This is a genomic window from candidate division KSB1 bacterium, assembly GCA_034506395.1.
Lineage (GTDB): Bacteria > Zhuqueibacterota > Zhuqueibacteria > Thermofontimicrobiales > Thermofontimicrobiaceae > Thermofontimicrobium.
In genome coordinates, this window is record JAPDPQ010000008.1 from 57672 (window position 1) to 115342 (window position 57671).

Annotated in this window: 41 protein-coding genes (2 of these 41 cut by a window edge); 11 read left to right on the plus strand and 30 right to left on the minus strand. The window is 44.7% G+C overall.

Annotated features, from left to right (window positions below; genetic code table 11):
* The 22 genes from ONB37_07170 to ONB37_07275 form a co-directional block, all read right to left on the minus strand.
* On the minus strand, positions 1–208 hold the start of the coding sequence (locus ONB37_07170) for a glycosyltransferase family 2 protein (protein MDZ7399924.1). 731 nt of this gene lie to the left of the window's left edge; 208 of the gene's 939 nt are visible here — the first part of the coding sequence; its start codon is at positions 206–208; its stop codon lies off the left edge, out of view.
* Positions 209–257: 49 nt separating this feature from the next.
* Complete coding sequence (locus ONB37_07175; protein MDZ7399925.1) at positions 258–905, minus strand: class I SAM-dependent methyltransferase; 648 nt, start codon at positions 903–905, stop codon at positions 258–260.
* Entirely contained in the window at positions 902–2311 is a 1410-nt protein-coding gene (locus ONB37_07180; protein ID MDZ7399926.1) for a flippase, read from the minus strand. Before ONB37_07180 ends, ONB37_07175 begins: the two co-directional genes overlap by 4 nt.
* A 266-nt stretch (positions 2312–2577) precedes the next feature.
* Positions 2578–4242 (minus strand): hypothetical protein, encoded by a 1665-nt coding sequence (locus ONB37_07185; GenBank protein ID MDZ7399927.1) that lies wholly within the window; start codon positions 4240–4242, stop codon positions 2578–2580.
* A 125-nt stretch (positions 4243–4367) separates the two neighbouring features.
* A complete protein-coding gene (wecB, locus tag ONB37_07190; protein MDZ7399928.1) occupies positions 4368–5447 on the minus strand; it encodes a UDP-N-acetylglucosamine 2-epimerase (non-hydrolyzing) in 1080 nt (359 codons plus the stop codon).
* Between the two features lie 346 nt (positions 5448–5793).
* Positions 5794–6540: a DapH/DapD/GlmU-related protein gene (locus ONB37_07195; protein ID MDZ7399929.1), complete on the minus strand. Its 747-nt coding sequence runs from the start codon at positions 6538–6540 to the stop codon at positions 5794–5796.
* A 49-nt stretch (positions 6541–6589) separates the two neighbouring features.
* Positions 6590–7576, minus strand: coding sequence for a Gfo/Idh/MocA family oxidoreductase (locus ONB37_07200; GenBank protein MDZ7399930.1), 987 nt, complete (start codon positions 7574–7576; stop codon positions 6590–6592).
* Between the two features lie 5 nt (positions 7577–7581).
* Positions 7582–8895: a Wzz/FepE/Etk N-terminal domain-containing protein gene (locus ONB37_07205; GenBank protein MDZ7399931.1), complete on the minus strand. Its 1314-nt coding sequence runs from the start codon at positions 8893–8895 to the stop codon at positions 7582–7584.
* Between the two features lie 23 nt (positions 8896–8918).
* Entirely contained in the window at positions 8919–10667 is a 1749-nt protein-coding gene (locus tag ONB37_07210; GenBank protein MDZ7399932.1) for an SLBB domain-containing protein, read from the minus strand.
* Positions 10668–11609: 942 nt separating this feature from the next.
* Positions 11610–14219 carry an Ig-like domain-containing protein gene (locus ONB37_07215; protein MDZ7399933.1) on the minus strand — a complete coding sequence of 870 codons (2610 nt, stop codon included), beginning with the start codon at positions 14217–14219 and terminating at the stop codon, positions 11610–11612.
* 840 nt (positions 14220–15059) lie between these two features.
* Positions 15060–16148, minus strand: coding sequence for a sigma-54 dependent transcriptional regulator (locus ONB37_07220; protein MDZ7399934.1), 1089 nt, complete (start codon positions 16146–16148; stop codon positions 15060–15062).
* Positions 16149–16583: 435 nt separating this feature from the next.
* Entirely contained in the window at positions 16584–17459 is an 876-nt protein-coding gene (locus ONB37_07225) for an energy-coupling factor ABC transporter ATP-binding protein (protein MDZ7399935.1), read from the minus strand.
* Complete coding sequence (dgt, locus tag ONB37_07230) at positions 17456–18721, minus strand: dNTP triphosphohydrolase (protein MDZ7399936.1); 1266 nt, start codon at positions 18719–18721, stop codon at positions 17456–17458. Before dgt ends, ONB37_07225 begins: the two co-directional genes overlap by 4 nt.
* A gap of 204 nt (positions 18722–18925) precedes the next feature.
* Positions 18926–20785, minus strand: a complete 1860-nt coding sequence (locus ONB37_07235; GenBank protein ID MDZ7399937.1) for a redoxin domain-containing protein — start codon at positions 20783–20785, stop codon at positions 18926–18928.
* Between the two features lie 24 nt (positions 20786–20809).
* On the minus strand, positions 20810–21613 hold the full coding sequence (hisJ, locus tag ONB37_07240) for a histidinol-phosphatase HisJ (protein ID MDZ7399938.1): 804 nt from the start codon (positions 21611–21613) through the stop codon (positions 20810–20812).
* A gap of 10 nt (positions 21614–21623) precedes the next feature.
* Positions 21624–22493, minus strand: coding sequence for a DUF2520 domain-containing protein (locus tag ONB37_07245; protein ID MDZ7399939.1), 870 nt, complete (start codon positions 22491–22493; stop codon positions 21624–21626).
* A 513-nt stretch (positions 22494–23006) separates the two neighbouring features.
* Positions 23007–24455, minus strand: coding sequence for a response regulator (locus ONB37_07250; GenBank protein ID MDZ7399940.1), 1449 nt, complete (start codon positions 24453–24455; stop codon positions 23007–23009).
* Positions 24456–25204: 749 nt separating this feature from the next.
* Complete coding sequence (locus ONB37_07255) at positions 25205–25393, minus strand: hypothetical protein (GenBank protein ID MDZ7399941.1); 189 nt, start codon at positions 25391–25393, stop codon at positions 25205–25207.
* A 289-nt stretch (positions 25394–25682) separates the two neighbouring features.
* Complete coding sequence (locus tag ONB37_07260) at positions 25683–34076, minus strand: tetratricopeptide repeat protein (protein MDZ7399942.1); 8394 nt, start codon at positions 34074–34076, stop codon at positions 25683–25685.
* 164 nt (positions 34077–34240) lie between these two features.
* Positions 34241–34819: a YdbL family protein gene (locus ONB37_07265; GenBank protein ID MDZ7399943.1), complete on the minus strand. Its 579-nt coding sequence runs from the start codon at positions 34817–34819 to the stop codon at positions 34241–34243.
* 639 nt (positions 34820–35458) lie between these two features.
* Positions 35459–35842: a DUF948 domain-containing protein gene (locus ONB37_07270; protein MDZ7399944.1), complete on the minus strand. Its 384-nt coding sequence runs from the start codon at positions 35840–35842 to the stop codon at positions 35459–35461.
* 69 nt (positions 35843–35911) lie between these two features.
* A complete protein-coding gene (locus tag ONB37_07275) occupies positions 35912–36298 on the minus strand; it encodes a YtxH domain-containing protein (GenBank protein MDZ7399945.1) in 387 nt (128 codons plus the stop codon).
* Positions 36299–36670: 372 nt separating this feature from the next.
* Between ONB37_07275 and pfp the strand changes: the two genes are divergently transcribed.
* The 7 genes from pfp (at position 36671) to rlmB (ending at position 44540) form a co-directional block, all read left to right on the plus strand.
* The gene (gene pfp / locus ONB37_07280) at positions 36671–37951 is read left to right on the plus strand and encodes a diphosphate--fructose-6-phosphate 1-phosphotransferase (GenBank protein MDZ7399946.1); all 1281 of its coding nucleotides are present in this window, start codon (positions 36671–36673) and stop codon (positions 37949–37951) included.
* A gap of 470 nt (positions 37952–38421) precedes the next feature.
* Positions 38422–39612, plus strand: a complete 1191-nt coding sequence (locus ONB37_07285) for a C40 family peptidase (GenBank protein MDZ7399947.1) — start codon at positions 38422–38424, stop codon at positions 39610–39612.
* A gap of 117 nt (positions 39613–39729) precedes the next feature.
* Positions 39730–40872: a dipeptide epimerase gene (locus ONB37_07290; protein ID MDZ7399948.1), complete on the plus strand. Its 1143-nt coding sequence runs from the start codon at positions 39730–39732 to the stop codon at positions 40870–40872.
* Positions 40873–41468: 596 nt separating this feature from the next.
* On the plus strand, positions 41469–42059 hold the full coding sequence (locus ONB37_07295; GenBank protein ID MDZ7399949.1) for a GNAT family N-acetyltransferase: 591 nt from the start codon (positions 41469–41471) through the stop codon (positions 42057–42059).
* Positions 42060–42269: 210 nt separating this feature from the next.
* Positions 42270–43043, plus strand: coding sequence for a hypothetical protein (locus ONB37_07300; GenBank protein MDZ7399950.1), 774 nt, complete (start codon positions 42270–42272; stop codon positions 43041–43043).
* A 99-nt stretch (positions 43044–43142) separates the two neighbouring features.
* The gene (locus ONB37_07305) at positions 43143–43721 is read left to right on the plus strand and encodes a hypothetical protein (GenBank protein ID MDZ7399951.1); all 579 of its coding nucleotides are present in this window, start codon (positions 43143–43145) and stop codon (positions 43719–43721) included.
* Between the two features lie 78 nt (positions 43722–43799).
* The gene (gene rlmB, locus ONB37_07310; protein ID MDZ7399952.1) at positions 43800–44540 is read left to right on the plus strand and encodes a 23S rRNA (guanosine(2251)-2'-O)-methyltransferase RlmB; all 741 of its coding nucleotides are present in this window, start codon (positions 43800–43802) and stop codon (positions 44538–44540) included.
* Between the two features lie 12 nt (positions 44541–44552).
* Here rlmB and ONB37_07315 read toward each other — a convergent pair whose 3' ends face one another.
* The 5 genes from ONB37_07315 to ONB37_07335 form a co-directional block, all read right to left on the minus strand.
* The gene (locus ONB37_07315) at positions 44553–45149 is read right to left on the minus strand and encodes a tetratricopeptide repeat protein (GenBank protein ID MDZ7399953.1); all 597 of its coding nucleotides are present in this window, start codon (positions 45147–45149) and stop codon (positions 44553–44555) included.
* A gap of 19 nt (positions 45150–45168) precedes the next feature.
* Positions 45169–48105, minus strand: a complete 2937-nt coding sequence (locus ONB37_07320) for a S8 family serine peptidase (protein ID MDZ7399954.1) — start codon at positions 48103–48105, stop codon at positions 45169–45171.
* 11 nt (positions 48106–48116) lie between these two features.
* Positions 48117–48497: a hypothetical protein gene (locus ONB37_07325; GenBank protein ID MDZ7399955.1), complete on the minus strand. Its 381-nt coding sequence runs from the start codon at positions 48495–48497 to the stop codon at positions 48117–48119.
* Positions 48498–49089: 592 nt separating this feature from the next.
* Positions 49090–49665 (minus strand): hypothetical protein, encoded by a 576-nt coding sequence (locus ONB37_07330; protein MDZ7399956.1) that lies wholly within the window; start codon positions 49663–49665, stop codon positions 49090–49092.
* Positions 49662–50783 carry a GNAT family N-acetyltransferase gene (locus ONB37_07335; protein ID MDZ7399957.1) on the minus strand — a complete coding sequence of 374 codons (1122 nt, stop codon included), beginning with the start codon at positions 50781–50783 and terminating at the stop codon, positions 49662–49664. Before ONB37_07335 ends, ONB37_07330 begins: the two co-directional genes overlap by 4 nt.
* Between ONB37_07335 and ONB37_07340 the strand changes: the two genes are divergently transcribed.
* Positions 50760–51020 carry a hypothetical protein gene (locus ONB37_07340; protein ID MDZ7399958.1) on the plus strand — a complete coding sequence of 87 codons (261 nt, stop codon included), beginning with the start codon at positions 50760–50762 and terminating at the stop codon, positions 51018–51020. The two genes, ONB37_07335 and ONB37_07340, sit on opposite strands and share 24 nt — an antisense overlap.
* Here the strand turns inward: ONB37_07340 and ONB37_07345 are convergent.
* Complete coding sequence (locus tag ONB37_07345) at positions 51000–52187, minus strand: aminotransferase class I/II-fold pyridoxal phosphate-dependent enzyme (GenBank protein ID MDZ7399959.1); 1188 nt, start codon at positions 52185–52187, stop codon at positions 51000–51002. The two genes, ONB37_07340 and ONB37_07345, sit on opposite strands and share 21 nt — an antisense overlap.
* 332 nt (positions 52188–52519) lie before the next feature.
* On the opposite strand from ONB37_07345, the gene ONB37_07350 reads away from it, so the two are divergent.
* From ONB37_07350 to ONB37_07360, 3 genes are read left to right on the plus strand one after another with little or no spacing between them, the layout of a single operon-like run.
* A complete protein-coding gene (locus ONB37_07350) occupies positions 52520–53500 on the plus strand; it encodes an NAD-dependent epimerase/dehydratase family protein (GenBank protein MDZ7399960.1) in 981 nt (326 codons plus the stop codon).
* A 1-nt stretch (position 53501) separates the two neighbouring features.
* Entirely contained in the window at positions 53502–53957 is a 456-nt protein-coding gene (locus ONB37_07355) for a Mut7-C RNAse domain-containing protein (GenBank protein MDZ7399961.1), read from the plus strand.
* A 3-nt stretch (positions 53958–53960) separates the two neighbouring features.
* On the plus strand, positions 53961–54200 hold the full coding sequence (locus ONB37_07360; protein MDZ7399962.1) for a hypothetical protein: 240 nt from the start codon (positions 53961–53963) through the stop codon (positions 54198–54200).
* A 147-nt stretch (positions 54201–54347) separates the two neighbouring features.
* Here ONB37_07360 and ONB37_07365 read toward each other — a convergent pair whose 3' ends face one another.
* Together ONB37_07365 and ONB37_07370 are read right to left on the minus strand one after the other, a co-directional pair.
* Positions 54348–56420 (minus strand): S9 family peptidase, encoded by a 2073-nt coding sequence (locus ONB37_07365; GenBank protein ID MDZ7399963.1) that lies wholly within the window; start codon positions 56418–56420, stop codon positions 54348–54350.
* Positions 56421–56654: 234 nt separating this feature from the next.
* A protein-coding gene (locus ONB37_07370; protein MDZ7399964.1) for a lamin tail domain-containing protein crosses the window boundary here: on the minus strand, positions 56655–57671 show its end. It continues 1536 nt past the right edge of the window; the window shows 1017 of its 2553 coding nt (coding positions 1537–2553); its start codon lies off the right edge, out of view — the gene reads right to left on this strand; the stop codon is at positions 56655–56657.

Consider the following 57671-nt stretch of genomic DNA (forward strand, 5'->3'; position numbering starts at 1 on the left):
AATTTTCTCCTGTCTCAAATAATCGAATCCAATCAAATCGGTGTTTGAGCTGAACAACCGAATCATCGGAAGATCCATTATCAATAACAATCACCTGATAATTGGGATAATCGATCTGCGCCAATGATTCCAGACATTCAACCGTATCTTGCCAATTATTCCAATTTAAAATGATAACTGCAACTGAAGGGACGCGCTTATGGTTCATTTTTGATCCACATATGCATGTTATGTTGGTATAATACGCTCAATTTGGATTATTTGCGGTTCGATTTTCTCGCCAGGACAAAATAGCGAAACGATAAAAAATCCGAGAAAACACCTAAAGTGACAAGATTAAATAAACGAACTTCTTGGCCCATTACACCTTTGATTATTTCGATTTCATAACCTGCTTGCTCCACCATGTCTCGCACGCTCGATCGTGTGAAAAATCGGATATGAGTATTATCCAGAATTCCTTCATGCTGATATCGCCATTCCCCCCTCAGCAAATTGACGATCATCGACCAGTGCTGAACGTTCGGGACGCTCAACAACATCCAGCCAGTGGGTTTCAAGTAAGCTTTCAGCTTATTAAGAACTGCCCAGGGGTTAAATAGATGTTCCAATAGGTCGGCACAGATGATGCAATCAAAATGGTCTGGCCCAAAAGGCAGCTCGATCTGTTGAATGTCGCCGATTACCACTTGGTCCAAAACCGCCCTCGCTTGGTGCGCTGCTTCGGCATTGAGCTCGATTCCGACTACTTCTTTCACCCGCATCTGGTCTTTGAGATATTGTCCTGTAACACCAACACCACAACCGACATCCAGCACTTTTTCGAGTGTTAATTGGGATGGCAACAATTTCAACAGATCAGATCGCACATGTGAGTAGTAGTCTTTTTGTTTGACGAAGCTCATAATTTTATCTTTTGAATCAAAAAGTCGACATCGTTCTTATATTGCATCAAAAAAGATGCGCTGAATACCAAAACAAACAAACCAACTGATAGAAGCGGTCTGAGCTGGAGATGATGAATCATAAAAGTTACAAGCGCAAGAGTCACTATCCCCATCATCATTTTGATGAGCAAACGATGATCAAAATAAAAGCTTCTGGCAAAAAAGACCGCTCCTGACAGCGCAATTGCAAAATTGCTGCAAATGCTGGCAATCGCTGCGCCTTTGTAGCTCCAAATCGGGATTAGAATCAGATTGAGCACAATATTGGAAATCGCTCCGATCAATACCGAAATCAGATAGTATTTCTGAAATCCCGTGAATAACAAGGGCGATAGAAATATGGTATCCAAATAAATAAAGAATAGGGAAATGCTCAGAAGCCGCAGGATGGAGATGCTGGGCAAATAGCTTTTGCCGTAAAGAAACAAAACGAGATCTTCACTACCGAAAAAGAGCATGCCGCAGATCAACGCGGACAGAAATAAAAGCGCCATTGAAAAACCCGCCATCCCTTTTTTAAACAGCGGCTGGTTATCTTTTTCACTGGCAAAAAATGGTGCAAAGGCTAATTGCAGCAGTCCAGCAATCCCGACGAATAGCATTATAACCTTATAAGCTGCATTATACCATCCTACCACGGCTGCCTGATTTAGCAAGCCTAATAATAACGTGTCGAATGTGTAATAAACATTGATTAAAATCAATGAAGCAGCAATCACCCAGGCTTCCTTTAGATAGGCCTTCCAATCAGAAAATTTTACATCTTTTTCCGAGCAACGTCCGAATTGAACAAAAAAGATGACCAATAAAGCAATGCCAGCGATGAGTTCACTGCCGAATTTCAGCATTGGAACGCTCGTTATGTCATCGCTGCTTTTGATGAATATGAAAATCGATATCAGAAATAATAATTGAACCAAGCTTCGGCCGATCGCAGCAATCTCCATCTTCTCTGCGCCTTGAAAAGCGAAGTCCGAAAAGATTGCTTGGGAAAAAACCAGCAGCGCAAAACTGGTCAATAAAATCTTCATTTCCTTTGCCAGATGCAATTGCCAAATGACCAGTGCAGATGAGATGAAGATGAAAATTGCCAACAACAATCGCAGGGCTGCTATGTTAATATAAAATTCTTTGACCCGCTCCCTATATTTGGCAATTTCCCGAATGCCGAAGGTCGGCAATCCTGCGTGAACGAATAAAAGCAAATAAGTTGCCACAGCTTGAGCAAAAGCTATTTTACCGAATCCTATTTCGGTAAGGGTTCGGGACAGGTAAACTGTGCTCAAAAATGCCAGGCCATTGGCAATAGCCTCGCCAATGGATAGCCATAAAAAATTTTGGGTAATCCGCTTAGCTACATGCAATTTGCATCTCTTATGATTTCATCAAACTTTCGCTTCTAAAAATAGTATGGCGTAGGGACAGCCTTGGAAATTTTTAGACCGCAAATTTCGCAAATTTTCGGAATTGCTCTGATTGAATTGGGGAGTTCAGACGTCAGGCTTTTATTCATGACCGCTTATTTTGCTAATTTTCCGAATAACGCTGATTGGGAAATGGGGAGTTAAGCCGTAAGGCTTTTATTCGCTCCGATTCAGGAAAAGGCTGACGCCTTAACTCCGACGGTATGCTAATAATTCAATCCCAATGAAAAGCTCATGGCGTGGCCTTTACTATCACCACGCTGGCCGTTTTTTGTAATCATATTCTTAGATGCCGAAAACTGATACCCTGCTTGAACAAAACATCCCTCAATCAGCTCATATGAAAAATTTAAGCCATAATCAGTCTCTTTCTCTAAATGTCCAGTTAAAAAGCTAACCGTCTGGTCATCGCCGATAACATGCGGCCGCTCAATATCGCCACCAGCATTTTTATCAACAGGATTTGCCCCATGCCGATTGAATTGGGCAAATAATGTCGTCACCAGATGCTTTGAACAACGGTAGTTCAAAGCGCTGTAAAGATTATCAGAATTGGGGCCGCTCCAATGACCCAATGGCGATTGGTAATGGGTATAATTGATGCCATCAGCATGGGAATATACATACGGCCGAATCCGAGTGTATTCGATTCTCAAATCCAGATTATCGATGCTCAATGGATCAACCCAAAAAGCGCCGAGAGAATAGCCCAGCTTATTGCCGTACCAATCCGTGCCTAATTTCGTCGTAGTGATATCATCGATGAGCAGCTCGCCATAAATTTTGAAATTGTTGATTGCAGTGCATTTGACATCCAGCCCCATCATCATGTTGTCTGGGCTGCCGAGATAATGTTCGGCGCTGCGAAAGAACATTACGGGATTGATATAAGCAGGCTCGAAATTTCGGCCTTTAAAAATGACGCTTTCTGATAAACCCAGTGCCAGCCAAAACCAGGGCAAAAATTCCAGCCGATGGCCGGCGAAATATTTCTTCGGCTGCAAAATATCCTGCTCATGTTCCTCATAGTCGATCAGTTGGGCATAGAGGCTGGTGAATTTGAATTTTTTAAAAATGAATTCCAGCTTGAGCTGATCGTACGAGGTGGCGTAATCGGACAGAATCAGGCTGCCCGTGCGGCCATTGCCCCAATAGTTGCTGAATTTGCCAAAAGCCAATTGAAAATTTTTGAAGCCGACTTTTAGATAAGCGACGGTCTCATCGTGATAAATATAATCGGGCGAGGTGGCTCGCACAAAGCCCAGCCGAGGCAGCGTGTAATTGCCCAGCCGATACTTTTGTGTGCCCCATTCTTTCGTATCCCGCACATCGATGAAAAAACCGAGGTAATTGTCCCAATTGCCCCAGAGGCGAATGCCATTGCTGTTTTGAAACAGCCGCTCGGTTCGGCTCGAAGCATCCATGCTGCTGTAACTTCGATAACGGTAGATTATGGGATCGAAAAAAAGCTGAAACTGATCTTCCCGCCAACTAAAAAGATTTCGATTGTTTCGATAAATGAAATCTGGCAGAACTTTTTTGAGACATTTGTTGTTCCGAAGCTGCTGGATTCGGGTCTGGTATGCATTTGAATGTTCGAACAATCCTGCCAGTTCCTCTTTAAATTCGATGTTGAGAAAATTTAATTGATCCTGTTCGATCTGATTTAGAGCATCCATTGCTAAATGAACTTTCGCAAGATGCTGGGCGATTTCGATCCTAGATAACGGCTTGCTGGAATTTACAAATCCATGAATCACGCGCTTGGCTTCCAGGCGTTCTAAATAATCGTAGACCCAATGATTCAATGGAACATAGGTGGCCTGAGGATAAAGACTATCTGCTGCGAGTGATAAAATAAGTCCGATCACTCCTCCGAGGAATTTAGTTCTGAATGTGAAATGAATCATACGAAAAATTAGAATTTCTTTCTTGGGCAAAAGGATGCTGAGTGGAGAGCGATAGGATTTTGTGTTCCGCGCCGAATCTATGACTTCTATGCGTTATGAAAATATGAATTCAAAATTTCAACTAGCTTCTCGCTTGCCCTGCCGTCACCGTAATGCCCCTGCTGCTGACCATTGGGAGAAAAGCTCTCCAGCGCCGCCAAAATTTTTGGGACATCGGTCCCAACCAGGCAGTTCCAGCCATCGGCCACGGTCTCCACCCATTCGGTTTCATTTCTCAGCGTAATGCACGGCACTCGATAAAAGTAAGCCTCTTTCTGCACACCGCCAGAGTCAGTTAGAATTTTTTCAGCATTTTTCTCTAAAATAATCATATCAAGGTAACTGACAGGCTCTATCACTGTCACGTGCTCGGCCCGTTCCAGCATCTGGTATAATTGATAATGCTTCAATAATTTCACGGTACGAGGATGCACAGGAAAAACGATTCGCTGCTTGGCTTGGCTAAGAGCGGTGATAATGCGCTTCAAATTGTCGCATGAATCTGTATTTTCAGCCCGATGCAGCGTGAGCAATACATAATGCTTCGGCTCGATTTTCAGCCGATCAAAAACTTGACTTTTCTGCTCTGCAATGGGGGCAAATTGCAGCGCTGCATCGTACATTACATCTCCGATGTTAAAAACGCCGTTGGTAATTCCCTCGTCCGCCAAATTTTTCACGGCCGTAGCGGTAGGGCAGAAAAGCAAATCCGCCACCTTATCCGCCACGATGCGATTGATCTCCTCGGGCATGGCCCGATTGAAGCTGCGCAGTCCCGCCTCAACGTGAGCAATCGGGATGTGCAATTTGCTGGCCGCAATCGCCCCCGCCAGCGTGGAATTGGTATCGCCGTACACCAGGACTAAATCAGGTTGTTCCTGCTGCAAGTATTGCTCCACCCCGATCATAATCGCTGCGGTCTGGCGAGCATGACTGTCCGAGCCAATGCCAAGATTGATGTCTGGCCGAGGAATCCCCAATTCGTCAAAGAACACCTTTGACATGTTATCGTCATAATGTTGTCCTGTGTGCAGCAATAGCTCCTGATGTTGTTTTCGTAGCGCCCTTGAAACTGGCGCCGCTTTGATGAACTGTGGCCTGGCGCCGACGATAGAGACAATTTTCATACATTTATTTCCCACAGCCAATTTGGGCTCCACCTGCGCAGATTGTGTCGAAATGCAAAACTCCAGATCAGATATGTCATTGCGAACGAAGTGAGGAATCAGTTCAAATCATTTGTTGGAGTAAATCTAAAGATTCCTCATTCCGCTGCGCTCCATTCGGAATGACACGAAAATTCTACAGTTTAACGAGGCAGAATCCAAATTTTAAATCATCTTGAAAGTTATTACCAGTTGGACTACACCTCGGCGGTATAGTCCAACTGATGTAGCTTATTTTTTGTTTGAAATTTGAATTTTAAAAATTGAAATTTGTTTGGGATTCGGAATTTTTTATTTGGAGCTTCACCTAATCCCATCCCTGATTTTCCAATAACTGCTCAACTGGCGTATCGCGAAAATATTTAGCAGGTACTCCCACCACGACTTGTCTGGGAGGGACATCTCGGGTTACGACCGCGCCAGCTCCAACCACGGCATCCTCGCCAATGGTAATGCCAGGTAAAATCACCGCTCGGCCACCGATACGGCCACCGCGTTTCACAGTGACGCCCTTGAAATGTTTGAATCGCTCCTCTGTCCGTCCCAAATAATTATCGTTGGTCGTCGTTACCATCGGAGCGATGAAACAGTAATCTCCGATTTCCGAATAAGCGGTAATGTAACAGCCTGTTTCCAGTTTGCATTTTTTGCCCACAGTGCAGAAATTTTCAACTGTTACACCTCGTCCAACGATCGTATATTCGCCGATCGAGACATTTTCCCGAATGGCCGCCGTATCGGCAATTAAAATATGATCAGCAATTTTGCTGCCAGCGTAGATCACCACTTGGGCGCCAATCATGCAATGACTGCCGATCACCGCAGGTGGCACTGGCTCTGATTTGAAAATGCTCCGCTTCGCCCGCATTGGCTGTTTTCCGATCACCGTGTTATCATCGATTCGCACCTGGTCGCCGATCACTGTCCCTTCATGAATCACGACATGATTTCCTATGGTGCAATTCTTTCCGATTATCACATTTTGTTGAATCACAGTAAAATTTCCAATTAACGTACCCTCGCCAATTTTCGCTGTTGTGTCTATTATGTTCATGCTGTTCATACTTGTAATACCTTTCTTCTATAATTTTTGATGATTGATTTCATAAATAAACTGGTACTCCGCCCTGTTTAAGCGATTGTTGGGCCGCATTTAACACTCGTACCACTCGAAGGCCATCTTCGCCATTAGAACGAGGGGTTTTATTGTTCAAGATGCAATCGATGAAATGCTGGCATTCAACCTTCAACGGCTCAACATTTTTGATCGTTGGGATCAGAATATCGCCGATCCTTAAGGTCAGATATTCTCCGAAACCCGTGTAGTTGCCCGTGAAATGAACACCTTTATCGTAAATTCTGATCTTCTCCGAGGCTTCCATATCATCGATCACAGCCATCTTTTTGGAGCCGACGACCGTCACTTTTCTAATTTTATGGGGATCGAGCCAGCTCACATGAATATGTGCCATTTTGCCATCTGCGAAATGGAGCGTAGTGAAAACCACATCTTCTATTCCAGGCTGAATGAAAGATTGGCCGGTACTCACAACCCGGACCGGCTCCTGATTCATGAACATCAAAATAATCGAAATGTCATGCGGAGCAAAACTCCAAAGGGAGTTCTCCGTCTGGCGAATTATTCCCAAATTGACTCGCGACGTGTACATGTAATAGATTTCGCCCAACTCACCTGAATCGATCATGGCCTTCACCTTTTCGAACGCGGGGTGATATTCCAGGATATGACCTACCATCAACAAACGACGCTGTTGCTTCGCCAAACGGGTGAGTTCTTCGCCATGAGCCAAATCTAATACCATCGGCTTTTCAACAAATACATGTTTTCCCCGCAACAGGAACTGTTTTGCCAATTCATAATGCACCTCTGGCGGTGTGGCAATGATCACCGCATCAATATCCTCCCTGTCATAGAGCCGATTGACATCAGTCGTGACATCGACGCCAGGGTAGTCTAACGCAACCCGCGATAGCGCTGTGTTATCGCTGTCACAAATGATGGACATTTTCGCTTGAGGGAGGTTATAAAAATTTCTTAGCAAATTTTTCCCCCAATTTCCAACCCCCACCTGTGCTAATCGGATTTGTTGTTTGGTTTCGATGACTTTGTCCTCCTAATGAATTGTTCTTTGAGTTTCCTAATGTAATCTCTAATTTGATTCCAATCATTTTTGAGATCTTTCATTATTCTATCGATTTGATTATGGCTTTCGGTATGGCCCCTTAATCGTTCCAGATATTCTATTACAAAGGCCCAAAACATGCTTAGGGTCAGCGCCAAAAACGAGCCGACCAACACCAACAGCTTTCTTTTAGGTCGGCTACTCAGTTCTGGCGGTACCGCCTCATCCAGCACCTGGATTGTTGGCGTGTCCCTGGCTTCTTGAATTTTGGCCTGATAATACTGCTGATTCAGCAACTCCCATACGGTTTCTTGCACTTTTACTTCGCGCATCAAGTTGGCCAATTCCAATCCTACTTCCGGAATATTGGCAAACGGAATATAGAACTCCTTTTGATCTTTTATATCGGCTTTTTCTTTGCCATATTGGAGATAATTATATTGGCGTTCTAGTTCCTCGATCTCTTTTTTGAGCTGCACCACATAGACGTTGTTGGGTTTCATAGTTTGAAGTGCAACCCCCAATTCAACATTTTTGGCTAAAATTTTGCCCTTCAGTTCCGCTGCCTTTTCGATCGCTGCCTTAGTCTGTTCCTCCAGAGAAACAGCTTTATATTTTTCCTGGAATTTTACCAGTTCTTCAGAGGCCGCTTTCAATTTTTGCTCAGTGATTTGGAGTTGATTTTCAATATAAATCCGAGAATTTTTTGCCCGGGAACTGATCTTTTGTTTGTTTACTTTATCCAAGGCTTCAACCAGGGCATTCGCTACATCAGATGCTAAATAGCGATCGTTCAATTCAACTGAGAGGGTAATGATCCCTTCCTGAGAGGCATTGACGCTCATCTTTGACAGTAATTTTTTTCGCCCTTTTTCAAGGCTTTTTTGATGCAAAATTTGAAGCAGCGTTTTATTATTAGCCCTCTGGGAATCCTTTGGATATTGGAATTCACGAGATAGCACTAAATCCAGAACTGAGCGACTTTTTAAAATTTCAACGTAAAGGTCAGAGTTCGTCTTGGTCTCGTTGAGAATCAAGTTCGATAATGGTGAATTGTATAGTGCACTAAACAACTCCATGGATTGAGCTTCCTCTGGCGGAAGGATCGTTGTCACTGCCCTATAGGTTTTTGGCAGCATGAAGCTGATCAGCGCAATTGCAAATGCAACTACCATTACGTTCCTGAGAATCATTTGACGGTGTTTATGCAACACCAACACATAGTCCCAGAGATCAATATCATTGGCCTTCTGCTCTGGCAACATCAATGCAATACTCCTGAATAGAATTAGCGTTTGATCGCATTATCAACGATGAGATAGATGGTCGCCAATTGGGCGACAACAGCGATAGTTTGACTGAATAGGGCCCACCAGTTTCGATCTGGTCTTCTGGGAACCCAGATGATATCGCCCGCTTCCAGTTTTTTTACTTTTTCATCTTCAAGAATGGCGCCAGTAATTTTGATGACCTTGGTTCCCCTGACCTTGGCATCCCAGGCAAGACCACCGGCCTGCTCTATATAGTATTTGATCTTCTTGTTCGGCTTAAAGACCACCCCGCCTGGCTTCGCCACCCGCCCGGTTACATAAACCACGCGAGGAGCTCGCGGGATATTGATGATGTCGCCATCTTCTAAAATTGGATCATCCGCCTTGTTTTTCAGCACGCAGACCTTAAAGAAATCCACGACGATCTCCGAAATGTCTTGAGCGTTCTGTTTCATGACAAGGTATTGATATTCATTTTTCGACATTTGGTCCGGGGTGAGCTTCATCAATCGCTCCAGCTCTTTATCAGGCATGGTTTTAACGCTCGGTCGAATCAGCGAGGCATCGCGGATCAGTGCTTTTTCGGTGAAGCCCCCGGCCTTATCAATAATTTCGCTCAACCGAGTACTATCCTTGGTAATTGCATAAATTCCTGGAAAATTCACTTCGCCTCGGACCTCCACGGTCGGCCCAACCTCCCATTCAGGTATACGGCGAATGAATACCCGATCATCCTCTTCCAGCAAAACATTATGTTCACTATTAGGGTCGATCATCACGCGTTGAAGAGGAATTTGTTTAAATCGAGTCGGCATTTTAGGGTCAATTTTCGCTACCTCACACTCGAGGATATAAGCGCTTCGAGTCAAATTACCAGCTTTTAAAATTAAATCTAATAACCGCAAGTTTTCCTCGAAGGGATATTGGCCTGGCCTTTTTACTTCGCCATGGATGTAAACATATTTGGGATGCGTCTGTTCAAGAATAGAGTAGACTTTCACCTGGTCTTCATTTTTCAAAATAATGTTATCAGCACAGCTATCATTTTTCAAAACCTCATGATAATTCACATAGAAAACAGTGCGATCTCCATTAGGTAGCAGTCGGCTAATTTCAATCTTGTTGAGATATGCCAGGTCTGTAAAACCGCCAGCCATATCAATGAGGTCGGATAAGCGCTCGTTAGCGCCAGATTTTAATTCAAACTTAGCTTGACGCTTAACCTCCCCTTGGATGCTGACCATTGATTCCACCAAGGGTACTACGATTCGGTCGTACTGTTGCAAGTAGATTTCATTGCGCAGTTTCCCTGTCAACAAAAACTCATAAAAATCGACTGTTGTGATGAGCTGATCTTCTCGATAGACTTTGATATTGCGTAATGAACCATGTGGGGTTGGGCCACCTGCAGCCATCATGGCATCTAAAACCGTGTTAAGCGAACTCAGATAATATTTTCCAGGTCGATTGATGTCTCCAGCCACTAATATTGGGATGCGCTTCGGTTCTATTAGCATCAGACTGAGCGAGAAATTGTCATAATATTTGGCTAACTGTTTCTCCAATAGTTTGCTGACCTCATCGATGCTCATATCTGCAACGAATAATACCCCTACTGTCGGAATATAGATTTTGCCTTCTACATTGACAATGACGTCAAAGCTCTGTTGGAATTTGCCCAATAAGTGGATGCCCAAGCGATCCCCTGGCCCCAGACGATAGCTTGTGGGAAACATTAATCCACCTGAAAACAAATTTTTTATCATTTCCTCCGGAGAACCAAACAAATTATAACCGAACTTGGTTAGCTCAGTCTTGCCAATTTCTGAATCAACTGATGGTACCGGCCGAATGGATTCAATGCTAGCACGATTCAAGGGAGGTTCTTGCGAGTGAATTGCGCAGATTATGCCGTTGATGTTTAAACATAGCAAAATGATCAACGAATATTTTAGCATCTTTTGTGTCAAATAATTTTGGGTGCTCATTCTCTTCATCGTTTGTAGAATTCTAATTTGACCAACTAAGCATAAATCAACTTGTTTTGCCTGTCGACGGTAACAATTTAGAAAATAAATTATTATTAGTCAATAAAATTTTCTGAAATATTATTCGAATCCATTATTGCTAAAAATAAATTTTTGATCGATCGAGGCTCAAATAACCAACTAGATTCGTAAAGCGCAAACCGACCTAATGATTGGAAAATAATCGTAAATGATTCTTGCATAATTTTATTGTATGAAAAAAAGGATTTTCACTGAAATAAAACTATTTGAATCATTGATTACCTTTATCAGCGACAAGGCTATAACGCAACACAATGCTTGATAAAGATAAAAATTTTGCATGAATTCTGAGGTGATCAAATCACTATTTGAGGATTAAAAGCAATTTCTTAGAGTTCAGATCCTTAAACGAGGTTTAAAGAAGCTTCAGATTAAAAAATTGTCTCAAAAATTTGGAGGAGAATGAAAGAATTTCAGGATGAAACTGAACAAAAATAAAAACAGGATCGAGCAATTTGACGGATTTGCCCGACCCCGTAGTTCTCAGGTATCACTTGAGTTTTATTAATTGAGCTAAATTGGGGACAGATTTTACGCTTTTTCTTTTTTAAATGATTGCTCACTATTTTGACTATAATTTGGCATAAAGAATCTCCGCAGAAATGAATTTATCTGAAGCGAACAAGTTTCAAACAGACGCTATTTGATCAAGATCATTTTTCTCACATGGTGATAAACAATCGAAGTTCGCCTGTGATCCTGAGCGCCTTGGATCTGCTTAATTGTTAACCGTGAAAAATAGGTCCCAGTCGGCACTGGTTCCCCGTTTTCATGTTTGCCGTCCCAGCGAAAAATGTAATGACCTGCGGATTTATGACCTTGGGCCAGAATTTTAATTGTCTGTCCCAATAAGTTATAGATCGCTAATTCAACATCTCCCTCTTGTGGGAGCTGAATGCGAATTTCCGTTCCAGCATTAAATGGGTTCGGGTAATTTTGATATAATAAAAACATATTTGCTGGACCCAATGATAAGGGATCCTCCATATTCTCTGGGTTCCCTGGGCGTTGGGCATTTTTGTTTTCGATGAGTAAAACATACATACTCTCTGCGCCTTGTGCTCCTGGCGCAAGATTGCCTCCAACCGTTATGATCCCTGGTTCACATTCCCGTTCCCACAAATCCAACTTGCTCGCATATTCTGAAACGCCGATATATTTACCGATGCGATAAAAATCATTCACCAGCCAATCTGGATAATTCACCGCCCGACTATCGTAAGCAACATAAATTTTTGCAGCTTCTCTTAATTGGAATGAAAGAAAATTGTTTTCCATGTTGCTCCTGTCATCGTTGGCGGTTTTGATCCACAAATAGCCTTTCATAGCTTCGGGGATACTCGTGATCGTATAATTCCGATCCACATAGTATCGATCACCAACGTCCAAATAGGCAAATTCGTAATTCTCCTTGCTCAATCCAATCACGATCGCTCCATCTTGCACTTCGAATTTGTATTGAATGGTGGTATTCGGAGCGATTCGATTGCGATTTGGTGACCCATCTCGAATTTCATTGATTGTCATTGTATAATTGATATTTGGCTGATGCTCTGAAGTCGTCAAATGTACAACCTTTAAATTGTTATCTAATACGGCGCTAAGCACCTTAACGGCGCCACTTATCAGATAATTTCCTGCATGTTCCGCTGATTGGCGATCGAGCGTTTCATTAAATGTGAGTTTAAGATATGTTGAATAAACCACTGTAATATTTTCTAATCGCGGCGCTTCCCGGTCTTGATAGACGTACAAATATTGAATCTGTGCATTATCGGCGATAACATTCGCATTAGGCGAGAGATCCTTGATATTTTTGGCTCTGAGTGTATAAGTCTCACCAGTTTGATGAGCTGAGGTCGTTAAATGGACGATTCGCTTATTCGTGTCCAGTTTCGCCTCAACAACAATGATCCCCTTATCGATCTGGAAATTATTCTTATTTTCGGCTGTTTCTCTTGCAACCATCTCAGAGAAAGTGACATCCACGTGATATTCGTCCACTGCCACTGCATTGACGATGGTCGGTGGGATATGATCGTCTGGGTAATAATCATAGCGATAGCTACTATTTGGATTAATGACATTTGCTGGGGAAGCCAGATCTCTAATGTTGCTCACTCTTATTTCGTAGCTTAAGTTTGCCGCATGAACAGTTGTTGACAAATGAACCGTGGTCTGGTTGATATCGAGAATAGCGACCAGAACCTTTACTCCATGATTGATCTGATAATTAGTTACCGTTTCGGCAGATGTTTGTTCAATTTTTTCAGAAAATACCACGTCAACCAAGCTCTCATTTCGTATGGTCACGGAGTAGATTTCCGGAGGAGTAGTGTCTTTCACGATAAATTGATAGCTAATGGAGCTATTAGGTTTAATATAATTGGGTTTTGTAGCCAAATCGCAGATGTTATTGATCATCAAAGTATAATTAACATTTGGCTGGTGGTTGCTGGTTGTGAGGTGAACTGTCTTCCCGTTTTGATCCAGTTTCGCCTGCAGAATTGAAACGCCATTATTGATGCTATAATTGCTGATATTTTCAGCCGTTGCTTTATTAATTGGCTCACTAAAGGTTACATCGACGTGATTGGCATCTAAAATTTGAATCCCAGTGATGGTTGGGGGGTCTAAATCCTCTGGAACCATTTGATAGCTTGCTGTGCTATTGGTCTGAATCTCATTTCCAGCCAGGTCCTTCACGTGATTCACTGTTATAATATAAGAGCCAGACTGATGCGGCGAAGTAGTAATTCGGACTGAAGATTGATTGACGTTTAATGTCACTGAGATGATGGATACCCCACCGCTGATTTGATAATTTGAAATCATTTCGGCAGATGATTTTTCCACCGGCTCAGTGTAGACGAGTTCTAACTCTGTGGAACTTTTCAGGCTTGCTGAGGCAATCTCTGGTGGGGTGTTGTCGCTGATCGGAACAGTGTAGCTTACTTCGACCGAAAAATCGCTTTCATTATATGCAGTATCATAGGCGGTCACGGCAAAGAAGTATTTAGCGCCTTCAGCGAGATTTTGTATGGTATAATTGGTCAGCTTGCCAACATCCTTCACATTACTATAATTTCTGGATGACGTTCCCCAATAGACCTTATAGCCCAAAAGATCGGGCTCAGAATTGGGATCCCAGCTAACGATAACACCTCCTGCTAAAGCTCCAGATGTAAAGCTGAGGGAAATAATGAATGTTGCAATTAACCTTATGCGAGCGAAGTGGCAATTTTTCATGATGACCATCTCTATTTTTGTTGTTTAGTACCATATTAAATCCCTCACATAAAGTTAATTAATCATCTTGCTCATCTATTCTGTTTTAAATTGCAATGATCATACCAGGAATGTTGCGAACGTAACTTGAGTAGAACTTGATATCTACCAGCGGCTAAGAATTCTGCTTTATATTACAAATCTAAGATAGCGAGTTCAGAATTGAAAAAGCCCATTAATTTCTTTATCGATTTTTGTAAAATTCATCCTATTTGCTATATCATTGTCAAGCTATCTGCCAGATGACCAGGCTCCTTTATCTAAAAGATTACAATCAAAATTGAAATGATTGGACATTCTTTAATTTGACGCCATAGGCCAGGTGCCAGCCAAGCTCCACCTTTTAACATGCTCAGTCGTGATAAAAAAGAGCTCTATTTATAGGAATGACCAACATTTATTCAATATTTGTTTTTTTGCGCAGAACCAATAGTTGTTCCGGATTTGTGTAAAATACAGGAATTTGTCACTCCATGCGAAGCGAAGCTTTTTGTCCCTCGATTTGGAAATGAAGTTTTCGCACTTCACCATCCGCCAAATGATGGATGGATTCAATTAAATTGATTTCATGATATGAATTTTACAGGCGCCGATGATCTCTCTGGATTTCCAGGTCATTCTGGGCTTTGAAAGGTTATGAATTATCAGAAAAGCTTGGACAATTATGGAAAAAACCAATTATTTGATTACAATGAAAATTCTAGAGAAAGAGATTAATCGCCCCAAACGAATTCAATTTGTACAAAAAAGCCCTCCAATTGAACAAGAGGGCTACAAAAAAGGCCAGTTTCAGGTGAAAGATCAGACGTTTTTCTTCCAACTCGGATGGGTAATGTTATGATATTTAACTTTGTAATTGAGCGATCGTGGCGAAATGCCTAATAGCTTTGCCGCATCCTTTTGAACCCATCGGCTGATTTCCAGCGCTTGCAAAATCGCTTCACGCTCCAGCTCTTCTAATTTCAAAGTGTTAAATCCCCAATTTTCCCCAACATTCTTTCTTCGATCCCGACCGCCGGCTGCGAAATAATCTTTACCTGTCAGAGCAAGGTCATCAGCAGTGATCATCTGTCCTTCGTCAACAACCAAGACTGCGCGCTCCACCAGATTCTTCAGCTCTCTGATATTTCCTGGCCAGTGATGGTTTTTCAACAACCGCATTGTATCTTCGGTAAAGCCACGAGTGTGTTTTCGAATTTCGCAGGAGAATTTCCGTCTGAAAAATTCGGCAATCAGCGGAATATCTTCGCGGCGCTCGCGCAGTGGTGGTACATTAATTGTGACAACATTTAAACGATAATACAAATCGTCTCTAAATTTGCCTTGTTCGATCTCCTTTAGCAATTCTTTGTTAGTTGCTGTGATGACGCGTACATCCACACTAATGGTTTTGTTCCCTCCAACCCGAGTAAACTCCTGATCCTGTAGAACGCGCAAAATTTTAGCTTGAGTGGAGAGGGTCATATCTCCAATCTCATCCAGAAAAAGGGTCCCCCCATGAGCTTGTTCGAATTTTCCTATACGAGTTTGATAAGCACCAGTGAAGGCGCCTCGCTCATGCCCGAATAATTCGCTTTCTAAGAGATTTTCAGGCAATGCAGCACAATTAACTTTCACAAATGCCTTATCAGAACGAAGACTGATGAATTGAATCAGACTGGCAATTAATTCTTTCCCGGTACCAGTTTCTCCTTGAATTAATATAGTTGCGTTGCTCTTGGCAACTTTTTTGATCAGCTTAAGGATATCCTTGATTTGAGGACTCCGGCTGACCAGTGGATAATAATAATCAAATCCGAAATTTTTCCCCCAACTCCGTGCTAATTCTTCTGGTGCCTCTAAATTTGTCTCGTCCCAATTGAAATCCAGTTCTTCCGCTAAGCTATTCATGCTGGCTCCACCAACTTCAAGTATTTTTTATTAGCGTTTACCAATTAAAATGACAACCCCAACCAAGTTTAGGCTGTGAAATCCAAAGCTGTCGTGCAATAAAACTTCGTTGGGGTTGTTTGTTTCGATGCTTACCCAAAGATGCCTAACCAAAAATTTTATCGGTGTTGCTAAAAAAATACTTTGTCTTATTTGCGAACTCGATATTCAAAAGCACAAATATTGTGCCAAATGCAGGAAACGGTTTTTCTAAATCAGTTATCTTGATGATTTATCATATAATAATTTAATTGCAAATTATATTGCTCATTATTTCAATGGCTTATATATAGCACTTTTGATGGCAAAATAATAGAACAATTATCGACGATAGCATTAAGATGGATAGACAATAAAAACTGGTTGGACATTATTTGATCACTCTGTGAACTGAAATCACTCACCTGATGAATTAAAGCTCTTCACTTCGGGAAGCATATTTTTAAATATATTCTGAAAGGCTTGAAATGAAAAATTTCCATCCATCTGACGAGACTGCCGATTTTGCAAATAATGGAAAAGCTTAATAATTCGCGGCAGCTCCAATTGAGCTTGATCTAATAGCTTTCTATCGTCAAAAATATGCTTCGTATCGCCATCAAAAATGATCTGGCCCTGGTTCAAGATAATAAGACGATGCGCGAACTGAAAAACCAGATCCAAGTGATGACTGATTAATACGATCGTTTTGCCATTGGAGTGAATTTGCTCTAGCAATTGTAAGAGAGTCCGCGCTCCCAGTGGGTCCAGACCCGCTGTTGGTTCGTCTAATACTAACATTTCTGGGTTCATAGCCAAGACGCCCGCAATGGCTACGCGGCGTTTTTCTCCCTGGCTTAATTGATGAGGGGAACGCATTTGAATCTGTTCAGCTGCAAGCCCGACCTGGTTGAGCGATTCTATAACACGCCGATACACCTCGTCTGCCGAGAGACGTTGCATCAGAGGGGCAAAAGCAACATCCAGATATACGGTTCGCTCGAACAGTTGGTTCTCTGGAAATTGAAATACTAAGCCGATTCGGCGACGTAATTCGGCGATTGGATAGTCCTTGGCCCAAATGTCGTGATCATCAACATAGATGTGCCCAGAACTAGGCCGAAGCAATCCAGTAAAATGCTGCAACAACGTTGTTTTGCCGGACCCTGAAGGACCCACAATGGCAATAAATTCGCCATCAAAAATATTTAGATTGATGTCCTTCAAAACGTCGATTTGATTCGACAATAGCGAATTATAGTGAAACCAAACATGGTCAAAGCTGATCTTCATGCGTTGGATCTTTGGTGACTTTGGTGCTTTTCAAATTCAAGAATCGCAAAACGGTCCGTCATGCTGGCCACATGATCGGCGATGATTCTTAGTGACATATTGCTTTGGATTCCCATGGTCGGAACCCAGCGAGGCGTTTGCATTGCCTCAGTATTGCTCACCTTTTTAAAAATATAGTTAGAAAGCCGACTGGGATCTTCTGAATATATTTTAACGAGCGTTCGGAGAATGTTCTTATTGGTATGATTGATATCGTGCCCCTTGCCTTTAAAAATGATCTCTTTATAAATGAACTCATTTAACTGTGCCTGAAGACGATCGACATGCTGGCTAAACCGTACAAGTTCCTCGTCAAAGGGATGATATCGTTTTTTTCTTGAATAAAACGAATTGATATTCTCAAGCGTTGTTTGAATGATATCATCTATCAAAAAATTGATCAAATTGTTTATCAGCTTGTTTCGATAGGTATAGCGATCAGTAAAAAATAGTTTTCCAAATTCGAACTTTTGTTCAACTCGCTGAATGATATCCAATTCGATGACTTGTTCAAGTTCCACCAAGCCAGCACGGACGCCGTCTTCCAGATCATGTGTTCGCTGCGCAATTTCATCGCAAATCGCGACTACTTGGCCTTCTAATGTCGATGCCATATCTTGTTCAAAATGAAGCCCATCATAATAAAACTCTGGGTAGGAATAATGATCGCGAAGCAATCGCGTGTGCTTTAAAATTCCTTCTCGGACCGGAGCTGTTAAATTTAATCCCTCGAATTCGTACTTTTTCTCAAGCAGATCGACCACGCGCAGGCTCTGATAGTTGTGCTTAAACCCACCGATATTCTCTCCTTTTAAGAGCCCGTTGAGATTATCGCGGCCTGAAAGGATGTCATTGAGAACGACCTCGCCAATGTGACCAAATGGGGTATGCCCAAGATCGTGGCCTAAAGCAATCGCCTCAGTTAGCTCTTCATTTAAGCCCAGGGCTTTTGCAAGGGTTCGAGCGAGCTGGGAAACTTCAAGCGTATGAGTAATCCTGGTACGATAATGATCGCCCTCGCTAATGAGAAAGACCTGTTGTTTATGCTTTAACCGTCGGAACGAGCGAGAATGGACAATACGATCTCGGTCACGTTGAAAAGCAGTACGATAGGGATGCTCTTTCTCCTGATACCGCCGAGTGCGATGGGCATTCTCCGATTTTGTAGCATAGGGTGCCAACGTCTTGTGTTCCAGGCGTTCGTAAAATTTTCTATCTCTCAAAATAAATTGCATGGGCAATAAATGGTTTCCATGACAAATCGGATAAAATAAAATAATTTTTTGTCATTTCAAGTTATTTCGATATCCTGATTTTTACTCAATTTCCAATTAAGAATGATCCCCGAACTTGCCAGAATGACATTATCTTGGTCAATTTATAATTTTTGCAATGAACGAGATGTCCACTTTACCGATACAAATTTGCTAAGAGATCGTCAGCGCTTCGGATAATAAGACGCGAATCTCATCATCTATTTGTTTGCCTATCGAATCAGAATAACCGATATGGGTATATCGAATTTTGCCAGATGGATCGATGATAAGATGAGTTGGGACCCCTATTACCTGATATTGTCGCTTGATCTCAATCGCGTTGGGAAATAGCACAAACCGAAACGGATTTTGGGTAATGAAGCGCTCGATCGCCGCTTGAGATTCCACTGAGAAAGCCCAAAAAATAACCCGATCGATGTTGCGATGCTTTTCCACGAGATCGTTTAATTGTGGGATCTCTTTTTGGCAGGCCGCACTCCAGCTATCCCAAAAGGTGACAATGATAATCTTGCCGCGGTGATCGGACAATCGATGTTGCCGACCCATGATATCCATTGCAACGAAATCAGGAGCCGCTTTTGCAGATGCTTTCTGTTCGTTGATGATCGCCTCTGCCAAAAACGCATCGAACCCAGAGATCCCCCCATGAGTCGTTCGATAGATTTGTTTTAAATTTTGAATTGCCTCGTCCTGATTTGCATCTATTGAAACCGATTTGACATATGCCTGCTGAGCGCTATCTAATATGCCGAGCTTCAAGAACAAGTTTCCAATCTGGGTCCATTCAAAGGCCGGGAATGGAGTACCAAGTCCCAAAGCTTGTCGACGATACTGGATCGCGGCCCGATGATTTCCTTGATTGGTTTCCAAGTTAGCCAACGTTGAAAGAATCTGGCATTGATTCATGATCAATTGATTTGCCCGTTCTTCTGGCGTTTCCCAAACATGGGAGAGCAAATAATTTTCAGGCGTGTTCAATTGCTTTGCGCGCTGGATGGCTTCGCGCGCTTGATCATAGCTTCCGTTCCGTATGAGAAGATTGGCAAGATTCAGCCAGATTGGTATTTCATCTGGTACCAGTTCGACATATTTTGAAAAGTAGTAGATCGCTTGATCTACCATCTGAAGATTTTGAAAAAATAAGCCCAATTGATAATAGGCTGGCCTGAGGGACTCGGGATCTTTTGCCCGCTGCACAAAGCGAATTAAGCCTTCAATCAATTGCGGCGGCGATTGCTCAAAGGTTAGCAAGATCATGCCGTAGTCAATGGCGTCTTTATGAGGAACGTTCTCCCGCATAGCTAACACTTTTTGACCAAATTCGATTGCCTTTTGGGGTTCGTTCAACAGTTTCCAATTGCATTCGAACGCCAAAGAAAGAAGTTCGGGAGAAGAAGAATGATCTTGGAGCAAACTATCCAATTGCGATTTTATCGCTGCAATTTCTGACTGGGGTTGTGAAGAATTCTTAAGCCGCAGGCTCCATAGGTCGAACCAGCATTGATAGTTATCTGGATATTGCGACAATTCAGTCTGAAATGATCGGCGGGCGTCTTCAAGGTGAGAGGCTAAGCTTAGCGGCCGTTTTTGGCTTAATATCCTTCCAAGTCGATAATAGGAATTTCTCGGGACTTTATTGCTGTTGTCACGTAAAATAATAGTCCAGCCATACCCATCATTATCCTCGACTCGATCCAAAGAATCCTCGAATTTCAGGCGCAGCAGCAAAGTGCCTGGCTCGCAATTGATTGTGGCTTGCCAGCTTTTTCCGCGCGATTTCATTGGAAGCCGAAAGCATCTTGCGTCGTGATCGGAAAGGCACTGGTATATCATGAAAATCTGGTTTTCTTTATTATCGGCACTGATCAATCTTTGCGGGGTGAAGGTGATTGTCACGCTCTCTCCAGCTTTGGGCTGGTCTGGTTGCCAGGAGACATAATCCTTGCTAGGCTCTGAACAGCAGAGCATCAGCATTATTATAAAAAGCAGTATAACGGAATGTCGCACCATCAAATTTCCTCCCTCAATTTCTTATTATATTTTGTGCGGTATTCTCCGATGGTTTTCAAAGAAATAAATGTATTCAAAGCCAATTTGTTTCAATAGCGCTTTGGTTTCTTGAAAGTAACTGCCGACATCGCCAGGTTGATGCGCATCAGAGCCGAGCGTCACAGGGATATCTAAGGCGCGAACCTTCTGAAGCAGGTTGAAATTCGGAAACGGTTCTTCGACATTTTTAGTCCGAAACCCAGAGGTGTTCACTTCGAGACAAAGATCATAATCCTTGATTTGCTCTAATATATGCCCTGCGCGTTCTATCGTTTCGTCAGGCAGGTCCCCCCAAAACCTCCTCGGCAGATCGAAATGGCCGATAATGTCGAACCAGCCGGTCTTAATCGCCTTTTCGAGATGGTCGAAATAGGCATGAAATAAGCGCGTCGTATCTTCATGAGAGAATTCACTCAGATATGCCAGTTGATCTTTTGCATCGCTTTGGAGATAATGAACACTGCCGATGACATAATCAAATTTGTTTTCTGTAACTAACTTCTCTAAAAAGTCGGTAGCACTTTCAATATAATCCAGCTCAATGCCGGTTCTTATGATAATCTGAGGGAATTGCTGGCGCAGATCATGGATAATCTCAAGGTAATTGCTCATCTCATCTGTCAACATGCGATAAGGATTATTAAAGTGAGCTGGCAACGGATTATGGTCCGCGAAACCCATTTCACATAGGCCGAGGGTGATGGCCTGTTTGACATAAGCCTTCATCGCACCATTGGCGTGATTGCAAAGCGAGGTGTGGATATGGTAGTCCGCCAATTGCTTATTCATATTCTAATCCTTAATCAACCAAAAGTTTCTTTAGTTGTTGATATTTTTCCGGAGGAATTCTCTCAGAGACTGATTTCAATTCCAGCAAAATTTGTCCATGTAATTTATAGAAAAGCACAAAGTGAGGCAATTTTGTCTCCAGCATTTTCAGATGATTTTCAATGGTATGAACATCGCCGCGCGATATTGGGCCAGAGAGCGCCGCTTCAATACCTTGGGAGGTCAGATTTCCCAAGGTCGTCTCCATCAGCGGCCTCAGCAGTTTTAAAATTTGATGTTCTGGTAAACTCATCTGAGCGAGAAGCTTTACCGCTGGGATAAGCATTGCTACCAAATAATTGGAGGCAATCGTACAAGCAATATGGTAGATTACTTTATTTTCCTTCGGTACGATCAACCAGTCAGACTGAATTGTTTCGACAAGTTCAATTGCCTTTTGAACCGCTTCAATATCTCCCTCTAAACCAAAAAAAATATTTGAGAGTTTTTGCCAATCATCTGCTTTTCCAGCAAAACTCTGGATCGGATGAAGGCTCGCACAGTGTACCCCAAGCTGACGTAATGGCGTTAACGCATCACTTGTGAGCGCCCCAGAGCAGTGGAATGCATATCGCGGCAAAAACTCCTTACCGTCCGATCGAGCAAGTAGCGCGGCAATCGGAGCGATCTCGTCATCTGGAACACAAAGAAAAACCATATTCGCAGCAACAGGTAAGGGAAGCTTACTTCCAAAAGTTTCGGCCTTTACAGCCTGAGCAATAGACGCTGCGATCGATAATTTCGAGTCTATCACGGCTTTTATCTGATAGTTCCAGTGGTGCAAAGCATGGGCCAGAGCTGAACCGAGGCGTCCAAGACCTATTATTGTTATCGTATCCATGACCAGTTACATCGGTGACTTTCAAAGTTTTCCCTTGGATCATGCTCATTCTTTTACATAGCTTGCTGGGGATTCATAGCTTCTGTTTCATCAATTTGAATTTAAATGAGCAAAATTATGATTAAATCTTACTATTCGATAGATCAGCTTCTCTCATCAACAAGAAACTATAAACCGAAAGCAAAAGATTGTAAGAATCACTCATGATCCCCTCATTCGATCAAAGCAGCAAACAAACCTTTGTTCAGTTTATCGATTAGATTTGGTTCAACCAGCTTTATGAAAATCAATGTAGCAAATTTATCGACAAAATCAAAGTAAAATCTCGTTCATAAATGAGGTGATCAATGGGGAAAGAAAACCAAAATGTTTGAATCGTCGAATTGCAGAATTTCTCATATTGAATGCTGCAAATCAGATGGGTCGAAGTTGCAATTGGGAGAGATGAATTTCATGAGGAATATTAATGAAAAATATTAATGGGTGGTCATCCGCGCCAGATGCTGAAAGATTTCAGATCAACGCTGGTGTCGTCACTTTTTCTAAGCCGATCTCCAGCATTGCAAACAATTCGTCCACTGTCAGACCATCCTGAGGGTAGCTTGCCAATCGGATATCCAACTGAAAACTGCTCCGAAACCGATCAAGCCGCTGGTGGATTTTTTCCGCGATAATTTTTGCAAGCTTGATATGTGTATTGGGCAACATGACCAAATAGCGAAGCTGGGCATCGTTGTAGCTGAGAATATCCTGGGATCTCAGATGCTGAATAATGATATAAAGGATGCCTTTGAATATTTTGAAAACCATCTCCTGTTTCATACGTTGCGTCAGTTGGTTCAAGTTTTGAACCCCAATGGCCATGATGGTCATATCGCAATGCTCGATTTCGGAATACCGAATCTCTTTGGTCACTCGTTCTAAAAAACTATTTGGTTGCACATAGCGAACATTAGTCTCCTTTAGCACCTGTTGGATGACTTGATTGCTTCCAATATAGAGATGTCCAGTGCCAATGCTGGGGCGACTGATGCTAGTTTTCGGTAATGGTTCGGTGATCACTTTAGGTTGGCTGACGATTTTGGGCTCACTCGACGACGGTACAGCTCCATTTTGAGCAAATTGATATCGGTAAATCTTCTGCTTAACAATTTTTTCGGGACCGAACTTCTCATCACAGTTGATGCAATGGCAGCGAATTTGGGGGGCTTTCAAAGCCATACCACAATCATTGCACAAAAATGAACGCGGCGCTTGGTCATCGGATTTTTTCTGCTCGACATTGATGGAACCGCATAGGGGACAGATATAGGTCAATGAAATGTTGTAATGGTAACAAAGCGGACAGAGATCGATAATATCAACCAGGCTGCGCTCCAGTAATTTTCGATCCGCCCAATCCTCAAGCAGATCGCGCTCCTTCCCATAAATCGGGATATCGGACACTAAACGAATATCCTGATAAACATAGCCGTACAGGCTTTTTTTATCCAATTGAGGCTCGATCCACTCCTTTTTTCGGGCGCTGAGAATTTCTTTCAATTGATGGAAAAGCAAATCTTCGTTGAACGGCTGAGCTTTCTTCGCGCTCAAATGCTGAAGATAATTTTTCATTTTCAACAACAATTCCTCTTTGCGAAATGGCTTATAGATATAATCCAAAACTCCCTCTCGTAGAAGCTGGATTTTACTATTGATGTTTTGATGCGAAGTCAGCACTACAACCGGGATCGTGGAACAAAAATGATCATGTTTCATCTGTTTGAAAATCTGAAAGCCGTTTTGATTGGGAATCAAAAGGTCCAATAAAACGATGTCCGGCCGGCTTTGTTTTAATTTTTGACAGATGTCGGTGGCGTTCGATTCAGTGATCACTTGATAATTCTCTTTTTCAAATAAAATTTTGAGCAATTTCAAAAAGGTGACATCGTCATCAATAATGAAAATTTTTTTCTTTAGCATTTCTGTCGCCCATCAGCAATTTTCAAAAGTGCATGAATGATATTATAGTTTTTTTCGATGCTTATTCAAGAACCAAAAACAGAGACATACGCTCAGCAAAGAAAAAGATCAATGTTATCAAACAGGGTCATCACCAGGTCCTATTTCATTCCTTCTATCCACTTTTTTGTTTACAAATCCAATACAAAAATCGCTATTCACTCATGAATTACATTTTAGAAATTGCAACCATTGTGCCAATCATATTTCATGGTATTATATACAAATTATCAAGGTGTTATTTTAATCATCCGATTTATAAATTATTATTTCAAAAATTAGCATTTGAAATCTATGCCGATCACTAGCAGATTTGTACTGATTTAAAACATTACATTGATAGATAAAGGCTCATTTTTGTGCAATCCGCATATGACATCAGCGGCAATCGCTACTGACAATCATTTAATCCGATAGAGCTGGTAAGCTGCTGTCTAATGCGACAATGTTGCAACAACTTATGATCAGCTCCGTTCTTAACTTTTGAGGAGAATACCCCCACGATAAACATTCATCAACTCCTGTTGCGCTCGCTTGAAAAATCGCTTTTTTGCGATTTGGGCAAATTGCTTGTCCCATCCGTTCGCTTCATTGATTTGATCAGGCACAATAGGTGAAAAACACAGAAGGAGAGAATATGTTCTCTCCTTCTCAAATAAATTAGCTGTTAAAGATTGTTTCCCTCCAGAACATACGAGTTCCGTGCCAGATTATTGCTGGGGTTGTGCGGTCACTGTTGTATCGACAGTGCCAACGGTATCGGCAGGCGCTTGTTCTGTTTGCTCGGTTTGTTGTTGCGCTTCTGGAGCAGGTTCTTGTTTTTTCGAACAACCAGCTAACATGGCTAAAGGGATCGTCAGACACAGAATCAGGGTCCATACCAGCAAGAATCGTTTCATTAATTTTCACCTCCTTCTCGATTTTTTAGGGGGTGGTTTATATGAGAATGACGTCAAATTTATCTTTGTATTAATATCCGATAGTAATCAGGATGGCTTTGATCAAGGATTAATTTCGATCACGAGTCGGATATCAAGGAAACGGATCTGCGCATTATGATGAATATGATTTAATGTTCGAAACTCAACTGCAATAATGTTCCGAATTTGGTATTTCGTCTGCGCACAAAAGTTAGTTTTGAATTTAAAAAATTCTCTGAATTTGTCAAGCAATAATTTTAATTTTTGATTAACGAAAATCTCCGGTTAAATTAAACGCTGCCCAATAGACAGGATGAACATTGATTTGATTTCGCACCAGTTCGATGGCTTTTTGCAATGCTTTTGCCTTCGGCTCTCCTTCTTTCAAATAGCGGAAAAAGCGCTTGATCAGTACAGCGGTGGCAAGATCATCGACCTTCCATAAGCTGGAGAGAAGCGATGCGCTGCCAGCATAAATAAAGCTGCGGGAGAGCCCAATGATTTCATCGCCGGCGCTGATGGTCGCCAATCCAGTTTCACAGGCACTCATAGTTACCAAATAAGCATTCAGCTCCAGTTGAAAAATTTCATGAGCCGTCAATCGGCCGTCATTCAAGGCATCTGGCGCGAGTCGTAAACAGGAGAACAGCGGATTGCTTGGATCGAATTCTCCATGGCAGGATAACAATATGATATTAGACAGGCGACAAGTCTGTTTAAATTTCGTTTCTGTCGCTTGCTGATAGAGATAAGCTGCCACATCAGGATAGAACAAACTAACGCTCTCGATTTCTTTTTCGGAAAAAGGAAGTTCCAATCGAGGATCATTTAAGTCTGGATTGCCGAACGCCAAGATGGATGGCTGCCAGGCGCGATCCGAAGCGAAAGGCTCGCCCTTATCTAAGCAGATTTTCAGTAACGATGCGCTTGGCGACAATGACAGAGAATATCGGTCTATGAGATATCGCTCTTGCTGATCAATGAGCGCGGCAAACGGAAGATAGTGGAGCGCACCATGGGGAACAATGACAAGATGGGTTTGATCTTCCAGATCTTTTTCAAACGGGGCAATCAACAGAGCATGGAGATGGCGAGATATCTGGATGATGGATTTTTGTTGCTCCAGCGCAGCTCGCAAGGAATCGACGGCCGCGATTAATTGATGGCTCGGATAATTTCGCTGCCAAGAAAGGATGCGCTGGCCGACAATGGCCCAGGCATACAGAGTCGACTCGGTGTAAAAATATTCCAAGAGCGCAACACCATTGGGAAGGGACTTGGTGATGGCATTAAGGTCGGGCGGTTCCACAACGACCAATTCGGCCAGCTCAGCATTTTGGGATTTCAATTCTATCAAAAAATCTTGATACTGCTTTTTCAGATTTTGCAGCTTTTGATTCAATTGTGCGATGTGTGTCTCATCGGTTTGCGTGATAAGCTCGCCCTTGATCAACAGGCCAGCCAATTCGTTCTGGATTCGGTAGATCTCATTCTCTAATTGTTTACCTCGATTTAATTGTTCAGGGCTCACTTTACCACTGAATTGGATATCACGATTGGCAAGAAGATCGATAAAGTTTCTCGATTTGGCTCGCTCCACGATCTCCAAAGCTTTGTCGGGCTGTCCGATTTCCATGTAGAGATTGATGAGATCGTTATAGACGATCAGCTTGTCATCGATGAAGCCAGATTTATATTCTTCGACCTTAATCTGAGACCGCATTGTTTCGATGATGTTCAGAGCTGCCAAATAGGCCTCGATACTCTTGTCCCAAGCTTTATTTTCATAATACAATTGGCCGATAAGTCGTCTCGCTCGCCATTCGACCTCTGGAATAAATAATGCCTGAGCATGTTGCGCTGCGAGGTTTAAAGTGTCGAGAGCTGCGGAGAGATTTTCCAGAAATAAATGGGCACGTCCGATCTCATAAAGGCAATGAGCCAGGTTTCGACCGTCCAAAATTTCGCGACTGATTTGGAACGCTTTATGAAAATAAGCAAGCGCTTGATCTATTAAACCTTGTTGCAAATAAATACTCCCAATGTCACGATACCCATAACTCAGTCCGCGCCGGGAATTAATTGCCTCATCTAAGGCAATGGCTTGTTGAAATTGTTCCATCGCTTCAACCCAGCGGTTTTGGGCCCGATAAATCAAGCCCAGATTCTTATGGATATTGGCCATGTCCTGTCGATCATCAATGCGCGCGGCAAGTTCTAAAGCTTGCTGCTGTTTCTGGATTGCCTCCTCCAAGTTCCCCAGGCTCATGAGGATCAAACCCTCAGTGACCAAGGCGACCGCTTGTAATTTCAAATTGTTCGAGGCGCGGAAAAACTGTTCTGCCTGCTTTTCCAATCGGAGGGCGGGTTCGTAATTGCCTATCTTCCAATAAATGTTCGCTAACAAATGACGGGATAGAGCGATTTTGGTGGAATCACCCAAGCGCATCGCCAATTCGAGCGCTCGCTTATGGAAATTTTGTGCGGTCTCGTAATTGGCCAGTTGCTCATGGCTATAACCGAGATTTTGCAACACCTCCAGCACGCCAGCTTCATCCTGAATTGCCTGAAAAATATTGAGCGCTTGGGTTTGATTTTCGATAGCCTGGGAATAATTGTCCAGATTCATCAAATATATTCGTCCACGATCCTTTAAAATGTTGGCGACCTGGAGGCTATCACCGATCTCCCGATAGAGATCTATCGCCTTGGAAAAATTGTCCAGCGCTTGATTATATTTCCCGCCTCGTTCGTGTATCAATCCCAGATTGCGATATGCCTCAGCCATTTGAGGTATCACATTATATCGTTTCGCAATTTTCAGATATTGGTTCTGATAGGCGATAGCTTTTTCGTATTCTTTATTTTCAGTGTATAGCATCACTAAATAAGCATAGGCTTCGGCGATCCGTGTGGTATCCCGATCAGCTAAAGCGGATTGCAAGATCTCAAGCTGATAGGTGATGGCCTTGTTGAATTGACCAGCACTGGCGGCGGTTTCGATGAGATATTGGTAGAGATTTTCCACTGCTTGGCGATTACCCTGGCGTCGGGCCATGCTGAGCGCCTGCTCGTAACTGGCGATGGCATCATCCCATTTTTTCTTTTCGACATCTCGATTGCCGCTAAGTACTGTCGCCACAAAACGCTCTTCAGCAAATTTCAGCTCTTGCTGCTCATCCATTCCTTCATAGCCAATCAAAAGAAAGCCAGCATAAGTCGAGGGATCGAAACCCGACTGGTGCATTCGCTGTTGAGCGCGGGTAAAAGCCTCTGCCGCAGGATAGTCTAACAATAAATTAAAAAAATATTCGGGAAATTTGCTCTGTTGGATCGGCCAAAGCGAAACTATGAGAGTTGGTGCTCCAGCATAGAAAAAAGTTCTAGGAATGAGGGAATTCGTAAGCCACAGGCTACTATCCAGCCCATTTAAAACCACCAGGGCTGATCGCAAATCGAAGCTATAAAGCTCCCGAATTTCATAGGTAATCTGCCCACTTGGTAGGGAGATTGCCAGCGAGGAAAGCAACGGATCTGCCAGATTGGGGATGAATCGAGCATTCAGGTAAAGAAGCTCGGCTGTCTGAAACTGTTCTTTTAAATCGTTTTTAATCTCTTGCAATGATGGACGGTTCGAGCCAAGGTTTTTGACTTGATAACCCGCATCTTTGACCACTTCGATCAGAAAGTTTTCAGATAATGTAAGTTCGTAATTCCGAATTTTTCGTTTCTCATGGCAGTAGTAATAGTTCGAAAGGGATGGTACGGTTAGAACGATCTTCGCATGAGTCCATTTGGCCGGACCAAAATTCACGAAATAAGCCAATGGCAGTCCCGCAATTGCTCCGTCTGGGATAAAAATGATCTTGTCAAAGCGAGATAGTTGTGGTTCAATCGGCTGGATCAGCGTTCGCCAAAGAACACTGTCGGTCGATGGGGTAGGAAGTCCATGAGCCAATGCATTGCTGTATGATTGAATCGACTCTCTCAGCATTGAAGCTGAAACCCGGTTGGAGGTGAAATGGATCGTGTCCTCCGTTATGGTCCAAATAAAGAGTTGATCATTGCTCAAAAAATAATCGATGATAATGGTATTCGGATCAATAATTCGCTGGAGTTCCTCGAAACTCACGCCTTCAATCTGAATCAACGAAGCCAATTCTGGGTCTTCAGCCGTAATCTGCTGCAAAAGAAGTTCATATTCATTTTGATATTGACGCTTTTGTTTGGTCCAATTCAAGAGATCAGAGGGAGCGATATTCCGCTGTTCCCGTGCCAACCTGATTTTTGTATCGAGCCGGCTAATTTCAGAGCTCAAGAAACGAGCGTTGCCTAAAAAGATTTTGTGTCGCTCTTTTTTTAATTCGAGGCGATGGCTGCCGATTAAATCGAGATAATATTTCGAGCGATATTGTTCGGTTAATCGCAAAGCAGCCTGAGAATTCCCCTCGTGAATGTAATGCGTAATCCCAGTTTGATATAGCCAGCGAATTTGCTGAGCATATAAAGGGGATAAGCGAAAGGTTGTCGAGGGATACGGAAGCTGTTGCAATGAGGTTATGGCTTCACTTAAATAAAATTCTGCACCATGTGGATCGGGCCAATCACTGTCTGGTTTCCAATGAACATAGATGTATGCTAACAAACCATCGATCCGCCAGAGCCAGGAGAGTAGATTGTGTTGCAGCGCCAATTCCCGGGCTCGATGCAAATGTTCGACCGCCACAACGATGTCTCCTGCATCAAATGCGAGATTCCCGAGGTTATGGAGCAAAGCAACCTGTTCCTGCTTGAAATTGTATTGCTGAGCGAGTGTTAGCGCCGCGTGCAAGCAACTATCTGCAAGCGCCAGATCGTCGAAGTGACTGAATTGTTCTTGTATCGAAACTACAGGTTCTGAAGCGAGCGAATCGGCAGATAGGCCTCGTTTCAGGAAATACAATGAGCCTAATGAATTGAGGAGCTGCACCCGCTCGTGCACCATGCCGATAAACTCGTTGCGATACAACGATAGACCGAAGTTAAGATGCTTGATGGCGGTATGGAGGTACTGAGCAGGATGGGACGCCATCTCTGGGGTCATGATCGGAGATGGAGATTGTGAAGCAGTCGCGGATAATTTATTAACGATGATGCTCAGCCCAGCGAGATTGATGATATTGATGAGCATGCCTGGGACATGTTGGTGTTTTTTGCAGATCGTCAGCGCTCGGTCAAAATAGTCCCAACTGGCCTGATAGTTGCGATCCAGATAATGAAGGTAGCCGATATTGTTGAGAAAGATAGCCTCGGCGATGCGGTCTTTGCGCTTTTGATAAATTTCAATTCGCTTATTCAAGTAGCGAATTGCCTCTGGAATTGATCGCTGCTGCAGGGCTGCTTGGCCCAGAATTGAATACAATAACGCCCGCTCTTCATCCGTTGTAAATCCCTGGGCAGCAGTCGAAGCGCCCACGCCAATGCGGCTCAGCTTCCACACTGGAATTTCAATTCCCAAAATGCCGAGCTTAATCCATTGCGGCTGCTCTTTTATCTCCATCACCTTTCCGCTGGCGATAAGTTGCAAGGCGCGTTGGGCGTACCGGATCGCCTCATCTTCGACATTGAGCATTTGATAATTATAAGCGATGTTGCGATAAGCGGCCGCTTGTTGATTGTATCGTTTTTGTTTTCGGTCTTCCTCTGCTGCGATCTTGAAGTACTCAGCGGATTGATCATATTCCCCAGCCGATTGATAGAGCAATGCCAGCCGCTTGATATTCAACAGCCAGTTCTCATAATCCTGGGCCCGATTCCGATTATTTTTTTGGTCCATCAATTCCTGATAAAGATTGATGGCGCGCTTCAGATAAATTGGCCCTTGCTTAAAATCCTCCACGACCATCGCGCAATGCCCGATCCGTTTGTAGACATCGGCAGCCAGGCGTTTATTCGCAAAAGTGGAATCGTATTTTAATTTGATGCCATAATATTTATAGGCCTGCTCGAAGCCGAATTCACCCAAATTATAATAATTGTTAGCTAAATTCAAGGCTAGCTCGGCCTCTAATGTTGGGTTCTCTCTTTCATCATTGATGGCGATTGCGGTGATCAGCGCATCTATTGCGCGTTCAAAATATTGAGCTGGGGATGGCTCTTTATAGAAGGTGATCCAATAGAGCACAGAGCGGATCGGCGCGGTTACTGTTTCAAGTACCCTGACGAAAAAACTTCGTTGTTTCGCGCGCAAGGCGCTATCATGCTTCTCTAAAGCTTCGTAATTGAAACTCAGGGTGAGATAGGCCTGAATCAATCGATAATTTTGCGACATCGATTGAAGGATCAGGGCATTGGATTTTTCCATGCTGATCACATCAAGTTGCTCGATGTTTTTGGTGCGATCGCTCATTTCGGTGGCTTTGTATGAATAGCATAATCCCAGAATATAAGTGATCACTTCATCGCTTGGTTGCTTGAGATGCAATTGTTGATAATAGTCGATCGCCTGGTCAATTCGGCCAGTGGCATACATGGTGCTCACAAAGCCACGATGTGCATCCACATGTCGCGGGAAAATGGCAATCGCATCGCGAAAACGATGATTGGCGGTCCAAATCTCGCCTTGCATTTGCAATTGTTTCCCAGTCCGGAGATAAATTTCTAACAGCCGCTCTTTCGCCTGGACCACATACAATCCACTCTGCACATCTCGAAAATCCGTGATGATATTCTTATAACGCTGAATCGCTTTGATGTCTTCGCCCCTTAAATCTTCGATTTGAGCACGCAAGAGCTCAGCTAATACCAACTCAGTCCGCTGGTCCGAATAGCTTTTCTGAAGGATCTCCAATTCGGCAATCGCAGCATCGCATTCCCCTCGCTGAAAGAACAGCTCGGCGATTTTCAACTGGGCACGGGCAGCCAAGCGACGATGATGGCCGTAACGAACAATAATATTGCGATAATTAGATAGAGCGGAATAGAAGTCAACATCTTTTTCTAAAGCTAATATCCGATGGAGAGCTGAGTCGGCCCAGGCATGCTCGCTGGGATAATTCTCGATCACTCGGGTATAAGCGCGGACGATCTCTTCGGCCTGGCCAAATCGATAATAGATCTCGCCGACCAACAATTGGGCCAGGGCCCCTTTTTCGGTATCGTCTGGAAATTGAGTTATGATCTGATCGAATATTCGGAGCGCTTCGGAATAGCGTTTTGCCAAATAAAGAACTTCGGCCTTGAACAGCATAATTTCAGCCAATAAGGATCTTTGGCCTTGGAATTTTGTCTCAAGCGCAGCAAGCTTTCGGAGCTGAACCTCGACGTCATAAGGATTGAAACCCAATTCAAACAGCCGCAGGTGGGCGCGACCTTCTAATTCATCTGAAGGATGATGCGCCAAGGCTTCATTAAAATACGCTGCCGCTATCTCTTTTTGCCCCATTATCATGTGCGTGCGGCCCAGTTCATAAAGCGCATGAGCCACCCAAAGGATCTGATCAGGAAAAAAATCGATCACTCGCTGAAAAGCTAACAACCGATAGAGATTACGCTCCAATTGTGTGAATTCAGACCCAGGCCGGAAAATTAAATCATTGGCTGGCAAAGGGAAGAAACTAAGCGCAAATTGATATTGAAGAAATCCATCCTCCTGCCGGGGAATGACCCCTTCATCTGAGATCCGCCAAATATCAGCATTCCCGCTTCGATGAGAAATGAAATAGAGCTGCGAATCACGACTGGCAACAGGAAAGTAATCATGGTAAATATTCGGGATTAGCTGAACTTCATGCGAGATGGTAAGAGGCGTATCTGATTCCTGGTCCGGGTCGCTGGTGGTACGCAGGATCAGTTTCCATAAGCTGGGGAAATCATCGGGGGTTATGCGGCCGTCCTGATTTGTATCTTGATCATAGCGATTGAAATAGATTTCGTTTTTCACCGGGCTCCAACAGGGGAATGTGTCATCGCTTTCACCAGAGGTCACAGGGACGATGGAGGTAATAGTTGGAGGGTTACCGGCGAAATCAAGTTCCGCATAACAGATATGGCTGGTTTGATGGGAATCAGTGCCACTAGCGACAAATGCAATTCGGTTGCCTTGCGGAGACCAAGTAGGGTGCTTCGCCCCAGCTTGGGTTACTTGAAAGACAGCCTTGTTCTTAATTTGATAGAGATAGATATTGGGCAGGCCGTCACGATCCGAACAGAAAGCGATATATTTCCCATTGGGCGAGAAAGCTGGGCAAATATCGGTCCCTAAATAGTTGGTTAATTTTCTGGGCTGACCAATGACCACGAACTGATCGCCTCGCTTTTTCAACCGCACCTGCCATAGATCGCCTTGAGCATCTTCCCGATAAGAGACGAACACGATTTTTTTCCCATCGGGCGACCAAGTGGGCATGGTATCATCCGCGCGATGACGAGTCACTTGGATAGCCGAGCCACCAGCTACCGGTTTCAGCCAGATATCCATGTTGCCACTGCGTCGCGAGGCAAATGCTACCCATCGGCCGTCTGGAGAGATCGCAGGATAGGCATCCACATCGGGATGCGTCGTGATTTGATGATATGCGCGAGCTGGATCGAATGCTTCGCGCCTCGGAGGAGGCGTCGTCGCTTGGGTAAATGCTTGGGGCGGAAAAATCAGAAAAATCCCCCAGACCAGATACACCCACATCAACCGACAAAGCCATTCAACGGGAATAAAATTACTCCGAAATGAGCGCTGAAAGTTTTTTGAACTGCTGATCATGAAAACCAATTGGGGTGTTATGATGATTTCCGAAATTCAAGATCGGTGGCGATTCGAAAGGCTTCCCCGAAATCAATTCGCTGGAGTGCTTATTGCCCTTTTTTCACCCAGGTCCCATCATCTCGCTGAATCCATGTGCCAGGCTCAGAACTATCCTGGTTCATCTTTGAAAAAATTCGGGCAACGTTTTCGCTGCCAGCCTGGGCCGCCGATTCATTCAACAGCATAATGCGCTCCATAATGATTTGGCGATAGTTGTTCTCGCTTTCAACGATTTTGGTTACCCGAGCTTTTAATTCGGGATCAGCCTCGAGCTTGGCAGGATTGCGGATCTCAAGCAATCCCATGTTATTCTCTCCCACCAACCCGGCTTTCTTGAATTCATCCACATCGTCCTTGTTGAATTTCCTTCCCTGAATGGCCTCGATCACCTTTTTCTTCTCCCGGGGAAGGGACTGTTGCTGTCCCGGATTGGTCGAGCGCACTGAGGCCAGTGTCCAGGCATCCTGCTCTATTTGCTGGTAGGTCCCAATTACCTGGTTCTCCAGCGCTGTCTTCTCACCCGTTACCGTAACCTCTGGCGCTTTCACACTGCAATTCCATTGCAGCACGATCAATAAAATGAAGGTCAAACAAAACGAAATTGCATACCCAATGAATTTGTTCATGGCTTATTTCCACCTCCAATCTGTTTCCATCGGATGAATCATTGAATTAGTTATCCAGCTCATCTCACGAAGCGCGACGGGAAGCCATTGCATCAAATTGTATTGCAATTTCGCTGAATCAAATTGCACCGATGAGATGAAAATCTGGATTGTGAAACCAATAAACCGATCCCACACGTTTGGGGGAACGGTATCGCGATATGAAGTTGGTTCCTTCAGGCAACTGGACATTTCATGTTCGAGCCCAATTGCCATTTCACGCGAGATAAAAAAATATGAAATATTCTAACGATGAACAATACGAGGCAGCTTTTTGTCCATACCAAGGTGCCTGAGAGGCTCGGTGGCAATTTCTCATGAAATTAAGCCACCGTTTTCCTCGATTGCCGAAATAAAATGGTGAGTCATTGCCTTGATGATTGTTTTCTTCGTTGCCCACACGGGATTATTTATCAAACAGACAATACCGTTCGGAAACGGATCTTTGCTCCCACAAGCTCCATTTGATCCGATCGATTAGGAGGCCTTGACAAAAATACCTATCACTGGATTGTTGACCGCTGTTGTGCTCTCGGCAAAAATCCATTAGGATCTTCTGAGGAGAAGCCATAGTTCGAACCGCTGAGCTTACTGAGTGAATCAGGTGTCCTTGCGTCGATCGAGCAGCGCGCGGATCGGTCTGGTAAGGCTGGCGATCAACGAGACGATGGCCATGATCGGCTGCTCAATTTTTTCCTGCACCATCTTCTCAAATTCATTGATGCGGGTGGCAATTTGTTTGAGCTCATCGACACCTTTTTCGAGCTTGGTCACCTGCAATTGAATCGATTGAGTAATGCGTTTGACATCATTAAAAATAATCGTCAAATCATGAGAGATCGGTCCAATATGCTGACGAGCTGTATCGAGAAATTTTTCAGCTTCTTTTGCCGTTCGTCTGATTTGCACCAGAGCAATCAACAATCCGATGACAAAGACCACGATGAAAAAGGCAATAACAGCCACGCTGATTTCTATGATCATTTTGCGACCTTCCTGCCACAAGTTGGATTAACCCATGCTGATTCTGAATAATGAGCATGGATCGAAACGTTATTTTCGTTTGTCCTTATCGACCTTCTTTTCGACCTCTGCCACAACAGTTTCGCCGCGATGTGTTACTTTATCGACCCATTTTTTACCTTCTTCGATGATCTCTGTCGCCTTGGCCTTCGCTTCTTCCAATTTTTGCTCGGCGTCTTGCTTCAACTGCTCCGCTTTTTTCAATCCTTCACTCCACCATTGTTCGGTCTTCTCTTTGGCCTCAGAGTAGAGCAATTCGGCATCCTTCTTTAATTCTGATGATTTTCGTTTGATATCCTCGCGCAGTTCGCGGCCGCTTTTTGGGGCAAAAAGCAGCGCCAAGCCAGCACCGATCAATCCGCCAGCTAGCATCCCCTTGAAAAACGATTCCCATGAGAATTTTTTTTCTTCGTCCATATCAGCCTCCTTCACATGTTTAGGTAATGGTTAATTCGATTTTGCATGCGTTTTATGAATTGCCAATGTCAAAAATTAATGATATTCATATCGCCAAACATTTATAAACAAGACTCTTTCAGAGACACCCAATTGAATATCGCAGCACCTTCAAAATCTGCATGATTGAATTAACCTAGCACTTATGCTGTTTTATTAGATCAAATCGATCTAAAAACTGACCTCAATCTACAATAAAATTCCCATAAAGTCAAGAATTTTTCTGTCCCGTCAATAAAAAGCGCTTGCAAAACGCTTGCTAAATTATTACATTCAATATAGATTTGTTTTTTTATTTTTGAGCTATGTTAAGCGAAAGGAGTGAGGGAAGGAATGCTGAGTTCAGCAATGGGGACAAAGGGCAGTTTAGGCATTCTGGTTGGTGGGGGTCCAGCGCCTGGCATCAATGGGGTTATTGCCGCTGCGACGATCGAGGCACGAAATGCGGGGATGAAGGTCATTGGCATCATGGATGGTTTCGAGTGGTTGCAGAGGGGAGATATTGAACATACAGTAGAACTTGAGATCAAAGATGTCTCGCGAATTCATTTCACTGGCGGTTCAATCCTGCGTACCTCTCGCGCCAATCCAACTAAAAATGAAACCTTGTTGCGCAACACATTGGACGCAATGAATCGTCTCGGGCTCAATTATTTGATCACTATCGGAGGGGACGATACAGCAACCTCTGCTTATGAGCTCGCCAAAAATGCCAAGGGACAATTGCGCATTGCTCATGTGCCAAAAACTATTGATAACGATCTTCCGCTGCCCAAAAATTTGCCCAGCATCGGTTACGAAACGGCCCGGCACATTGGGGTAAAATTGGTGGAAAATGTCATGGAAGATTCTCGGTCCACCAACCGCTGGTACATTGTGGTGACGATGGGGCTAAAGACCGGTCACTTGACACTTGGCATTTGCAAGGCGGCTGGGGCCACGCTGGCGATCATTGGTGAGGAATTCCATTCAGAAAGAATCAGCATTCGTAATGTCTGCGATATGTTAGAAGGTGCCATGATTAAGCGGAAGGTCATGGGCCGCACCGATGGAGTGGTGCTGATCGCTGAAGGGATCGCTACTCGTTTCAACGAACCCGAACTCCGAAGCCTTCCCGACGTCACTCTTCAGTATGACGATTACGGTAATATTCATCTCTCGGAGATTGATCTTGGCAAAATTATAAAAACAGAAATCGAGCGGCGACTGGCTGCGCGCGGTGAAAAAGTCCGCCTCATTGAGATGAACATCGGCTATACCCTGCGCTGCGCTCCACCAATCCCCTTCGATTGCGAGTACGCCCGGGACCTTGGCTATGCAGCGGTCCATTTTTTAATTGATCCACAATTCGAGGATCAAAGCTGCGCCATGATCTGTGTCGATGCTGGTAAGCTGGTTCCCATTGAGCTGGCATATCTAATCGATCCAATAACCGATCGGATTCGGCTGCGCGCTGTGGACACTAAGACTGACTCCTTCGCTGTGGCCCAAAAGTATATGATCAAACTCAACAAAAGCGATTTTGAAGAGCCAGACCAACTCCTTGCTTTATCCAAAGCTGCGAAAATGACACCCGAGGCATTCCGAAACAAGTTCGAATATCTGGTGATATAATCATGGCTCATACATCCAGCAGATGTAGCGCTTATCGGAATCGATGAATTGAATAGATAGCATGATGCTGAATTTGATAATAGAGCACGAAATTTGAATTGATGCGCATTGAACAAATTGTGCAAATGCGAATGTTGCTCCTGTGGATGGAAGACTATTTTAGTTCTGATAAATAGCAGGCCAACAGATGCCAGTCCGCCAGCTTTGCCATTAGCGTCAACCTGAGAGCATTATGTCATTCTGAGCGACTACGGAGAGAGAAGAATCTGCTGATTTCGCGAAAGAATGTGGATAAATTGAAGGGATTCTTCTTCGCTTCGCCGCTCAGAATGACAACATCTCCACAAGTATTCGCTTGGGTTGACGTCAAAGACCAGCTTTGTGGGGGACACAATATCCGTATCAAAAACTGTTTCCATTTTGCTGAACTCTGAAACATGAAATTTTCTAAGGAGGAACGAAAGGCGAACATGAAAAATAAGAGATCGATACTCGCGGTTGTAGTAGCTTTAGCGTGGTTTGCTGGAACATCAAATGGAATCAGCCAACAGTCAAATGTAATTCCAGATACTGTGCTGAAAATCGTTCAACAGTTAGAGCAAAAATACCAGCCTGATCGTCGCATCTCGCGGTTCGATGTCCAAGTTCGATGGGAAGGGGACAAGATGGTGATCTTTGGGGAGACTATTACCGAAGAGGGTAAGACAGAGTTGTTACAGCGGCTAGCGAGTGAAACCAGCTATCAATTTCTGGATAGCCTGGTCACATTGCCCGATTCCACGGTAGCCGGCAAACCGTATGGGATCGTCCGTATCAGCGTCGCGCAGTTGCGCCGGCAGCCCGATGAAGCACATGAGATCGTAGACCAGGCGATGATGGGTAGCGAAGTCCGCATATTGAAGATCGAAAAGCGATATTGGGCGTTCTGTCAGCTCGATGACCAGTATCTCGGATGGATGACCATCAGTTCTCTCGTGACTGGCGATTGGCAATTGATCGAACGCTGGAGGCAAGCTGAAAAGCTGATCGTAACCGCCAATTATGGTCAAATCTGGGAAAAGCCTTCAGATAAAAGCGTGCGCTCGGTGAGCGATGTGGTGCGCGGGAATCTTCTCATCCAGCGAGGCAAAAAGCGCGGTTGGTATCACGTGGAATTGCCTGACGGAAGGTCAGGTTATATTCGGGCTTCCCTCGCGACACCTGCAAAATCGTTTTTCAACGCAATAAAAAATCGCTCTGTCAACGATGTTATCACTACGGCCTATCAATTTATCGGTCTCCCATATCTTTGGGGCGGCCGCTCGACAAAAGGGTTCGATTGTTCAGGTTTCACTCAAACCGTGTTCAAACTGAACGGAATTGATTTGCCCCGTGATGCCAATATGCAGGTTAAGGTGGGAGAGCCAGTGGCTCTGGATGATTCGCTCGCACATTTGAGACCTGGAGATTTGCTATTCTTTGGAAAAGATATAGATCATATCATTCATGTAGGGATGTACATCGGCGATTCTCAGTTCATCCACTCGGATGGGATGGTGCGGATCAATAGTTTTAATCCGAAAGATGAAAATTATAGCTCTTATCGACGTCGGGGTCTGCAGGCAGCGCGCCGGGTGATCATCCAGCAGCCAACCCACGGCGGCAAGCCCCAAACGAACTGATGACAATCCGATGCGAATTCTGACTTAGATAAGTTCATCGTTTCAGTTCTCAACATTTCGAGAGAGGAGATCATTCATTGAACATAATTTCAATTGAAAATTTGAGGAGCGAATAACATGCTACTGAGCCGAAAACAATTTTTAAAAGCGACCAGCCAGGCGCTCATGGGCCTGGGACTGATGAATATTTCTTTTTTAAAGATGGGGAGAAAGCCAAAAAACAATGCAACCATAGGAGGCACAATGTTAGAATATAAAGTGAAACAGCTAAATTTGACCCATACATGGACCATCTCCCGCAATTCTGCTGACGTAAAAAACAATGTGTTCGTCCGATATACCCGGAATGGAGTCTTCGGCATTGGTGAGGCGGCACCGAACATCCGCTACAATGAGACCCCAGAAAGCACGATTGAATTGATTCAGAAAGCGATCCCAGTCGTTGAGCAATTTGATCCCTGGCATTTTGTCGACATGGGGTATGCAATTCGTGCGCTGGCTGAGGAACAGACAGCAGCAAAGTGTGCGATCGATATCGCCGTGATGGACTGGGTGGGCAAAAGTCTTGGCGTCCCATTATATCGCTATTTCGGATTGGACAAATCCAAAACGCCGATCACGACATTCAGTATTGGAATTGATACACCGCAGGTGATGCAGCAGAAGATTCGTGAAGCCGAGCAATTCCCTATTTTGAAAATTAAAGTGGGGCGCGATAATGATGAGGAAATTCTAAATGCGGTCCGTGCAGTGACTGATAAGCCGCTTCGTGTCGATGCCAATGAAGGCTGGAAAACGAAAGAGGAAGCCCTAGAAAAGATCCATTGGTTGGAGAAAATGGGTGTGGAATTTATTGAGCAGCCGCTGCCGGCAGCGATGTTGGAGGAGACCCGGTGGCTGCGCGAGCGCGTTACCATTCCCATTATTGCTGATGAGGCAGTGAAAAAAGCAGCAGATATCCCCAAATTGGCCACAGCTTACGATGGCATCAATATCAAGTTGATGAAAAGCGGCGGGATTCAAGAAGCGTTGCGCATGATCTGGATGGCGCGCTCGCTCGGTATGAAGGTCATGCTCGGATGTATGATCGAAAGCAGTTGTGCCATCGCGGCGGCAGCTCACATCAGTCCGCTGGTCGATTACGCCGATTTAGATGGCAATTTGCTGATATCGAATGATCCGTTCCGCGCTGTGATTGTGGATCGCGGACGGATGATCCTCCCAGATAAGCCGGGGTTGGGTTTGGAGGGCGAATTTTAGCTTTACAGCGATTGCGATGCGCCTGGTGCAATTGACTTTTGCGGGATAGGTGCAATCAACGCTTGTGCCAGGCGCCACCCATGGATAAAGGCTCAATAGAAACGTTTCAATTTCCCTTTGGCTTAAAAATAGGTCTGCTCCATTTCAAAGGGAGCTATCCGAAATTGGAATTTGAACATTTTTTCAATGAACTGGCCCCAAGAATTCGTAACATATCATGTTCACGAAATTCTTAGCTCAATATTAGAGATACATTTTTCAATTTGAATCCTGAACTCCAGCATCCCTGTAACATGATCGCGAGAGTTTGATCAACCAAAATTTTTCTTGACATTGTAAGAAAAAATGCTATTTTAGTCATCGAAGCGGTCAGGTCAAATGAGTTGATGAACCGATCGGACTTCGCATCCCTCCATTGTACATGATACAGCCAGCCGGTAAAGCTTTCAGATCAATGGTTCATCAGAAATTTGGCCTCAGGAAGCATCAATTCTGATCAGTATTTGTCGTCATCATCAATCTTCTCATCCTTCGCTCGGCAGCAACTCGTTTTTATATGCTCTATCGCAATCCAATATGCAAAAAGGAGTGGTGACATGGCAAATTTTTCGAAGATGGTCAAACTTAAAGATGATACCAACGTGTTGCTACGATTGATGGTCGAATCGGATTTGGATCAGCTATGTGAGTTCTATCGTTCCATTCCCGAGTCAGATCGACTTTTTCTGAGGATCGATGTGACGGATCGAGGCAATGTGGAGCGCCGGTTTGGCCGATTAAATTACGATATTGTCTATCCAATCCTGGCTTTGGTGGACAATCGGATCATCGGCATTGCTACTTTATTTCGCGCCGAATTTGGCTGGAAAAGGAACCTGGGCGAGGTGCGCGTGTTGATCGCACCAGAATTTCAGCGGAAAGGATTAGCCACGATTTTCATTCGAGAATTGTTCTTTCACGCGCTCAAAGCAAAAATTTATAAGCTGCAAGCGGAAATGATCGACAATCAGGAGTCGGCTATTGCTGCGTTCGAGCGATTGGGGTTTCGGGAGGAAGCAAGGCTAAAGAAGCATGTAACCGATATTCGCGGTCGCCGCCGCGATTTGGTGATCATGACGCTGGATATCGAAGATTTCTGGTACCTCATTGAAGATTTCGTCGAGAGCCGCGATTTTCGAATTCATTGATCGCTTGTGCTGGAAGTCATTATCTTTAAATCAATACCTTGCTCATTGAATTTGAAAGGTGGGATGTTCGCTCTGATAGCAGCAGAATCGTAGCGTGAGATTATTCGTGGGAACGCTCGACCAAATAACAATTTCTAATGGGCAAATAGTGACCGATCGCCAGTTTCTCAGAGAATAAACTTCCCGTGAAAATTAGAAAGGAGCAAAGCCATGGTCCAACGGCCCAATATTGTTCGGGGCATTCCGATGCTGTTGGTCCGCGCTATGCCAACCATATTATACTATGGCCGTTACTCAGGGCTACAGCCGAAAAAGGACGTTAAAAGCTATTTTGAGCAATACGTTCATTATTTGGCGCAGGCCATTGAATTAATGGGTCAGGCGATGGAGGACCCTTCGCTGTCTGGCACTGCGGAGCAAGCGCATCAGCTAAAAATGATCGCAACCAACCAAATTGAGTCCGCGCTGTTTCAGCTCTCGCGGACGCTATCAGGAATATTCTCCACTAAAAAAGAATTGACCCGAGAGAAATATGAGAGCCCAGGCGGCGCAAAGGAGCAGTTGGCAAGATTGTTTTGTTCATCAGTTTCCAGACCGCGCATCGCCGTGGTGGATACCAACAACGAGCTAGAGTGGGTTGAGAAATTATGCCTCACCCTTCGTGAAAGCTGCCTGTACGAAGCGCATAAAACTTATTCCAATTCAGAACATTATACGGACGATATCCTTGGCAGCGATTTTATTCTCTTCGCTTCGGCAGCTCCCCAGCATATTCATGAGGATGTCCAGGCGCTGAAAAATTATCAACGCCCGGGGCTGGTATTAGGTCAACTGACCAAAAATGAAAAAGTTGATCAACAGACCATTCGCAATGGGGCCTGGCTGCGAGGCCGCGGGTATGACGTGATCTTTAAACTGTTCTCCCCGTTGCGGCTCTTTACATCAATCGATAAGATTTACGTTCGGTTTTTAGCGCAACGCTGATCAAGCGCAAACAGAGACGGGTCTATCAAATACGGAATGTCAAACACAATATTCTAAACCACATTCATCTTTAACTTTTGATTCGGAGGAAGCATTTTTATGACCGTTGCTAAGGCCATCTGTCTTGTAGCGACTGTAGTGGGTATCTTAATCATCAGTTTTCCAGCTCTATTTCCGATGAGCGGGACCATATCGTCGATCATTTCGGCGGCGAGTGCGGTGCTGGTTGCTGTTGGCTCATATTTTTTTGCTTATTTGGGGCAAGGTGAAAAGATCGAAAAAATGGAGAAAAAGCATCAGCATAATATAGAGGTTCTGCAATCACAAATTGCAGATACTGGTTTAGATTTTTTTATCAAGCAATATGCAGAAGATTTGGTAGAGGTTCGTCTCATTCAGGATACGCTGAATGACATTTTAAAATACACTCAGGAAGAACCGATCAACGGCGAGGCGATCAAACAAGCGCTGCTGGGCATTCGGAGGCTGCATTTCAAAGGATTTCTTTCAAAGGCGGGGGAATTGCTCCATGCCGGTGGGCATGTGGAATTATTGAATCGGTTTTTGGGGCATTTGGAATCGATCCTCCACTCCCATCGCGAAATTCCCGATTCGCTCCGGGAGGAAATTCAACAGTTGAGAGAAATTCGGGAAACAGGGAAAAAGCGGTTGGCATGATCTATTGATCACGCTAAAAAATGAACAAATCAATGGCACGTGAATGCTATTTTTAGGGGGAGAAATTTCAATTTGACCATGTCACACATCATTTCCGGGAAAAACCCCGTCATCGAAGCCCTGCTGGCGGGACGACCGATCAACAAGATTTTTGTGGCCAGCAATATTAAATCCGGCTTGGATGCAAAACTTGTTCAATTAGCTCGTCGGCAGGGTATTCCAGTGCGGGAGGTCGATCGAAAGAAGCTGCAGGAACTGGCTGGGCATGAGAACACCCAAGGTGTGGTGGCTGTGTTGCTTGAGTATGGGTACAGCAGCGAGGAAACGATCTTCGAACGGGCGGCTCAGCGCCAGGAGCTGCCATTGATCGCGGTGCTCGATGAAATTCAGGACCCCCATAATTTGGGCGCCATAATTCGTTCGGCTGAGGCCTTTGGCTTTCATGGCGTGGTGATCCCCAAAGATCGCTCGGCCGGCCTGAGCGATACCGTGGCGAAAACCTCGGCCGGTGCCGTCGCTCATCTGCCGATCGTTCGGGTCACCAACCTGGCGCAGTGGCTGGAGAACATCAAGAGCCAGCAGATTTGGGTTGCTGGCGCCGATCAGCAGGCCGAGGTCAGTTTGTTTCATGCTGATCTGAATCGGGCGCTGGCGGTGGTCATCGGCAGCGAGGGCAAAGGCCTGCGGCGACTCGTGCGGGAGCGCTGCGATTTTCTGGTCCGCATCCCGATGGCGGGGCAGATCAACTCATTGAACGCCTCAGTGGCCGCCGCGCTGATTTTCTGCGAGGCAAGAAAACAGCGCGGATCAAACCCGTAATTGTTCCCGGCCTTAAACGATACTTCTCAATCGCTCGATCTCCTCGGCCAGGGCAGATTTCCCGTCGAAAGTCGCCACATCGGCGCTGAATGATGGGTTCAATTTCTTGACGAATGCAAGGCTCTGAGTGAAATCACCCAGGGCAAAATAGCAGGCCGCAATAACGAGATAGAGGTCTTTATAGCTGAGATTCCGATCGTGCGCGAACAGGTAATTTGAACTCAGACTCAGCGTTTTGTTGGCGCTGGAGATTGCTGAGCTATATTGCTTTTGCGCATAATAGACAAATGCCAGCCCTGCATGGACATCGACTAAAGAGGCATCGAGCGAGATCGCCTCATTAAAATTGAGAACCGCTGAAGACAAATTGGTCAATCGGGCATAGCACCAGCCAGCTCCACAATAGGCTTCGGCCGAAGTTTCGTTCCGTGAGATCGCCTGCTCAAATTTTTGCACTCCTAAAGTGTAATTGCCAGCTTCAAATTGTTCCCATCCGGCTTGGATTAATTCAGCGATCTGGCCATCGGAAATGTCGGTTCCGTGCTGAACTTCACATCCAATTATGCCCCCCAAACAGACGATGATTAAAAATATCCAAATTTGTCGCATAGATTTCAGCTCCTTCCCGCTACTTCACTAGCACCATTTTTCGATGCTCAGAGTATTTACCAGCCTCGATCGCATAAACATACAGCCCAGAGGCTACGGGTTGCCCATGATAATTGGTGCCGTCCCAGAAAAAGTGATGATCTCCAGCTTGCTGCGCCCCATCGAAGAGCACCTTCACCAATTCGCCATTCAAATTGAAAATCTTCAGCTTGACATGAGCTTCCTCTGGCAATCGATAGGCGATAGTCGTTCGAGTGTTAAAAGGATTCGGGTAGTTTTGCAGCAATTCGAACCTCTCTGGTAGTGTTGGGTTCGGTGGTGACTCTGGGTCATAAAATAGCCGAAATACCCCCAGCCGGTCAATGCTCGCAGATACGATATTATTAGCTGGGGCAATGGTGCAACTCAGCCTGTGCCAGGTGCTATCTTTCAATTGATAGATGGCGAGACGGGATTCATCCCAGCCCCCTATTGCGAGATCCTCATAAGTGAGCGTCAATGTCGCAGGTGTCGCAAAATGATAATCGGCTGGGCCAATCCGATAGGCTGGGCCAATGGCATTTGGCTCGTTATCGGTAGCGAGATCATTGAGCGGGATAATGGTGAAATAGCAGTCTTTCAAAAGACTATTTTGAGCTACGCTCAAGTTGGCTTGATCAAACTGAAAGCTCGCGGGCATGCCAGCTCTGAGCAGCTTCACGCCGAAATATTCGGTGAGGGTTGTGCTGGATCCCCCTAAAACCGTAGCAGTAATTTTGAGCGTTGCTGTTCCGCTGGTTACAAATTGATACTCACCTTTGAATATCCGCGGCTCGATAGGGTTCATGGTGATGCTACTGATCGGGGCACTGCCGAGCTGGATTGTGGCTGTGGGATTTCCCACCAGATCGTATTTCGATATCAAATAGAAGTCGATGTATTGGGACAAAGCTGGGTTCTGAAAAATTGAAACGGTGAACTGTTTTTCTGTTAATTGGCCGGTGATAAATTTAAAAGAGGATCGAGCATCAATTTTGCCGTAGCCCCATTTGTTATTGGGAACGGTCTGCGTATTAACATCGGTCCTTGGGCTGGCGATGATCGCCTGCCGGATCTGGTTGGGAGTGAGCTGTGCATTTTTTTGGAGCATGAGCGCGATGAGGCCGGAAACGTGCGGTGCGGCGAAACTGGTGCCTTTGGAAACAGCGTGTTTGCCATCCTGACAGATATAGCCATTTGGCAAGCTGTTATTCCCAGTTTTAAAGATCGAGTATTCGCTGGATGGGCTCGCATCGGCCGAGTAGCTGGCAGCGATCATCTCGCCTGGGGCGCTGATTTCCGGCTTGGTCCGGCCATCTCGCGTCGGGCCGGGGCTGGAAAAGCTCGAGGCTTGACCAATCACTAAACTCGGGAAACCCACGGAATTGCCATCGAGATCGATCCAATTGCGTTTGGTGATATAGCTGCCAACCGTGATGGCATAAAAGGCGGTTCCCGGTGTGCCTAAAATCATTGTGGGGTCGATGTTGGACGTTAGCTTCACATCTTCCATTGAGGCGCCAGCCAGCCAAAGATCGAACCGACCGGCTGAACCGATGACTGTGATCTTCCATTCCCCAGATTTTGGCGGTTTATTGGCATCGAAATCATAGATCTGGATCAAAATCTGTTTATCCCCATTGAGGTTGCTGGGGCCAGATTTGGCGTTGGAAATATAGATCGTTCCATCATCGGTTCTGAATGCGCCCTCACGACCACTGGAGATCGGTCCTTGAGTCGTTCCGCTCGGAGTCACGATCTTAACAGAGTAATTGTAGATCGCTTTGTACCAGCCCTCGAACACGATGTAATCGTCGATCTTGTCTGGCTTCGGTGTATAACTTGGGACTGAAAACCTTGTTTCGATCTCGCTAATACCAGCTCCAAAAGTCCCACTTGCGTGAATATTCTGGTCAGCCTCGTTACCAGCAGAAACCACAACCGCTTTGCAGCGGCCGTTCGGGGTGGTGAGCAAGTTATCAATCGCCTGCTCACTCAAATCCTTGCCATCGTGAGGTCCTTGGCTGCCGCCGAAACTCAAGTTAATTATATAAGGCCGATTCAACGCGCGGGCGACGCTGTCGACAAAAGCGATGCCATTCAAATAATCAGTTGTCTCGAAGTTAAAACCACCTGGCTCACGGGTAGCCTTGATGATGATCAGATCAGCTTCTGGCGCAACTCCCACATAGGTGCCAGCAGGAACACGATTGCCAAAGGCGCGACCGTTTCCAGCCGCGGTGCCAGCCACGTGAGTCCCGTGGCCAACCAAATCTTTGTGGTTGATTTGGCCAACCCCATTCAGCGCGTTATTGATCTGCGCTTCCGTGTACAGGGTTGTGCCCCATTTGAACGGACCATCCAATTGCCCGTCTCCGTTCACGTCCCCAGGAACGCTGAAATCCAGAATCGCGATGATACGCGTCGTCCCATCGGGCTTACGAAAATCCTGATGTCGCCAATCGATTCCAGTATCAATAATCCCGATAATAACCCCTTTTCCAGTAACGGCGTGCTGATTTCGCACCTCGGGGACACCGATCTCTGGTATACTGACATCATTATGAAGCTTCAGGACGCGAGAAGCCTGCAGGTAACGCACTTGAGGATGATTCGCCAAGGATTCAATCTGTTCCAAAGGAACCTGGGCGGTTACAATATCACCGATTCGGGATTGCACCAGAACGTCAAATTGGCTCAAGGTTATGTTATCCAGTGCAGTTTTGATCAATAAATTAAGGCGAGTCGCTTCTGGGAAATGGGAATGACCTGTGAGATGCTGATAGATCATTGCTCTGGTCTCTGGTTGTTCCATCATCAGCGCAATATAAGGGTCGATTTTGGCTGTGTTGGAGGAAGTGAACTCTTTCGACCATCCAGCACCTGCAGAGCTCACTAATCCGATAGCAACCAGATAAACAAGCACGCGAGTGATCATATTGTGACTCCTCAAAATTTCTGGATTTGCCCGGAGGAATCCGGGGGTTGAATTTTCAACTGTCGCGAGCCCTGAATGGATTCGACAAAGCGCATTTTCGCTAAATCATAAAGCGATCGGGCTGGCAACTTGGCAGTGTAAATTTGACCAATATTCGCCATGATCTCAATGCCTTGTTTCTTGAGCACCTCGCGATGAAGGTCAGTCAGTGGTTCGATTGATTTGAATACCACAGAGATTGTTTGATCCAATTGGCGCTGTTCGTGCAACGCTTTCACTTGTAACCGCAGGTCAGCATCGAGCTTCTGCTCAACCTCTGGATCCCGACACGATTGAATCGCGGTGAAAATCATCAGAAGCAGAGCTATTGATATTGAATGGGGGGAATTCACTGTCTGTCACCTCCAATAGGTTTGTATTCGTAAGCTTGGTAGTGAGGCTCGCCAAAAAAGCAAGCATCACCTTACAAAGCTTTAAACAATTTCTAAGGAAGAAAGATTCAAAGATGGGAGAAAATACCAACAAGATAAAAATTAAAAAAACGCGCCAATGGCCGCTATGCTATGCATGGCATACTTTGCCCAAGACCTGGTTATGTTCAAATCTGTACTAGATGAATATAGACATACTTTTATCAATTTCAAAGGAAAATTTATGAAATGTTTTTTGATTTATGAAGCAAATGCTGACTTGCGATCTAGGCCATGGAAGAATAGCAAGGAGACAAAAATCATGATCGACATATCATCGTAACAAGAATCACAGATTATCGGAGATGAGATAAGAGAATCATTTCTTGTTTTTGAAACATGATAAGATCCTTCGTTATGAGCCCCTGCATTAAAAATAGTCTGCAAAATTTGGGAGATACGATAGGATTATTTTTGGAATTGGTATGGTGTTGGTATAATTAGTTTTTTTAAAAGCGGAGATAAAGATAATTGAATCGAAGCTGTGGGGATAACGGTTGCTGTTGTGAACTGGCTACCAAGCGACAGAGATTTTCCAGCGTTGACCAAAAGGGCCGTTAATGAATACATATCCTTTTTCCCTGCCATGGCGATAAATAGCAGCAAGGTCTTTTGCTATTTGAATGGTCGTTTTTTTGACTTGTTCAACTTGGCCGTGCTGAAATAGTCGCGCCATCTTCATCGGATCGGTTGGGCGCTTTATTTCAAGCGTGCTGAACAACAGATCGTCGAGCTCGGTCTTGCGGCCGATCTTTCGAGAAACTTCATCCAGCATATCGATTCGTTCAATTCGATTTAAATCGAAGCTTTGATAGCCAGCCAAGAGGCGAAACACGAACTTTTCAAGGTGACAGCCGACGAGCCGGTGGGCAGCGGTAAGAATGTCGATGCATGCCATGATCTCAGCTTCAGAATAGACCGAAATTCGATCCCTTTGATAATCGTACAGCGCCACAAACGCAATCCCCATGCGGGAAATGTTTTTCTTGCCTCCTACATCTTCATAGGTCCTCTGTGGCTGCGCTTGAATGACATAAACTGTGCTGTTTTGCTGGCTGGCAGCCTTCGACAGCTCGCTGCAGCTAATCATACTTGCTTCTGGTAAATTCGATAGGTCTTATAAATCTTCGCTCCGATATTGCGAAGCGCTGTGTTCATTGGGTCGTTGTTTTCCAAAATCCAGGAAAATTCACCCCAATGATAACCTTTGGCAATCCCGCGACGATAGGTTTCCAAATAAAAAACCGAATCAATCCCTTTGCCTCGATACTCTTGAATGACACCCATAATGATGACCCGCAGTCGGTTAATTTTTCGACTATGGTATAAGAGCTTGAAAATGCCGAATGGAAAAAGCCGACCATTCAGCTTGATCAACGCCTGATTGATATCTGGAACAGCGAGCGAAAATCCGACCGGCCTGCCATCGACCTCTGCAAAAAATACGATATCAGGATCGATGATGGGTTTCAATTCCTCGGCAATATAATCGATCTCATGATCGGTTAACGGCACAAACCCCCAATTTTTCTCCCAAGCGTGGTTGTAAACATATTTGACTTTTTCGATCTCTTGTTCCAGGTTTTTCTTATTAATAGTTCGAAACGTGACCTGGCTCCGACATTTGATCCGTTCCACTACGCGGATCACGCGGTCTGAGATCGGCGTATTTTTATCCATGCAATATGCCCAGAGGTCCATGGCTTTGGTAAAACCATATCGCTCGAGATAGTCTTTGTAGTAAGGGGGATTATGAGCCATCATGATAACTGGCGGCGTATCGAAACCGTCGACCAAAAGGCCACACACCTCGTTCTGGGAATAATTTTCTGGGCCACGGATATAATCCAAATTCTTTTCTCGGGCCCAATCCATAACCCGATCCAGCAGCGCTTGCGCGACCGCATAATCGGGCACGGTTTCAAAAAAGCCGAAAAATCCAACGTTTTCGTGATGCACTTCATTATGACGATTGTTCAAAATCGCAACGATTGTCCCAACGGCCTCTTTCCCACGACGGGCGATGAAAAAATCTGCACTGGAGTGTTCAAAGAATGGATGCTTTTTTTTGTTGAAGGTTGCTTTCTGTTGGCTGATCAGCGGCGGCACCCAATTCGGATCTCCTTTGTATATTTTCCAGGGCAGCAGAATGAAATCTTTCAGATCTCGTTTGGATACGACCGGATGAACACTAATTTGATCGGGCATCATCTTTCTCCTTCAAGGTTAATCAACCAAGTCCGAGCGTTTGAGTTGCCGATTGAAAAACGACCGAAGACGCCAACCCGATTGGAAACCCAAGATACAACAGCTCAAGAAAAAGTGGCGGGCTACCTGGAGCCCCGCCACCGATTTATGGGGATCTTTATTGTTTATGGTCAGATCTGCAAATCATTCTTTAAATCATTTTTTGGTGTAACATCATCAGGCAATTACACCGCTTAGTTTCCCGACTTTATAGAAAGTTTCTAACACATAATCCAGCTCTGCATCAGTGTGGGTGGCCATGTAGCTGGTTCGGATCAACTGGCGCCCAGGTTCTACCGCTGGGCTGATTACTGGATTAGCGAACACCCCGTTCTCATATAACAACTTCCAGAAATAGAACGTCTTCATGTCATCGCCGATGATGATGGGGATGATCGGTGTTTCGGAGAGGCCGGTGTCATACCCCATTTCGGTGAGCCCTTGTTTCATTTTTCGGGTATTTTTCCAGAGCCGTTCCAAGCGCTCTGGTTCTGCGATGAGGATATCCACGGCTTTGCTTACAGTAGCCACGGCGGATGGGGGCATACTGGCGGAGAAGATGAATGACCGCGCATGATGTTTAATGTAATCGATGACTTTGCGCTCCCCGGCAATGAATCCGCCGATCGAAGCAAAGGATTTGCTGAATGTTCCCATGATGAGATCGATATCGTCTGTTAACCCAAAATGCTCGCCAGTTCCGCGGCCCGTCTTTCCCAAAACGCCGCACGAATGGGCATCGTCTATCATGATGCGGGCATTGTATTTTTTGGCCGCTTTGACAAGCTCGGGCAATTTAACTATATCGCCTTCCATGCTGAATACTCCGTCGGTAACGATCAGATGGCCGCTCGAATCGCTACCATTCTTGCTCAATTGCCGCTCCAGATCTTCCATGTCGTTATGCTTGTAGCGGACGACCTTACCAAAGGTTAAACGGCAGCCATCGATAATACTGGCATGGTTGGCCCGGTCACTGAAAATGATATCGTCCTTGCCAACGATCGCTGAAATCGTGCCCTGATTGGTTTGAAACCCAGTGGAGAAAACCAGCGCTGATTCTTTGCCAACAAAATTGGCCAATTTCTCCTCCAGCTCTTCATGAAGCGTCAATGTGCCATTGAGATAGCGGGATCCAGTGCATCCCGACCCAAATCGTTCCAATGCCTCGATCGCTGCTTGTTTGACACGAGGGTCTTGAGTGAGACCAAGATAGTTGTTCGAGCCGATCATGACGAACTGGCGACCATCAATCATCACGCTCGAGCCAGCTCCAGATTGGATCGCTTTGAAGTAAGGATAATAACCCTGAGCTCTGGCTTCATCCGCTCGGGTAAACTTATAGCATTTTTCAAATAGGTCCAATTCCTCTCTCCTTATTCAAGTTCATCCTGATTTAAAAATTTTTGACCACAAATATATAAATGATTTTCAAATTTGTCAAATAAAATTTTCAGCTCGGCGAAATTTGCCAGCGCCTTCGCTGAATCTAATACCAGACAGATTTGTGCCAAGGTTGTTAGAGATACTGTGAAAATCTCGAATTCTCGGTTCCGTAGAAGCAAAATTTTCTCTTGTTGTTTGGAAGGTAGTACAATTCACTGGGAACAAAGTGTCTGGGAATGATTTAAATCCTTTGACGTTGCGTTCGATGAAATTTAGTGAAAAATTTAACATACCATTTTCTAGGGAGCAAAATGAGAGCACTGATTTCCGGAGCGAATGGATTTATTGGCAGTCATCTGGTGGAGCGATTGTTGCAGGAAGGGTATGAAGTGAGATGTTTGGTACGAAAGACCAGTAACTTGCGATGGATTCAAGGATTGCCCGTTGAATTAGCCATCGGTGATCTCTCGGATGTGACAAGTTTAGCACCTTTCGTAAAGGAAATCGATTACATTTTCCATTTGAGTGGAGCGCTTCGCGCCACTACTGAATCTGAATTTTTCCAGGTCAACCAAATTGGTACACGGAATCTGCTCGAAGCCTGTCGCATGAGCTGCCCCAATTTGAAACGGTTCGTCTACATTTCAACCCAAGCTGCGGCTGGGCCGAGCCGGAGCGGCGATCCAGTGAAAGAACAGGATGAGCCCCGTCCCATCTCCCTTTATGGCAAGAGCAAATTAATGGCGGAACAGGAGGTGGCACAATTTCAGAACTATTTTCCGACCACTATCGTTCGGCCTCCAGCGGTTTATGGGCCCCGCGATGACGATCTGGTAATGCTGTTCAAATACATCAAGTTTGGCATTAAGCCGCAAGTCGGCTTTGCCGATCGATTTTTGAGTATTATTTATGTGGCTGATCTTGTCCAAGGCATTCAGCTTGCTGCCGAGCGACCAGAAGCGCAGAATCAAATTTATTTTCTTGCCAATGAGGCGCCAATCAGTTGGCTGGAATTGGAAAATGCCATTGCGAACGCGATGGGCAAACATGCGGTGACGATTCGTTTGCCTGTTTTGGCCCTCGATTTCGCTGCATGGCTAAGCGAGGGATTTGCTAAGGTGGTTCGTCACCCCGCCATTCTTAATCGCGATAAAGCCATGGAAATGAAACAGCGCTTCTGGGTGGTCGATACGTCGAAAGCCAAACAGCAACTTGGTTTCGTCGCTGCAACGCCCTTAGAGATCGGCCTTAAAGAGACTTATCAATGGTATCGACATCAGAACTGGTTATGAGATGAACTTCATTGCAGATGTCATGCTGGGGCGATTGGCCAAGTGGCTCCGCATCCTGGGATATGATACGCTCTACGATTCTCAAGCAACAGATGATGACTTATTTTTTCGAGCGCATCAGGAGAAGCGGATCTTGCTGACCCGCGACGCAAATCTGGCGGGAAGAATGAATCCGCAGTTTTGCTTGTTCATTACAGAGGCAGATGTCCGCAACCAAGTGAAGCAGGTGATCGATCGTTTTCATTTGGATACAGAATCGTTCGTATTTACGCGCTGTACGATCTGTAATGAGCTGGTTGCTCCAATATCGAGGGAGCTGACCGTTGGCCGAATTCCTGAATTCGTTTATCAATCGATTCACGAGTTTTATTATTGCCAGCGTTGCGATAAGATCTATTGGCCTGGCAGCCATATCAAACATGTTCGAGAACTATTGGCTCAATTAAAAAAGGATTAAATTATGCCAGATCCCGAGGAATTAGAACAAGAGCAGCGCAACATGCGGCTATTAAGAGCAATCGTCGATCTTACGGCTGCGATTTTGCGCCAGGGCAACTTGACCACTCCCGAAGCGATCGATTTAATTCAAGCCACTCGAAAACGGGTGCTTGAGTTGTTCCCTGGAAAAGAAGATGCGTATGATTTGATATACCGTCCCAAATTCGAACGGATTATTCGAGAGCGGCTCAATGAGAATTAGGGAGATCAAATCCGCCAGCTCAACGACTGGTTAGTTCTCCAGAAATGATTGGACAGATCTTGGTTTTTTAACTTTATAGGATATCTTGCATATAAAAAAGCCGACAGAGATTGACTGCCGGCTTTTTTACATGCATGACGAGAAAAATTACTTCCCCAGCGCCTCTTTCAGCCCCGGAATTTGCTCAGCACCGCTCGGCACTTGAATGGAAGATCCCTTGAAATCATTTCCGATAGGTTGCGCCCTTCCACCAAGATGCTGCGCAAGGAATTGTTCAGCGACGGCGTTAAATGATAGGCGGTTTTCCGGCCTTGCAAAGCCATGCCCTTCATCGGAATAGAGCACATAGGTCACAGGAATATTTTTCTCTTGCATTGCTTTCACGATCTGATCGGATTCGCTTTGCTTGACGCGCGGATCATTGGCTCCCTGTCCGATCAAAAGCGGCTTTCGGATGCGGTCGACATAAGTGAGGGGCGATCGGGAATCGAGGAATTTCCTGCCCTCCTCTGTTCGGGGATCACCGACGCGAGTGGCCCAAAGATCCATCATCGGCTTCCAATATGGCGGTATGGTTTCTAACAGGGTGCGCAGGTTCGATGGCCCAACTATATCCACCCCGCATGCGAAGACTTCTGGTGTAAAAGTTAAACCAACCAGCGTCGCATAGCCGCCATAACTTCCCCCCATAATAGCGATCTTGTTTTTATCGGCTATGCCTTCGGCGATCGCCCAATTGACCGCATCGATCAAATCATCATGCATCTTGCCAGCCCATTCAAGATTCGAAGCGTTGATAAACTCCTTGCCGAATCCGGTCGATCCGCGATAGTTCACGCTCAACACCGCATAGCCCCGATTGGCCAGCCATTGATGATAAGGATTGTATCCCCATGAATCGCGCGCCCAAGGCCCGCCATGGACAAATAGCACCATCGCTAAGGGAGCATTCGGACGCGCGTTCTGATCTGGATCGGTCCAGTGGGGCAATGTTAAATAGCTGACTAAATTAAGTCCATCTCGCGACGGAATGATCACTGGATGAATCTTTGATAACTTCACTCCCTCCAAATCGCGCCGATTGGTAAACATGAATTTTGCCTTTTTTCGGCCACGATCATATAGATAATATCGGATGGGGCCATTGTCAATTACATAAGAAACGGTCCAGAATTTATCGTCCATGGTCCGGCCAGTAATATTTATGTCACCATCAGTAACAGATTTGAGGTAATCCAGGTCTTTTTTAATTTTGGGATCAAGGACCTTCCATTCCCTCCTTAGATATTCAACCGCAACTGCCTCGATCGTCTTCTCGGTGGGATGCATCATGATATTGCTAATATCCGCCTTTGGGTCTTCAGCGATGACTTTCTTTTCATTGGTCGTTAAATCGACTGCGGTCAGCGCTGCGGTATTGCGTCCACGGCTGTCGATCATATAAAGCAAATTGCCGGTTTTATCGAAGTCGACCAGGCTAGTGGTCATCATATCTTCCATGGGGATTTTGTCGAATGGTATCCATCCACCCTGACCATCTGGCATGAACAATTCATTGCCGCCGTCTGATGTCATCCGGGAGGCGAACCGGATCTTGTAATCATCATCAGTCTCAAAGCCGAGAAAACCATCATTCCGTTGAATAAGCTGCATAGCTCCAGTCAAAATGTTGAGTCGATAGATATCATGAAACTGGGCATCACGATTATTGAGCCCAATGAGGATTTCATCAGCAAATTTGTGGCTAACATGTTGAACCTGAGCTCTGGGCCGAAGCAGCTTACCGTTTGGCAAGGTCAAAGGTTTCCCATCTGGACCAGGGATTTCCTCGAAGGGAGTTAGGTTTTTATCTTCTTTGGTGAGAATGTTAACAGCATGCACCTGCCAATTTTCGTCGCCGGCCAGATCCTGCAAATAAATAATATGATCATTGGTGTAAGCCCAAAAATAGGTCCGAATTCCCCTGATGGTATCTTTTGTGACCACGTAAGCTTTGCTTGGCTCAGTCGATGGAGCGACCCAGACATTAAGCACATTATTGACCGGAGCAAGAAAGCTGATATACTTACCATCCGGACTGATTTTCAGAGATGCTTTTTCCGGATTACCAAATAGCACATCACGGGATATAAGCTGGACCTCTTTGCCTTTTGGCTGACAGCTCATCAGCAGCACCATGATGCCCAGGCAGGCGAAAAGCAAAAATCGCGTTTTTCTCATTTCATTCCTCCGTCGGTTTGGTGATTAAAAATTTTTATCATCGAAAAATTGGATACAAGCTAAATTTGGGTCGATTAAAATAGAGACAAACACCGCTCATGTTACGGACTTTAGAGCCGGTAGTTTCATTCAAGTTTATCAGTTAGAAAAGCGCTTTATTGCATTTCATGTGGTTATTTCGTCTTGGCTAAAATCACAATTAAAACTATTTTTTCGAAAAAGAAAAAAAATAAGCTAAAGTTTCTGGCCTAAAACCACAGTCTTTTTTAACGACTTGACAACCCCCCGCTGGTAATGAATAGCCTCGAGATATACGATATAGATTCCCATACGACAAAGATGCCCATGATCGTCCCGGCCATCCCAAATGAACGAACTGGCTGTACCGCTTGGCTGATTATTGACGAGGAAACGAACTAACCGTCCGCGGATGTCGAAGATTCTAATATGAATGCGGGAGAGATTAAATGGCAACTGATAGGTAATAATGGTGACATCATCCCGACCATCGCCATCGGGCGAAAAAGGATCTGGAGCGATAGTGAGCTCAGCCTCGCTAGGAAGGATGTCGACAAAGACGCTATTGCGACGACCTGGAGTACCACCTTGGGATAGAACAACACAGGAACTCCAATTGCTGCTATCATTTGATGCAAGCAAGGGATTGATCCGCTCCAGTGAAACGCCCTTCTCGCCACCCCAAGATCCACGGTAGCTGACGGCATCAATAATATTCTTATTGGCGTCGTAGATGAAAATCTGATCCATATCATCGTTGAGCCGAGGAAGCGACTTGATGACGATCAAAGGACTCTGATTCAAATCAAAATAGTTGAGCAATGATGAGTCAGCACTAATAACGACGAAGGATTGGGGTGAAATTGGATAATATCGAGGGGCGATGGTAATTTTGGTTGCACTATCAGAATCCGTAATGCTCCAACACTGAATATCGATAGTTTTGGATGATGGGTTGAACAATTCCACCCATTCTGGTTGACCAGGGCGCGGTGAATACATGATTTCATTAATGACCAGATCCCCTGCGTTGAAGCCGACGGATAAAACGGTCGTTGCAGAGTTATTCGCTGGCCTGCTGTCCTGCTCAGCAAAAATAGTAGCGCTGCAGGCATACCGACCTGCCATTGGGGCGATGAATGGAAAAGACAGGGACGTCGATTGTTTCGAGGCTAAAGGCTGAAAAACATCAATCGGGTCACCGATGCGCTCGTCCTCTTGAAAGACTTCATT

Coding starts and splice junctions, on each gene's coding strand:
- ONB37_07225 (MDZ7399935.1), bottom strand. CDS start 17,459: ATGAAGATCAGCTTTGACCATGTTTGGTTTCACTATAATTCGCTATTG.
- ONB37_07320 (MDZ7399954.1), bottom strand. CDS start 48,105: ATGATCACTCGCGTGCTTGTTTATCTGGTTGCTATCGGATTAGTGAGC.
- ONB37_07270 (MDZ7399944.1), bottom strand. CDS start 35,842: ATGATCATAGAAATCAGCGTGGCTGTTATTGCCTTTTTCATCGTGGTC.
- ONB37_07215 (MDZ7399933.1), bottom strand. CDS start 14,219: ATGAAAAATTGCCACTTCGCTCGCATAAGGTTAATTGCAACATTCATT.
- ONB37_07365 (MDZ7399963.1), bottom strand. CDS start 56,420: ATGAGAAAAACGCGATTTTTGCTTTTCGCCTGCCTGGGCATCATGGTG.
- ONB37_07290 (MDZ7399948.1), top strand. CDS start 39,730: ATGCTACTGAGCCGAAAACAATTTTTAAAAGCGACCAGCCAGGCGCTC.
- ONB37_07340 (MDZ7399958.1), top strand. CDS start 50,760: ATGAACACTAATTTGATCGGGCATCATCTTTCTCCTTCAAGGTTAATC.
- ONB37_07220 (MDZ7399934.1), bottom strand. CDS start 16,148: ATGAATAGCTTAGCGGAAGAACTGGATTTCAATTGGGACGAGACAAAT.
- ONB37_07305 (MDZ7399951.1), top strand. CDS start 43,143: ATGACCGTTGCTAAGGCCATCTGTCTTGTAGCGACTGTAGTGGGTATC.
- ONB37_07285 (MDZ7399947.1), top strand. CDS start 38,422: ATGAAAAATAAGAGATCGATACTCGCGGTTGTAGTAGCTTTAGCGTGG.
- ONB37_07300 (MDZ7399950.1), top strand. CDS start 42,270: ATGGTCCAACGGCCCAATATTGTTCGGGGCATTCCGATGCTGTTGGTC.
- ONB37_07295 (MDZ7399949.1), top strand. CDS start 41,469: ATGGCAAATTTTTCGAAGATGGTCAAACTTAAAGATGATACCAACGTG.
- ONB37_07235 (MDZ7399937.1), bottom strand. CDS start 20,785: ATGGTGCGACATTCCGTTATACTGCTTTTTATAATAATGCTGATGCTC.
- hisJ (MDZ7399938.1), bottom strand. CDS start 21,613: ATGAATAAGCAATTGGCGGACTACCATATCCACACCTCGCTTTGCAAT.
- ONB37_07315 (MDZ7399953.1), bottom strand. CDS start 45,149: ATGCGACAAATTTGGATATTTTTAATCATCGTCTGTTTGGGGGGCATA.
- ONB37_07250 (MDZ7399940.1), bottom strand. CDS start 24,455: ATGCTAAAGAAAAAAATTTTCATTATTGATGACGATGTCACCTTTTTG.
- pfp (MDZ7399946.1), top strand. CDS start 36,671: ATGCTGAGTTCAGCAATGGGGACAAAGGGCAGTTTAGGCATTCTGGTT.
- ONB37_07245 (MDZ7399939.1), bottom strand. CDS start 22,493: ATGGATACGATAACAATAATAGGTCTTGGACGCCTCGGTTCAGCTCTG.
- wecB (MDZ7399928.1), bottom strand. CDS start 5,447: ATGAAAATTGTCTCTATCGTCGGCGCCAGGCCACAGTTCATCAAAGCG.
- ONB37_07355 (MDZ7399961.1), top strand. CDS start 53,502: ATGAACTTCATTGCAGATGTCATGCTGGGGCGATTGGCCAAGTGGCTC.
- ONB37_07205 (MDZ7399931.1), bottom strand. CDS start 8,895: ATGTTGCCAGAGCAGAAGGCCAATGATATTGATCTCTGGGACTATGTG.
- ONB37_07350 (MDZ7399960.1), top strand. CDS start 52,520: ATGAGAGCACTGATTTCCGGAGCGAATGGATTTATTGGCAGTCATCTG.
- ONB37_07175 (MDZ7399925.1), bottom strand. CDS start 905: ATGAGCTTCGTCAAACAAAAAGACTACTACTCACATGTGCGATCTGAT.
- ONB37_07360 (MDZ7399962.1), top strand. CDS start 53,961: ATGCCAGATCCCGAGGAATTAGAACAAGAGCAGCGCAACATGCGGCTA.
- ONB37_07335 (MDZ7399957.1), bottom strand. CDS start 50,783: ATGCCCGATCAAATTAGTGTTCATCCGGTCGTATCCAAACGAGATCTG.
- ONB37_07260 (MDZ7399942.1), bottom strand. CDS start 34,076: ATGTGGGTGTATCTGGTCTGGGGGATTTTTCTGATTTTTCCGCCCCAA.
- ONB37_07210 (MDZ7399932.1), bottom strand. CDS start 10,667: ATGATAAAAAATTTGTTTTCAGGTGGATTAATGTTTCCCACAAGCTAT.
- ONB37_07255 (MDZ7399941.1), bottom strand. CDS start 25,393: ATGAAACGATTCTTGCTGGTATGGACCCTGATTCTGTGTCTGACGATC.
- ONB37_07195 (MDZ7399929.1), bottom strand. CDS start 6,540: ATGAACATAATAGACACAACAGCGAAAATTGGCGAGGGTACGTTAATT.
- ONB37_07275 (MDZ7399945.1), bottom strand. CDS start 36,298: ATGGACGAAGAAAAAAAATTCTCATGGGAATCGTTTTTCAAGGGGATG.
- rlmB (MDZ7399952.1), top strand. CDS start 43,800: ATGTCACACATCATTTCCGGGAAAAACCCCGTCATCGAAGCCCTGCTG.
- ONB37_07330 (MDZ7399956.1), bottom strand. CDS start 49,665: ATGATTAGCTGCAGCGAGCTGTCGAAGGCTGCCAGCCAGCAAAACAGC.
- ONB37_07265 (MDZ7399943.1), bottom strand. CDS start 34,819: ATGAACAAATTCATTGGGTATGCAATTTCGTTTTGTTTGACCTTCATT.